This window comes from Pseudoalteromonas sp. Z1A2 (assembly GCF_011378755.1).
Classification (GTDB): domain Bacteria; phylum Pseudomonadota; class Gammaproteobacteria; order Enterobacterales; family Alteromonadaceae; genus Pseudoalteromonas; species Pseudoalteromonas distincta.
This window is the reverse complement of record NZ_WTKX01000013.1, coordinates 1-57,671: the sequence shown is the minus strand read 5'-3', so window position 1 is coordinate 57,671 and position 57,671 is coordinate 1. Positions and strand designations below refer to the sequence as shown.

At 39.5% G+C, this 57,671-nt stretch carries 50 protein-coding genes (1 of these 50 running past the window's edge); 21 read left to right on the top strand and 29 right to left on the bottom strand.

Going from position 1 to position 57,671, the window contains the following annotated elements:
* The 6 genes from folE to ycaO all read right to left on the bottom strand — a co-directional run.
* A protein-coding gene (gene folE, locus GQR47_RS10785; protein WP_002962341.1) for a GTP cyclohydrolase I FolE crosses the window boundary here: on the bottom strand, positions 1-501 show its 5' portion. 54 nt of this gene lie to the left of the window's left edge; the window shows 501 of its 555 coding nt (coding positions 1-501); the start codon lies at positions 499-501; its stop codon lies beyond the left edge, outside the window.
* A 22-nt stretch (positions 502-523) separates the two neighbouring features.
* A complete protein-coding gene (folM, locus tag GQR47_RS10780) occupies positions 524-1,243 on the bottom strand; it encodes a dihydromonapterin reductase (RefSeq protein WP_024595773.1) in 720 nt (239 codons plus the stop codon).
* 223 nt (positions 1,244-1,466) lie between these two features.
* Positions 1,467-2,297 (bottom strand): ammonia-dependent NAD(+) synthetase, encoded by an 831-nt coding sequence (gene nadE / locus GQR47_RS10775; RefSeq protein ID WP_024603619.1) that lies wholly within the window; start codon positions 2,295-2,297, stop codon positions 1,467-1,469.
* Between the two features lie 68 nt (positions 2,298-2,365).
* Entirely contained in the window at positions 2,366-2,995 is a 630-nt protein-coding gene (locus tag GQR47_RS10770) for a YceH family protein (protein WP_002962344.1), read from the bottom strand.
* A 43-nt stretch (positions 2,996-3,038) separates the two neighbouring features.
* Positions 3,039-6,401 carry an ATP-binding protein gene (locus GQR47_RS10765; protein ID WP_024595462.1) on the bottom strand — a complete coding sequence of 1,121 codons (3,363 nt, stop codon included), beginning with the start codon at positions 6,399-6,401 and terminating at the stop codon, positions 3,039-3,041.
* A gap of 115 nt (positions 6,402-6,516) precedes the next feature.
* Positions 6,517-8,277 (bottom strand): 30S ribosomal protein S12 methylthiotransferase accessory factor YcaO, encoded by a 1,761-nt coding sequence (gene ycaO / locus GQR47_RS10760; RefSeq protein WP_024595461.1) that lies wholly within the window; start codon positions 8,275-8,277, stop codon positions 6,517-6,519.
* Between the two features lie 156 nt (positions 8,278-8,433).
* Between ycaO and GQR47_RS10755 the strand changes: the two genes are divergently transcribed.
* From GQR47_RS10755 to GQR47_RS10740, 4 genes are all read left to right on the top strand, one after another.
* Positions 8,434-10,719: a penicillin acylase family protein gene (locus GQR47_RS10755; protein WP_024595460.1), complete on the top strand. Its 2,286-nt coding sequence runs from the start codon at positions 8,434-8,436 to the stop codon at positions 10,717-10,719.
* A 58-nt stretch (positions 10,720-10,777) separates the two neighbouring features.
* Positions 10,778-11,626: an MBL fold metallo-hydrolase gene (locus tag GQR47_RS10750; RefSeq protein WP_024595459.1), complete on the top strand. Its 849-nt coding sequence runs from the start codon at positions 10,778-10,780 to the stop codon at positions 11,624-11,626.
* An 88-nt stretch (positions 11,627-11,714) separates the two neighbouring features.
* Entirely contained in the window at positions 11,715-13,247 is a 1,533-nt protein-coding gene (locus GQR47_RS10745) for a bifunctional GNAT family N-acetyltransferase/carbon-nitrogen hydrolase family protein (RefSeq protein ID WP_024595458.1), read from the top strand.
* Positions 13,247-13,564 carry a multidrug efflux SMR transporter gene (locus tag GQR47_RS10740; protein ID WP_002962354.1) on the top strand — a complete coding sequence of 106 codons (318 nt, stop codon included), beginning with the start codon at positions 13,247-13,249 and terminating at the stop codon, positions 13,562-13,564. The genes GQR47_RS10745 and GQR47_RS10740 overlap by 1 nt, the downstream gene beginning before the upstream one ends.
* Before the next feature lie 66 nt (positions 13,565-13,630).
* On the opposite strand, the gene GQR47_RS10735 is transcribed toward GQR47_RS10740, so the two are convergent.
* Positions 13,631-14,509, bottom strand: a complete 879-nt coding sequence (locus GQR47_RS10735) for a DMT family transporter (RefSeq protein WP_173400220.1) — start codon at positions 14,507-14,509, stop codon at positions 13,631-13,633.
* A gap of 238 nt (positions 14,510-14,747) precedes the next feature.
* Between GQR47_RS10735 and GQR47_RS10730 the strand changes: the two genes are divergently transcribed.
* On the top strand, positions 14,748-15,131 hold the full coding sequence (locus tag GQR47_RS10730; protein WP_024594607.1) for an MAPEG family protein: 384 nt from the start codon (positions 14,748-14,750) through the stop codon (positions 15,129-15,131).
* 73 nt (positions 15,132-15,204) lie between these two features.
* Here the strand turns inward: GQR47_RS10730 and GQR47_RS10725 are convergent, their stop codons facing one another.
* The 3 genes from GQR47_RS10725 to GQR47_RS10715 all read right to left on the bottom strand — a co-directional run bounded on the left by GQR47_RS10725 (position 15,205) and on the right by GQR47_RS10715 (position 17,594).
* Positions 15,205-16,416, bottom strand: coding sequence for a M56 family metallopeptidase (locus GQR47_RS10725; protein ID WP_024594608.1), 1,212 nt, complete (start codon positions 16,414-16,416; stop codon positions 15,205-15,207).
* A gap of 9 nt (positions 16,417-16,425) precedes the next feature.
* Positions 16,426-16,800: a BlaI/MecI/CopY family transcriptional regulator gene (locus tag GQR47_RS10720; protein ID WP_007377323.1), complete on the bottom strand. Its 375-nt coding sequence runs from the start codon at positions 16,798-16,800 to the stop codon at positions 16,426-16,428.
* 101 nt (positions 16,801-16,901) lie between these two features.
* A complete protein-coding gene (locus tag GQR47_RS10715) occupies positions 16,902-17,594 on the bottom strand; it encodes a pseudouridine synthase (RefSeq protein ID WP_024594609.1) in 693 nt (230 codons plus the stop codon).
* Positions 17,595-17,703: 109 nt separating this feature from the next.
* Between GQR47_RS10715 and GQR47_RS10710 the strand changes: the two genes are divergently transcribed.
* Positions 17,704-18,009 carry a DUF6482 family protein gene (locus GQR47_RS10710; RefSeq protein ID WP_002961002.1) on the top strand — a complete coding sequence of 102 codons (306 nt, stop codon included), beginning with the start codon at positions 17,704-17,706 and terminating at the stop codon, positions 18,007-18,009.
* A gap of 41 nt (positions 18,010-18,050) precedes the next feature.
* Positions 18,051-18,458, top strand: a complete 408-nt coding sequence (locus GQR47_RS10705; protein WP_024594610.1) for a GNAT family N-acetyltransferase — start codon at positions 18,051-18,053, stop codon at positions 18,456-18,458.
* Positions 18,459-18,468: 10 nt separating this feature from the next.
* Here the strand turns inward: GQR47_RS10705 and GQR47_RS10700 are convergent, their stop codons facing one another.
* The 8 genes from GQR47_RS10700 to GQR47_RS10665 all read right to left on the bottom strand — a co-directional run bounded on the left by GQR47_RS10700 (position 18,469) and on the right by GQR47_RS10665 (position 24,589).
* Entirely contained in the window at positions 18,469-18,825 is a 357-nt protein-coding gene (locus tag GQR47_RS10700; protein WP_002960998.1) for a HopJ type III effector protein, read from the bottom strand.
* A 21-nt stretch (positions 18,826-18,846) separates the two neighbouring features.
* Complete coding sequence (locus GQR47_RS10695) at positions 18,847-19,950, bottom strand: retroviral-like aspartic protease family protein (protein ID WP_024594611.1); 1,104 nt, start codon at positions 19,948-19,950, stop codon at positions 18,847-18,849.
* 28 nt (positions 19,951-19,978) lie between these two features.
* Positions 19,979-20,686 (bottom strand): HAD-IA family hydrolase, encoded by a 708-nt coding sequence (locus GQR47_RS10690; protein WP_024594612.1) that lies wholly within the window; start codon positions 20,684-20,686, stop codon positions 19,979-19,981.
* Positions 20,687-20,696: 10 nt separating this feature from the next.
* Positions 20,697-21,641, bottom strand: a complete 945-nt coding sequence (locus GQR47_RS10685) for a tyrosine recombinase XerC (protein WP_024594613.1) — start codon at positions 21,639-21,641, stop codon at positions 20,697-20,699.
* The gene (locus tag GQR47_RS10680) at positions 21,638-22,249 is read right to left on the bottom strand and encodes a DUF484 family protein (protein ID WP_024594614.1); all 612 of its coding nucleotides are present in this window, start codon (positions 22,247-22,249) and stop codon (positions 21,638-21,640) included. Before GQR47_RS10680 ends, GQR47_RS10685 begins: the two co-directional genes overlap by 4 nt.
* On the bottom strand, positions 22,246-23,076 hold the full coding sequence (dapF, locus tag GQR47_RS10675; protein ID WP_002960987.1) for a diaminopimelate epimerase: 831 nt from the start codon (positions 23,074-23,076) through the stop codon (positions 22,246-22,248). Before dapF ends, GQR47_RS10680 begins: the two co-directional genes overlap by 4 nt.
* A gap of 64 nt (positions 23,077-23,140) precedes the next feature.
* Positions 23,141-24,394: a diaminopimelate decarboxylase gene (lysA, locus tag GQR47_RS10670; RefSeq protein ID WP_002960983.1), complete on the bottom strand. Its 1,254-nt coding sequence runs from the start codon at positions 24,392-24,394 to the stop codon at positions 23,141-23,143.
* Positions 24,395-24,589, bottom strand: coding sequence for a lipoprotein (locus tag GQR47_RS10665; RefSeq protein WP_024594615.1), 195 nt, complete (start codon positions 24,587-24,589; stop codon positions 24,395-24,397). It lies immediately after the preceding gene.
* 168 nt (positions 24,590-24,757) lie between these two features.
* Here GQR47_RS10665 and cyaY point away from each other — a divergent pair, with 168 nt between their 5' ends.
* The 8 genes from cyaY to add all read left to right on the top strand — a co-directional run bounded on the left by cyaY (position 24,758) and on the right by add (position 34,524).
* A complete protein-coding gene (gene cyaY / locus GQR47_RS10660; RefSeq protein WP_002960979.1) occupies positions 24,758-25,081 on the top strand; it encodes an iron donor protein CyaY in 324 nt (107 codons plus the stop codon).
* Positions 25,078-25,734 (top strand): alpha/beta fold hydrolase, encoded by a 657-nt coding sequence (locus GQR47_RS10655; protein WP_002960978.1) that lies wholly within the window; start codon positions 25,078-25,080, stop codon positions 25,732-25,734. Before cyaY ends, GQR47_RS10655 begins: the two co-directional genes overlap by 4 nt.
* A 22-nt stretch (positions 25,735-25,756) precedes the next feature.
* Complete coding sequence (locus tag GQR47_RS10650; protein ID WP_024594616.1) at positions 25,757-26,734, top strand: DUF2914 domain-containing protein; 978 nt, start codon at positions 25,757-25,759, stop codon at positions 26,732-26,734.
* A 35-nt stretch (positions 26,735-26,769) separates the two neighbouring features.
* A complete protein-coding gene (hemC, locus tag GQR47_RS10645; protein ID WP_024594617.1) occupies positions 26,770-27,708 on the top strand; it encodes a hydroxymethylbilane synthase in 939 nt (312 codons plus the stop codon).
* Positions 27,709-29,550, top strand: coding sequence for a uroporphyrinogen-III synthase (locus GQR47_RS10640; RefSeq protein WP_024594618.1), 1,842 nt, complete (start codon positions 27,709-27,711; stop codon positions 29,548-29,550).
* The gene (locus GQR47_RS10635) at positions 29,547-30,656 is read left to right on the top strand and encodes a heme biosynthesis HemY N-terminal domain-containing protein (protein WP_024594619.1); all 1,110 of its coding nucleotides are present in this window, start codon (positions 29,547-29,549) and stop codon (positions 30,654-30,656) included. The genes GQR47_RS10640 and GQR47_RS10635 overlap by 4 nt, the downstream gene beginning before the upstream one ends.
* 51 nt (positions 30,657-30,707) lie before the next feature.
* A complete protein-coding gene (locus tag GQR47_RS10630; protein WP_024594620.1) occupies positions 30,708-33,395 on the top strand; it encodes a CHASE domain-containing protein in 2,688 nt (895 codons plus the stop codon).
* Positions 33,396-33,522: 127 nt separating this feature from the next.
* Positions 33,523-34,524 carry an adenosine deaminase gene (add, locus tag GQR47_RS10625; RefSeq protein ID WP_002960964.1) on the top strand — a complete coding sequence of 334 codons (1,002 nt, stop codon included), beginning with the start codon at positions 33,523-33,525 and terminating at the stop codon, positions 34,522-34,524.
* A 54-nt stretch (positions 34,525-34,578) separates the two neighbouring features.
* Here the strand turns inward: add and GQR47_RS10620 are convergent, their stop codons facing one another.
* The 5 genes from GQR47_RS10620 to GQR47_RS10600 form a co-directional block, all read right to left on the bottom strand.
* The gene (locus GQR47_RS10620; protein ID WP_024594621.1) at positions 34,579-34,989 is read right to left on the bottom strand and encodes a CBS domain-containing protein; all 411 of its coding nucleotides are present in this window, start codon (positions 34,987-34,989) and stop codon (positions 34,579-34,581) included.
* A gap of 167 nt (positions 34,990-35,156) precedes the next feature.
* A complete protein-coding gene (gene fre / locus GQR47_RS10615; protein ID WP_024594622.1) occupies positions 35,157-35,870 on the bottom strand; it encodes an NAD(P)H-flavin reductase in 714 nt (237 codons plus the stop codon).
* Between the two features lie 109 nt (positions 35,871-35,979).
* Positions 35,980-37,446, bottom strand: a complete 1,467-nt coding sequence (ubiD, locus tag GQR47_RS10610) for a 4-hydroxy-3-polyprenylbenzoate decarboxylase (protein WP_002960958.1) — start codon at positions 37,444-37,446, stop codon at positions 35,980-35,982.
* 71 nt (positions 37,447-37,517) lie between these two features.
* Entirely contained in the window at positions 37,518-39,548 is a 2,031-nt protein-coding gene (locus tag GQR47_RS10605; protein WP_024595168.1) for a methyl-accepting chemotaxis protein, read from the bottom strand.
* Between the two features lie 66 nt (positions 39,549-39,614).
* Positions 39,615-39,896 carry an MliC family protein gene (locus GQR47_RS10600; RefSeq protein ID WP_024595167.1) on the bottom strand — a complete coding sequence of 94 codons (282 nt, stop codon included), beginning with the start codon at positions 39,894-39,896 and terminating at the stop codon, positions 39,615-39,617.
* 145 nt (positions 39,897-40,041) lie between these two features.
* Here GQR47_RS10600 and GQR47_RS10595 point away from each other — a divergent pair, with 145 nt between their 5' ends.
* Together GQR47_RS10595 and GQR47_RS10590 are read left to right on the top strand one after the other, a co-directional pair.
* Positions 40,042-40,947, top strand: coding sequence for a DUF808 domain-containing protein (locus GQR47_RS10595; protein WP_024595166.1), 906 nt, complete (start codon positions 40,042-40,044; stop codon positions 40,945-40,947).
* An 80-nt stretch (positions 40,948-41,027) separates the two neighbouring features.
* Positions 41,028-42,992 (top strand): S9 family peptidase, encoded by a 1,965-nt coding sequence (locus tag GQR47_RS10590; RefSeq protein ID WP_240915884.1) that lies wholly within the window; start codon positions 41,028-41,030, stop codon positions 42,990-42,992.
* Positions 42,993-43,025: 33 nt separating this feature from the next.
* On the opposite strand, the gene GQR47_RS10585 is transcribed toward GQR47_RS10590, so the two are convergent.
* From GQR47_RS10585 to GQR47_RS10575, 3 genes are all read right to left on the bottom strand, one after another.
* Positions 43,026-43,967 carry an SEL1-like repeat protein gene (locus GQR47_RS10585; protein ID WP_165723770.1) on the bottom strand — a complete coding sequence of 314 codons (942 nt, stop codon included), beginning with the start codon at positions 43,965-43,967 and terminating at the stop codon, positions 43,026-43,028.
* A gap of 86 nt (positions 43,968-44,053) precedes the next feature.
* Positions 44,054-45,454, bottom strand: coding sequence for a M20/M25/M40 family metallo-hydrolase (locus GQR47_RS10580; RefSeq protein WP_165723769.1), 1,401 nt, complete (start codon positions 45,452-45,454; stop codon positions 44,054-44,056).
* A gap of 180 nt (positions 45,455-45,634) precedes the next feature.
* On the bottom strand, positions 45,635-47,713 hold the full coding sequence (locus tag GQR47_RS10575; protein WP_024594867.1) for a TonB-dependent receptor: 2,079 nt from the start codon (positions 47,711-47,713) through the stop codon (positions 45,635-45,637).
* A 188-nt stretch (positions 47,714-47,901) separates the two neighbouring features.
* Here GQR47_RS10575 and dbpA point away from each other — a divergent pair, with 188 nt between their 5' ends.
* Positions 47,902-49,290: an ATP-dependent RNA helicase DbpA gene (gene dbpA / locus GQR47_RS10570; RefSeq protein WP_024594868.1), complete on the top strand. Its 1,389-nt coding sequence runs from the start codon at positions 47,902-47,904 to the stop codon at positions 49,288-49,290.
* Positions 49,291-49,312: 22 nt separating this feature from the next.
* Here dbpA and GQR47_RS10565 read toward each other — a convergent pair whose 3' ends face one another.
* On the bottom strand, positions 49,313-49,885 hold the full coding sequence (locus GQR47_RS10565; RefSeq protein ID WP_002960947.1) for a DNA-J related domain-containing protein: 573 nt from the start codon (positions 49,883-49,885) through the stop codon (positions 49,313-49,315).
* Between the two features lie 76 nt (positions 49,886-49,961).
* On the opposite strand from GQR47_RS10565, the gene GQR47_RS10560 reads away from it, so the two are divergent.
* Positions 49,962-52,781: an ATP-binding protein gene (locus GQR47_RS10560; RefSeq protein WP_024594869.1), complete on the top strand. Its 2,820-nt coding sequence runs from the start codon at positions 49,962-49,964 to the stop codon at positions 52,779-52,781.
* Between the two features lie 63 nt (positions 52,782-52,844).
* Here the strand turns inward: GQR47_RS10560 and rho are convergent, their stop codons facing one another.
* Complete coding sequence (gene rho, locus GQR47_RS10555) at positions 52,845-54,104, bottom strand: transcription termination factor Rho (RefSeq protein WP_002960945.1); 1,260 nt, start codon at positions 54,102-54,104, stop codon at positions 52,845-52,847.
* Positions 54,105-54,289: 185 nt separating this feature from the next.
* Positions 54,290-54,616 (bottom strand): thioredoxin TrxA, encoded by a 327-nt coding sequence (gene trxA, locus GQR47_RS10550; RefSeq protein WP_002960942.1) that lies wholly within the window; start codon positions 54,614-54,616, stop codon positions 54,290-54,292.
* 91 nt (positions 54,617-54,707) lie between these two features.
* On the opposite strand from trxA, the gene rhlB reads away from it, so the two are divergent.
* Positions 54,708-55,985, top strand: coding sequence for an ATP-dependent RNA helicase RhlB (rhlB, locus tag GQR47_RS10545; protein WP_002960940.1), 1,278 nt, complete (start codon positions 54,708-54,710; stop codon positions 55,983-55,985).
* Positions 55,986-56,028: 43 nt separating this feature from the next.
* Positions 56,029-57,522 carry a guanosine-5'-triphosphate,3'-diphosphate diphosphatase gene (gene gppA, locus GQR47_RS10540; RefSeq protein WP_024594870.1) on the top strand — a complete coding sequence of 498 codons (1,494 nt, stop codon included), beginning with the start codon at positions 56,029-56,031 and terminating at the stop codon, positions 57,520-57,522.
* Positions 57,523-57,671 lie beyond the last annotated feature (149 nt).

Sequence of the window (57,671 nt, the reverse complement as noted above, 5' to 3'; positions counted from 1 at the left end):
GTTACCTAACATTACTGATGTACGCATGCTTGAATTTTGCTTTTCTACACCACGCATCATCATACACATGTGTTTTGCCTCAACAATAACGCCTACGCCCTTAGCGCCAGTAACTTCTTCAACTGCTTTAGCGATTTGATGCGTTAACTGTTCTTGAATTTGAAAACGGCGTGAAAACATATCAACAATACGTGCAAATTTAGATAAGCCTAATACTTTACCGTTTGGTATATAAGCAATATGGCAACGGCCAATAAAAGGCAGTAAATGATGCTCACACATAGAGTAGAGCTCTATGTCTTGTACTAACACCATGTCGTCAGCGTCAGATGTAAATACTGCTTTATTAGTTATTTCATCAAGCGTTTGACGATACCCTTGCGTTAAATATTCCATTGCTTTTGCAGCACGTTTTGGCGTATCAAGTAAGCCTTCGCGGTTAGCATCTTCGCCTACAGCGGTGATGATTTTTTCATAACTTTCTTTTAATTCATTGTGCATAAATATCTCAGTTTATTTATATTTACTTTAAATGACGACCGCCATCAATAGGCAAAGAGCGCCCTGTGATGTAGTGGCTTTGTAATAGTAAATCAATGCTATTGATAATTTCTTGGCATCCGGGTTCAATGCCCATTAATGATTTTTTAAGGGTCTTAGCTCGATATTGTTCATCGTCATGTTCATTAAAAATAATGAGCGATGGAGCAACCGAGTTCACTTTTATATTTGGCGCATATTTAGCGCTAAACGATTTGGTTAGGTTGTCGAGTGCTGCTTTACTTGCTGCATAAGCTAAGTGTTTAGGGCTGCCTGTTTCAACTACATAATCAGTAAGATGTATTATATCGGCAGGTACTTTTTCATTTTGCTGATAGTTTAAAAGCAGCTCTGCGCACATTAAATTAATTAAATACGGTGTTTTGGCATGTACTCGCATCATATTATCAAACAGTGCTGCAAAGTCAGGGTTGTTAGCTTCGCAGTCCCAGCTTGATGCGTTATGAACAATAGCGCGCAGCGATGTTGTATGCTCTTTAAGCGTATTTATAAATGTACTAATACCTTCATCGGTACTAAAATCGGCATAAATACATACAGCGCCTTGTTGCTCTAATTTATCAACAGCGGCGTGACGAGTACGATACGTGATAATAATACTCTGCCCTTGGGCTATATAATGCTGAGCGAGTGCTAAACCAATACGTTGGCCTGCGCCGGTAATTAAAATGGGCGATGTCATATAAGGCAGTGTTCTCTTTGGCGGGTAGTTATACCAATATAATTAAAAATATCATCGTTCTATCGCTATTTCATAGGGCTATAATAGCTCACTAATTTAATGCAATTGGTATTATAAAATTCAAAGCGTTAATTTATTAAAATATACGCAGCTTCTTAATCTGTCGATCAAAAAAGCAATTAATCCTCAAAGGCATTAATTGCTTTATTTTAGCTACTAAACCTTAATCGTAAATTGTCGGAATTGGTTGACGCTTATGTTGTGTACGCGTGTAAATGCTTACAAGCTTTTGTTCAACATCATTAGACACAGGTTTACCTTCTAAAAAGTCATCAATTTGCTCATAGCTCAAACCAAGTGCTTCTTCGTCTGTTAAACCTGGGCGGTCACTTTCTAAATCAGCTGTAGGTGCTTTATCTACCAATAAAGCTGGCGCACCTAGTGCAGTAGCAAGTGCACGAACTTGGCGTTTTGATAAACCAAACAGAGGGGCTAAATCGCACGCGCCGTCACCAAATTTAGTATAAAAGCCAGTAATGTTTTCAGCACTATGATCGGTACCCACTACTAAGCCTTGGCAAAAACCTGCAATTTCGTACTGAGCAACCATACGTTGACGCGCTTTGACATTACCTTTAATAAAATCTATTTGAGCTTGCTCAGGCAGTGCTTCACCACAGCCAACTACGGCAGCTAGCGCTTGCTCATGCAATGCATCAGCCGCAGGTTGTACGTTTACGGTCATACGTTTACTTGGTTGAATAAAATCAACCGCCATTTGTGCTTCATCTTCGTCAGCTTGTACACCATAAGGTAGACGTACAGCAATAAACTGATACTTGTTAGTATCGTGTTCTTTATTTAGCTCGTTTACAGCAAGTTGACATAAGCGGCCGCAGGTTGATGAGTCAACACCACCGCTAATACCCAGTACTAATGAGCGGGAGTGAGCTGCTACCAAACGTGTTTTAATAAAATTAACTCGGCGAGTTATCTCAGCATTTACATCAATCGTTGGCTGAACCTTCATTTCAGCCATAATTTCGGCGCGCATTGCCAGCTCCTTATAAAATTTAATATGTGATACGCAATAAACTTATTATGTGATTTAGTTTTAGTTAATTAAAGTTTTAAATGAGCTTTTATTTGGCGAAGCTCTGCTTTTAATTTTTCTACTTCTTCAAGTAAATCGCTTAATTCTTTGTCTTTAATTACTTCGCTTGGTAGCGCAACAAAGGCATCGGCGGGATTATTTTGTTGTTCGCCAAATAAATGAATATATCGACTGTCACGTTTACCAGCTTCACGCTCTAGCTTTGTGACGTACTCGCTTTCAATCAGTTTATTGAGCGCTGCCTCTACTTCATTTACGTTATTAAAATCAGCAAGCCTAGCACTGCGGGTTCTTAATTCACCAGGAGTCTGAGCACCACGCAAAAGTAATAAACAAACAATGGCACGCTGCTGAGCAGAAAATTGCAGATTACTAAATTCAGTGTTGCAAAAGCGGTGATCGTATTTATTTACGCGACCCGAAAGACCTTCATCTATTGTAACCAAACGCATTTCTATTAGTTCATCAAGTGCGTTTTGAACGTCTTCATCTGTAAGACTTAACACAGGATCGCGATTAGATTTTTGGTTACATGCGTTCACTAGCGCGTTTAACGATAGCGGATAATGCTCTGGCGTCGTGCTTTGTTTTTCTAATAGGCAACCAAGAATACGTTGTTGATTTGTTGATAACTGCATAAATAATCTCAAATTAGTAAGCGTATTTTATTAGCTTACACCTTTATTGAATGCCAAGCCATTGTTGAAGCTTTGGTTGTAATGCAGCTAAATCGAGAGGCTTACTTAAATAGTCGTTCATGCCTGCGGCTAGGCATTTTTCTTTATCGCCCTGCATGGCATTGGCTGTTAGCGCAATAATAGTAATATTTTCATTATCTTTACCAGCATCACCTTCTCTAATGGCTTTAGTGGCCTGGTAGCCATCCATTTCGGGCATTTGGCAATCCATTAAAACTAGCTTATATGGTTTCCCTTGTTTTGCATTAAGCTTTACAATTGCCTCAAGGCCATTTTCGGCAATATCAAAAGTAACACCCGCCTGCTTTAATAGCGCAGAGGCAACCACTTGGTTTATTTTATTGTCTTCAACAAGCAATAGTTGTGGTTCTGATGAATCCAGTACTGGCGCTTTAGTTAGCTTGTTTTGAAGCTGTGCTTGTTGCTGCTGTTGTTCAATGTATTTATCGTTTGTGAGTGAGTCAAACAAATCAGACGGTGTGAGAGGTTTGAAAATCATACAGTCGACTTCCATACCTACTTTAGACTCCTCAGACGAATAACTCATTGGCGCCATAATAACTAACTTGCAACTATGCATATTTATAAAGTTTTTGAGCGCGGTGATATGCGTTTGTGGGGCTTTTTCAAAAAAGTAGTAATCAACTAAAATAGCACCAGGGTGGGTGGTTACATTACTTAAGTAATCATCAACCTCAAGATAGTTATGTATACAATTAACTTTTGCACCCCAAACAGTGAGCTGCTTATTAGCGGTGTTAGCATTTAACGAGCACTCATCAATAATTAAAATATGTTTGTTTTTAATTAAATGACTCGGTAAATCTTGTTCTTTACTTAAGCGCGGTTGTATTTGTACTGTGAAAGAAAATGTACTTCCTTCACCTTGCATACTGTTTACACTCACTTCACCGTTCATCAGTTCGCACAATTGTTTTACTATGGCAAGACCAAGCCCTGTGCCCCCAAATTGGCGTGTTGTTGATGCATCGGCTTGTGTGAATGAGTCAAATAACGACGCTTGTTTTTTAGGGTCAATACCAATACCAGTATCAATAATCGAACATTGAAGGAACGAGCCATCCGTTGTTTCATCTATTCTGGCGGTAATGACTACTTCGCCATCAATAGTAAATTTAACCGCGTTGCCAATTAAGTTATTTAAAATTTGGCGCAAGCGGTTAGGGTCACTAATTATCTCGCTAACAGTTATTTGAGTAGCATCTAGAATAAGTTTTGTATTGTTTTGTTCTACCTTTAAAGCAAAGGATTCCACCACTTCTCCTAATAACCGAGGTAAATTAAATTGCACGTTTTCAATATCGAGCTTACCGGCTTCAATTTTAGAAAAGTCTAATATGTCATTAATTATATTAAGCAAAGATTGAGCTGATGATTGAGCAAGTTCAATATGATGTTTTTGCTGTAGGTCCAATTGAGTTTGCTTAATTATGTTAAGCATACCTAAAACACCGTTCATTGGGGTGCGAATTTCGTGGCTCATACTCGCTAAAAATTCACTTTTAGCTTTAACAGCTTGTTCGGCGGTTTCTTTGGCAGAAACTAGTTTTTGTTCGGTTTCAATTCGCTGTTGGCTTGAGTGCAAGCTGCCTATTAACGCTGCAACGGCAATTAAAAAGCTTTCTTCGTTTTTAGACCAGTGGCGTTTTGATTGACATTGCTCTGCGCAGACGACTCCTATAGCGCCACTTCCCGCAGGAATTATTACGCACAGCATTGATTTAATCTCGAGAGTCATTAAATACTGTTCTTTAATTGGCTCGAGTATTGGGTGTTCTTGGGCGTCAGGCACATTAAATACAGGCTGGTGATCTATTGCATTAAAAAAGCCGGGAAGATTTTTTCTTAGCCAAATAGAGTCAATTTTATCACTAGACGAATGTTTACTATGTATGGCAAAAGGGCTTAGTTGGGATTTGTCTTCATTAAAAAACCAAATACTGGCACGTTTAATATCAAATGCTTGGCAGATTGCTTTAGTAATAATGTCTTTTGATTGGCTAAGTTGCCCATTTAATATTAATTTATTAACGGTCAGGGAGGCTAAAATTTCGTTGTGTAATGCGGTTTTATTATTTTCTAATTCAATTTTTTTACGGGTATCAATATTCTGTAATGAGCCAAAGATACGTGTGCATCGTCCATTTTTTCGTTCTGCTTCACCATGTACAAGTACCCAAACAGATTCACCTTCTTCATCCATTACTTCTAATTCAACTTCGTAGCTTTCACCATATTTTATGGCTCGTTCAATTAAAGGTTTAATTGTTTCTCTGCTAGTGCCTTGTTTAAAGTAATTTAAATCTGTAGGCCATTCTGGTTGGTTATTTAATGGGTATTTAAATAGTTTTTTGGTCATATCAGACCAATATACTTGTTTCGTTTCTAAGTTAAATGACCATGCGCCTATTTGGGCTAGATCACTCATTGCTTCAAGCATTTTTTCGTTTTGTTGCTGACGATTAAGCATTTTCAAAAAGAATAAAAAGGCCCAAATTAATAATCCGCAAATAATAATAATTGATAGCCTAAGTGGCCATACAGCTGAATTTGGTGGGCTCCAACCTATTTTAGGTGCTACGTAAAGTTGCCAATTGCCACCTTGAAAGCTTAACGTAAACTCAAGGGGGTCTTGCTCTATTATGTTTTGATTACCGTAAAAAAACTCCCCTTTGCTGCCAAGTCCATGCCTGCCTTGTAAAGCGACGTTGTATTCTTTTTCTAGCTCATAAATACCTGAATTTTCATAGACTTTGTCAATGTTGAGAACAACTGAAAGTAATCCCCAAAAGCGATTTTCTGGCGGTATGTAAACAGGAACGCGGGCTATAAGTGCTATGTCACCTTGGATTAATTTTAATGGGCCTGCCATTACAATGGTATTTGTATCACGAGCTCTAATAGCATCAGCGCGTTGGTTTTTTTCTTCTAAAAAGTTTAAACCGAGTGCTTTTTCATTACCTTTTAAGGGGTAAGTCATACGAATTACCATATCGGGTGCGCCACCAATATTGCGAAGCTCATTTGAGGTTTTAAATAGTGGTTGGGCAATTTGTTCAAACTGTGTTTGCTGTAAATCAGGCTGTGCTGCGACGGCAACACCTAAGCCTCGAACTAGTTGGATATTAGAAACTAAAATAGATTCTAATTGAGCTCGATATGTACTTACTTCAGAAAGAATTTGTAGGCGATGAGCATCTTTAACACGATTGTAGTTAATACGATCAAGTACGATACCAACTAGTACAGTTAGCGTAAGCGATAACCAAAAGGTCAACTTAAAGTTATGAACGTTCGTTTTTTTATTGTTAGTAGATGGTGGCATTTGCTACATCGTGGCGTTAATTTAGGCAAATTAACTATAGCTAATTTATTACACAAATGAAAACGGCGCATTAACAAATGCGCCGTTTATTTTTTATAATTAGTAGTTTAGCGAGTTACGAGTCGCTAACTTCACGCGCCCAGTGATTTTGCTTTGCTACATGTAGCTTGCGGTAACCATCAAGTAGCGCCGCATGCTTTTTAAAGCCTTCAAGCGATAAACCAGGGAAAGTTAAACCGTTAAACTGCTTTTTACCTTCGGCAATTTCTATAGCCAGCGCTACATTATTAGCACCAAACATTAAGCCTAGTGCATCTTGGTAATCTGCGTATTCGCGCTCGTCATCGTATTTAATTTCAAGAACTGCTTTTAAACAGCGGAAGTGGCGCATTGCCTCTTCGTTTACTTGGCCTGTATGAAGTATCCAGTCAACCCAATCAATGGCTTCTTCGCTGCCTGCAGCTAAACATAGGTGTGCTTTAAGCTCACCTATACGCAGTGTGTGCCATGGTGTGTCGGCATCGGTTGCAAGGCCAATAAATTCTGCGGCGCGGATAATATCGCTGTGGCCTGCTTCTTCTAGGCTGTCGTAAATTTCCATCCATTGCTCTGCATCGTACTGATCAAGCGATAGGAATGTTTCGCGAAATTTTGCGCCTTCGTTGTTGTTACGCCAAATAAGCTCATCAACAGGGTAAATGTCAGACATGCCAGGTACTAAAATACGACACGCGTATACGTTTAGGTGCGTGTAATCCATGATGTAGATATCATGATCCATGCTATGAATTAGATCAGTACAGAAGTTATATTCTTCTTCAGTTGTTCCGCTAAAGTCCCAGTGTACAAATTCAAAATCAGGTTTTGCACGGAAAAAATCATGCGAAATCAAACCGCTTGAATCAATAAAGTGCAGTTCAATGTTCTCTGGTGTTGCTACTTCGTCGTTATCAAAGGTAGCAGGTTGGAATACATCTAGCTGATCAAGACGACGACCTTGTAGTAACTCAGTCACGGTACGTTCAAGCGCAACTTCAAATGATGGGTGAGCACCAAAAGAAGCAAATACAGAACCATCTGTTGGGTTAATAAGCGTTACGCTCATTACAGGGTATTTACCCCCAAGTGATGCATCGGCAATACGTAAATGAAAGCCATGGCTGCGAAGCTCTTCACACGCTTCGTGAATTTTAGGGTATTGCTTAACAACGTCTTCAGGCACGATTGGTAAACAAATACCTTCGGCGATGATACGGTTTTTAATAGCACGTTCAAATACTTCTGATAAACCTTGTACGCGAGCTTCAAACTTGGTGTTACCTGCGCTCATACCGTTAGATACAAAAATATTACCGATAACGTTTACCGGAATGTATACGTCTTGGTTATCGCGTTGGCGTGTGTATGGCAGGGTACAAATACCACGATCGATATTGCCTGAGTTAAAATCAAAAAGGTGTGATGCGTTTAGTTCGCGCTCTGGGTCAAAGTAATCCCATAAGCTTTCATCCATAATGCCCTCTGGCACTTCATCGCCTTCAACTTTAAACCATTTTTCGCTTGGGTAATGAGTAAACTCGCCATTAGCAAATTCTTCACCTAGATAAAAGTCTGCAAAAAAGTAGTTACAGCTTAAACGTTCAAAGTATTCACCGAGTGCTGAAGCAATAGATGCTTTGTCGGTTGCGCCTTTACCATTGGTAAACATAACACCGCAGTCGCTGTCTTTTATATGAACCGAATAACAGTTAGCTACAGGGTTAAGCCAAAGCGCTTCTTCAACATTAATGTTTAGGGCTTTAAGCTTGTTTTGCATGGTAGAGATTGACGATTCTAGGTCGCGGTCTTTACCTTTGATAAATGTTTTTTCAGTCATATTGATCTCAACTAGTTCTGCACGATGTGTGGAGCTGACATTATCGTGGATTTTGATGTTTATTTCACCCTTTGCGAGCAAGAACATTATTATTTAATAAAACTGTGGTTATTATATGTGCTTAACGCTTGGTCAAAACGTGCAAAGGAAACGGTGATGTTTAAAGTAATCAAACGCTTGTTGTTATTAATTGTAATATTAGGGCTGGCAAGTACCGCTGTTGTTTATGGGGTACTTAGTTTAAGTTTACCCGCCCTTGATGGAAACGGACGCAGTAACGCGGTAGTAGAGCCTGTAAAAATTTCGCGCGATGCACTAGGGCAAGTAGTAATAAACGCCAATAGCCGAAACGACGCTGCCTATGGTTTAGGTTATGCGCATGGGCAAGACCGATTTTTTCAAATGGATTTACTCAGGCGTAATGCCGCAGGTGAGTTAAGTGAATTATTTGGCCAAGCAGCGTTGGGGCTCGATAAAAAAATGCGTTTTCATCAATTACGTAAACGCAGCCAAATTATTTTACAAACCCTGCCAGAGACCGATAAGCAATTACTTAAAAGTTACGCTCAAGGTGTAAACGAAGGCTTAGCGCAAGTAGGGTATTCAAGCTTTGAATATTTACTAACCGGTGCAGCACAAAAGCCATGGCTAAGTGAAGACAGCCTACTTGTGATATTTAGCATGTACCTTGATTTACAAAGCGCCACATTTGAGCGCGACCAAGCACTTATTCAAATTGAGCAAGCGTACACAAAGCAAATGGTTGATTTTTTAACGCAACCGAGTAATTACCAAGCGGCGCTTGATGGCAGCAAATTAGCGTCTTATAGCGACGGCATACCTACCTTTCCAACTCAAACAAAGCATATAGTTAAAAGTATTGAATCAAACCAAGAGCGCGGCAGTAATAACTGGGCTGTTACAGGAGCGCTTACTAAAACAGGGGCTGGAATGGTGTCGGATGATATGCATTTATCGATTGCAGTACCTGTAATTTGGTACAGGGCACAATTAAATTACATGCACAGTGGTGAGCAGACTCAGGTGACCGGTGTATCGCTGCCCGGCGCACCTGCCATTGTTGTTGGCACTAACAACAATGTTGCATGGGGATTTACTAACGGTTATTTAGATACAGCCGATTGGATTGCATTAAACGATGATAGTAAAACATGGCAAGTTGATGAACCTATTGCATTACCCGATGGGGAGGTTGAAAACTATTCATTAATACTCAGTGAATACGGACCTGTAAAATACATTAACGAAAAACCTTATGCGTTGAGCTGGGCTGCCCATCAGCCTTATGCCGTTAATATGCAGTTATTAAAATTAGAGCAAGCCAAAACAGTAGATGATGCACTTACTGTAGCAAGCGATGTGGGCATTCCGGTACAAAACCTTATGGTGGTAGACAGCCTTGGTAGCGCAGCGTGGAAAAACATGGGCGGTATACCGGCTCGTAAAACGCCAAGTGAGCTTGGCGTAAATGCCGATGACTACTCAGCGCTTTGGCAGCAAAATGAATTACAACGCCCTTTTATTAAAAACCCGCAAAGCGGTCGATTATGGACTGGTAATTCTCGCGTGGTATCGGCTGAGGATGACGCGCGTTTTGGTAATGGTGGTTATGCACTCGGCGCACGTTCGAGTCAAATTCGCGATAGATTATTTGAAAAACAAACATTTGCTGAGAGCGACTTTTACGCATTACAACTTGATAATCAAGCTCGCTTTTTAATGCCTTGGCATGCTCTGCTATTAAAGCAATTAAAAGCCGATCAAACTAAAAATCAGCAATATATAACAGCGCTTGAAAACTGGCAGCAATGTGCGTGTTCAACCTCCACAGGGTATACCTTAGTTAAGCGCTACCGCGATGAAGTGATTAATATTTTATTTAGCAATATGGAAGATGAATTAAATAAACAACAAGGCACACTTAAATACGTAAAACGAGATTTAGAGCCCGCTGTTTGGCAGCTTATAAACAACAGGCCCGACACATGGATAAACCCACAATTTAAAAGCTGGGATGAGCAGTTACAAGGAGCATTTAGCCAAACTATTACTAAGCTTACAGAACAATTTGGTAATAACGTACAAAACTGGCAGTGGGGCAAGGTAAATGAGTTAGTGATAGAGCATCCGTTTGCAAAGCAAATGCCGTTACTTGCTAAGTTATTAAATATGCCCACAGCAGCGGGTTTTGGTGATAGTTATATGCCCGCCGTACAAGGGCGTAGTTTTGGCGCATCGCAGCGTTTTATTGCTCAACCTGGGCATTTAGAACATGCAATTATGGCTATTCCCGGTGGGCAATCGGGGCACCCTCTTTCTGAATTTTACAGAGCGGGGTTTAGTGATTACGTAGAAGGTAAGCATACACCTTTGTTGCCTCAAGAATTAATACATCAAATAGTAATAAAGCCGACACGATGAACTAAAGTATAGCTAAACACGTTCTATATAATTACCAATAAAACAACAGAGAACTAAAATGAAAAAAATACTACCCGCATTAATAACAGGTTTATTACTAAGCACTACAGCGCAAGCAGATGATGGCCCAGTAACAGCACAAAAGCTAAGTGAGCATGTATACGTACTATTTGGGCAAGGCGGTAATATTGCAGCAAGTGTAGGTGATGATGGCATTTATATTATTGATGATCAGTTTGCCAAACTCTCAGATGATATTAAAAAAACCATTAGCGATTTAAAACCAGGCAGTGCAGAGTTTGTTATTAATACTCACCATCATGGCGATCATACCGGTGGCAACGAGAACTTTGCTAAAGCGGGTGCGCACGTTATAGCCCACGACAATGTACACAAACGTTTAGAAGAGCAGCACGGGGAAGGGTCAGACTTTTTACCGCGCATTAGTTTTGGTCGCGACTTAAAACTACATTTTAATAACGAACACGCCCATGTAGTGCATTACGAACATGCACACACCGATGGCGATTCGGTTATCTTTTTTAGTAACGACAACATAGTGCACATGGGCGACATTTACTTTAATTTTGGCAGCTTACCGTTTGTTGATGTAGATAGCGGCGGCAGCGTTGATGGTATTTTAGCGGCAGTAAACGATGTAATTAATCAAATTGACGACAACACTAAAGTAATACCAGGACACGGCAAGGTAAGTGACCGTTCAGGACTGATAGCGTATGGTAAGCTAGTTCAAAACGCGAAAGACGTAATGCTAAAAGCAATGCAAAATAATGCAAGCTTAGAGCAAGTACTTAAAGCCGATCCATTGGCTGAGCTGAATCTTGAATACGCAGGCTGGTTACCAAAAGAGAAAGTAACCACACTTTTTTATCGTAGCTTAAATTAGTACGCGTAACGTAAAAAACATGATACAAAGCTGAGTGTACTTTAACGTACATTCGGCTTTTATTTTCTTATGCCCAAAGGAGTTGTGTATGTCGGCAGAAAAAACCCATCTTGAAATTTGTAACTTAACCAGAGAGCAATATCCGCAAATTAAAACCTTGATGGATCAAGCGTATCCCGACTTAGGCGGTGCGTGGCCAAGTCATACCATTTTTAGATTAATAGACCAATTTCCTGAAGGGCAAATAGGTATTGTAGATGACGGCGTGCTGGTGGGCTTAGCATTAAGCGTGCAGGTTGATTACACGCGTTTTTCAAACCCGCATACATACGAAGATATTGCAGACGGTCACGACCGTGTATTTAGCGATACCGACGGCGATGCGCTATACGGCTTAGATGTTGCTATTAGCGAAAGTCACAGAGGCATGCGTTTAGGTCGTCGCCTTTATGATGCCCGTAAAGAATTGTGCCGCCAATATAACTTACGCGCTATTTTAGCTGGTGGGCGTATTCCGCGTTATTACAATCACAGCAGTGAAATGACGCCAATGGAATACATTGCAAAAGTAGATCAAAAAGAATTATACGATCCTATTTTAAGTTTTCAGTTATCTAACGATTTTCAGGTAAAACGATTACTTAAAAAGTATTTACCGGAGGATCAAGAGTCTGTTGGTTACGCCACTCTACTTGAGTGGAATAACATTATGTATGAGCCAACCGACACGGTACTTGAGTCAACTAAATCAATCGTGCGAGTAGGTGCTGTGCAATGGCAAATGCGTTGTGTTGAATCGGTTGAAGAAATGCTAAAGCAGGTTGAATACTTTGTAGATACCGTATCTGACTACAAAAGTGACTTTATACTATTCCCTGAGTTTTTTAATGCGCCACTAATGGGGCTAGGAAATCAAAGTAATCAAACAGAAGCGATTCGCTATTTAGCGGAATACACCGAGACATTTAAAAACGCCATGTCGCGTATGGCAATAGAATACAACGCCAATATTATTACCGGCTCTATGCCACTTGCCGAAGATGATAAAATTTATAACGTAAGTTACCTGTGCCATCGTAGCGGTAAAATAGACGAGCAACGTAAAATACACATAACCCCGCATGAGCAAAACGATTGGGTTATTCAAGGCGGCGATAAAATTGCCGTGTTTGATACCGATGCCGGTCGTGTAGGTATTCAAATTTGTTACGATGTAGAGTTTCCAGAGCTTTCACGCATATTGGCCAAACAAGGGTTAGATATTCTGTTTGTGCCATTTTGGACTGATACTAAAAACAGTTATTTACGTGTGCGCCACTGTGCACAAGCGCGTGCAATAGAAAACGAATGTTATGTGGTAATTGCAGGTTCGGTGGGTAATTTACCAGAGGTAGAAAGTCTTGATGTGCAGTACTCACAATCGGCGGTATTAACGCCATCGGACTTTTCGTTCCCGCACGATGCAACACTTAACGAAGCCACACCAAACACCGAAATGCTGCTATTTAGTGACCTTGATATGGATAAGCTTAAAATACTTCACAGCGAAGGCACAGTGCGTAATTTAAAAGATCGCCGCGAAGATTTATACGAAGTGATTGTTAAAAAGAGAGACGTTTAATGGCGTGGGTGTACTTAATTATTGCTGGGTTACTTGAAATTGGCTGGCCGATTGGCTTAAAAATTTCGCAAAACGCTGATACACGCTGGCAAGGCATAGCAATAGCGGTGGTATTTTTAGTCGCTAGTGGTTTTATGTTGTGGCTTGCACAAAGGCAAATATCAATGGGTACCTCATACGCCGTATGGACAGGTATTGGGGCCGCCGGTACGTTTTTAGTGGGAATATTGTTTTATAACGATGCAGCTACATTTGGTCGTATTGCGGGAGTATTAATGATTATTAGTGGTGTGATAACACTTAAAATAAGCTCTTAGAACCAGTTCTTAAAGCTATAAAAATTATAACAGCGCAGGTATAAAAGCCTGCGCTTTTTTATGCCCTTAATTCGGCAACATAACCAAAACAGCGGCAATGGCTATGAGTATTAAGCCAGCAGTATCTTGTTTCTTAAGTGGCTGCTTTAACCAAAGAACGGCAATTAGCATGGTAAAAAACACTTCAACCTGTCCAAGTGTTTTAACGTAAGCAACGTGCTGTAAGCTCATTGCACTAAACCAGCCAATAGAACCGACACAACTAAAAACACTAATTGCGGCTGTAGTACCTTTGTATTGCCACAGTTTACTAAGTGTTTGCGGCTCTTTTAATAATAAATAGCCCAGTAGTATTAGTGTTTGTAAGCTAATTACAAACAGCAAAACCCAAGCTGCTGAGTGAGGAAATAATAATCCTGAATTTAAGCTCGCTTCTCGTACCCACAGCGATGTAAGTGCAAAGCAAGTACCACAAGCCAGTCCTAGTAATGCTGTTTTAGCATTAAAGTGTTTAACGCTTGTTATGCCACTGAGTAGCAATACGGCAATAGCGCCAAAAAACACACCAAGCCAACCGAGCAAAGAAAGTGCCGAGCCAAAAAATAATACACCTAAAATGGCTGCTACTAACGCCTCGCTTTTGGCAAGACCAGCACCTACGGCGTAATTATTCATTTTAAATAACTTAACCATTAAACCAGTGGCAAGTATTTGCATCACACTTGCGCCTACAATAAATCCCCAAAAGGCATTATTAAACGTAGGCATGGCTGTATCTTGATATTGATACAAACCATATAAATACACCGCAGCAATAGGGCCTGCGATAATAAAGCGAGAGAGTGTTACGCCAGCCACACTCACATCGTTACTTAATTTACTTTGCAGGGCATTACGCCATGCTTGCATGAAAGCGGCTAAAAAAGTGAAAAATATCCAGGTCATGGTCGTCGTCGTTAAAATGTAAGGCAGTAAAGTTAACAAGCTTTGTGAAGTAAAGCGATGTATTAACCATGATGTTGAATATTCATCATCTGCGACATTATGTCGCACGGGTTTAAGGATAAATTTAGCTATAGTAGGTCTGATGTTATTGTTAGCCGCCAGAGTTTGTCATAAACGTATCTGGCGGCTTTTTTATTGCGCTTATGCTAAATTATCCGAAACATTAAAAGGATAAATTATGACAACATTAGTTGTATGTGCATTACTTGCGGTATTAATGCCTTACTTTGCAAAAGTGCCGGTTGCTATAGCAATGGCAAAATTAGGTCGATACGACAATAAACACCCAAGGGCGCAACAAATAAAATTAACCGGCTTTGGTGCACGGGCGCTCGCTGCTCATCAAAATTGTTTTGAATCGCTTGCTGTTTTTGCTGTCGCTATTGCAGTTGTACTCGGCACTAACTCTGTAGGTGCAGTGACCGAAATGTTAGCGGTTACGCATATTGTGTCGCGTATTTTGTATTGCGTATTTTACTATATGAACCTAGATATAATTCGCTCATTAGTGTGGTTTATTGGTTTGGGTACGGCCATTGCCATGATTGTGGTGAGTTTGTAGGTTTATATTTTAAAACCACAAAGCAAGCAGCCTAAAAGGGCGCTTGCTTTGTAGTCTTGAACAACTCGTGGCGTTAATGCGATACTTTAATTCGCTCAATTAAATCGGTAGGCGCCACTTCACTATTAATCGCAAAATCTAGTTGCACAAGTACATCTTCAAAACCTGAATCTGATGCTTTATATTTCCATTTTGCTAGCGCCTCTTTCGCTGATTTATCAAAAACATCTTTAGGTTTAGATTGAATAACACTAATATTTTTTGTTTTACCGTTAGCTGCAATATCGTATTTTAATACAACAGAGCCGCTGATCCCTTGTTGAGCTGCTTGTATTGGGTAAGCAGGTTCAATGCGTATTGTTGGTGAAATATGTTCCTCTTGCGTTTTATTTACTTCTGGTTGCTTTGCAATTGCTAAGCCGCTTAGCATGCTTGCGGCTACAAGTAATAAGCCACCTTTAGCAAGCTTTGAACGCTCCCCGCTGTGTTTTATATTAGTTAGTCGTTGTAACATGGTTTTTTTATCTCCGTAGTGTGAATAAGCCATAAGCCCTGTGGGCGCATTTGCCGCACAGCTTATTAAGGCTTTGCTATATAAAATATGTTGTTGTGTGGTTTTATTGCTAAGTACGCGTTCATCACAAGTCAGCTCTTGTAGTCGGCGCATGCTTGCGTAGCAAAACCAAGCTAGTGGGTTAAACCAAAGTAAAATAGTAGGTAGTAATATAAGTGCGTTTGTTAGGTTGTCTTTGCGTTTTATGTGTACGTTTTCGTGCTCTAAAATAAGCGCTAATGTGGCTTTATCAAACTGGGTATTGTAGTTACTCGGTAACACCAGCTTGCTGTTTAAAATACCGACCACCATTGGCGTGGCTACATGTTGGCTGGTATAAGTTTTAACATCAGCGGTAAGAGTGCCTTCAAATTGTGTTAACTCAGTTAACTGCAGGCTTTTAACAAAGCGGGTATGCGTAATAAAGCTAGCTATTAATAACCCAGCGGTAATAAGTACATACATGAGCGCCCAGCTAATACCCATTTCGTGTGTAAAAGGCTGGTTAGGGGTGATTAAGTAATGGCTAATATTGCTATTTTGCAGTGGTTTAATCGCATTTGGTAAATTAGCAATCACCAATGCCGCAGGTAATAGCCATGCTAATTTATATACAAACCGCGAGCCAAGGGCTTTTAAAGTAAATCGCTCAAGTAAAATAAATCCACAAAACAAAATACTTAATAGTAGTTGCTGCTCAATTAACCAATTGAAACCAGTTTGAATAACCATGTTAATCCCTTACTTTTGGTTTTTTTCCCAGTCATCTATAACTTTTTTAAGCTCGTTTATATCTTGCTGAGAAAGCTGCTCCGATTTAGCAAAACCACTTACAAGTGGCGCAATACGTCCACTAAAAAATCGCTCAATAAAGTTTTGGCTTTCTTTTAAGGTGTAGTCGGCGCGCTCCATACAGGGAGTATAAATATATTGGCGACCTTCTTTTTCAAATGTAAGTGCGCCTTTTTTTACTAGTCGACCTAGCAGGGTTTTAATGGTTTTTTCGTGCCATTGCTTATCGTCGCTTAAGCGCTCAATTATTTGGCTCGCGGTGGCGGGGTAGTTAATCCAAAGTGCGTCGAGCACGTCAAACTCTGCTTTTGATAATTCAATCATTTTATTGCCTACAAGTGTAATCTTTAATTTAAGACTACACCTGTAATCTATTTTTGCAAGTTTATTTTTAACTTTTTGAGATGTAGTTAAGTGACTTGGTATTAGATTTTTGAAATATCGGTTTTATTAATTTGTATATATTGGTTTTCAGGTAGGTTTAGCTTTGAAAGGGTGAGGTCACTAAATTGCACTCTAAATAAGTCAATTACTTTGTATCCGCAGTAATGCGCCATTTTACGTATTTGTCTGTTTAGCCCTTGTTTTAAAACAATACTAAACTGATTGCTGGCTATTTTATTTACCTCACAAGGCAGGGTTATGTGTTTATCAACGGGTACGCCTGCTGCCATTTTTTTACAAAAACCATCGTCTAAAGGCTTATTTACGGTGACTAAATAATGTTTAGGCTGGTGGAAGTCAGGATGTATTAGTTGATTACAAAAATCCCCATCGTTGGTCAAAATAAGCAAACCGCGAGAGTCTTTATCTAATCGACCAATAGGGTAAACGCGGGTGAGTGTGGGCAAATGGTGAATAAGGCTGGCAGGGTCATCAATATTTAATTTGCAGTCAATACCTACTGGTTTGTGGTACGCAAAATAAACTAAATCGGCAGCACCTTTAATTTCTTTTTCGTTCACTATTATTGTGTCTTGCTCATCAACGTGATCTATATGATTCGCTGGGCGATTATTTACAGTCACTACACCTTCATCAATTAAACGCGATGCCTGTTTACGAGAACAAATACCTGCATGGGCAATATATTTAGCGAGTCGGATTTTTGTGCTCATAACGTGTGACGCCAGCGGCTAATAAAAATTTGATCGTGATTATAGCAAAGCTGCGTATCGATAATGTTAAATAACCAGAACTCAGGTTAAATATAAAAAGGTAGCCAAGATGGGTATTAAATTTTCACAGTTAAAAAAGCACGAACCGCTACAAAAAGTTATTGTTCACTCGTTAGATATGGCGCTTTATCAAGTATCAGTGATGATTAATAACGTTGAATATTATGTAACAGAAGACAGCGGTGAGTTTTTAAGAGCACTCAGCCCACTGCATGTACAAAAACGTTTTGAAAAAATAGCGTACGCACAGATGATGTTAAGGCAAACAAGCGCTTACGACGAAATGTGCGGCCAGCCGGATAAAACCAGCAGCAATATGCTTGAAGTACCTTATGGTAAAAATAATCTGTATTGATGGTATGAGTTTGCTAATATTCGCTTTTTAAGAAGCGCAATATGTACCAATTACAAGCAGATCACTCCGACGCATTAAGCTCTATACTACGTAGTAAAATAGTTGAATTTAACGCCGAGCATTTTGATGCGCAAAGGCTGCCATTAGGCTATAAATTTACTGATGAGCAGGGCGAGCTTGTTGCCGGTACTAGTGGGTGTGTGTTTGGAAACTGGCTGATGATTAGTTGGCTTTGGTGTAGCGATAGTGCGCGAGGTAAAGGGCTTGCAGATAAACTGCTAACGGCACTTGAACAAGCAGCTATTGAGCTAGGTGCTACAACTGCTCAGCTTGATACACTTGATTTTCAAGCAAAACCCTTTTATGAAAAGCGCGGTTATAGTGTTAAGTATCAACTTAATAATTACCCACGCTCAGGTACGCGTTACTTTATGGAAAAACCACTTTAATTTTTGCTGGCTATTTTGCTTTTAGTGGCTCGCCTTCAAAGGTAATACCTAAAAAAGGTGTTGCCTCTGGTGCTAACATAAACGTGCGAATGTTCATATGATCATCCCCTTTAGGGTTTTGCAGCACGTCTTCTCGGTAAAACTTACCAAAACAATCCAACGTATTTTGTTTACTTAAATCGTTTAATTTAGCAAATGCAAAAATTTTACACGAGCCGTTGTTCTCACTCGCAGCGCTAAGTAATCCATGGTTATTAAAGCCACATGCAGTAAAGTCGTAATTTGCTTCTATCACGGCCATTGTATCGGTAAATTGAATGCTTTTTGGGTTTTCAGCAAGTGCTTTTAAATAGTTATTTAGTGTCATGTGTTACCTTTGGGTTTTTAATTATTTAGCGCTCAACTCTAGCTCATCTGTTTGCTGATTTATATTGAATTTAAATCGCGATAAAAAGTTCATTCCTAGCAAACCTTGCCCACGGGTGTTTTCAATGCTTAGCACTTCAAAACCATAAATAATTTGCGAGCCCACTTTAAACGATTCAATTTGATAACGCTTTACAACAATTTGACCATTCGCTGTATTTACCGTTACATCGCCTAAATACAAAGGTCTTGGCGAAATTTGCTTAATAATATTTGTAGGTAGCGAGGTTACGCTTGCGCCTGTATCAATCATTAGTTCGGTCGATAGATTGTTATTTATTTCGGTGTTTATTAAGTAATGCGCGCCGTAAGGCGTTAAAGCAACAAAGTCGTCTTGCGATTGTGCTTTATTGATCATCGCTTGCAGTGTTTGCACTTGGCTTTTTAGATTGTGCTGGTTTGGCATTCGATCAAGGGTTGCTTGTGCGCTAATTAAATCGCCTTGCTGAAAGTAGGCATACGCAAGCGGATATAAAAACTGCGCGTTATCGCTTTTATAATCAAGCCAAATTTGTGTTTGCTCAATAATAGCTTGCCAATTTTGTTGCTCAGTTAATGTGTGTAATTCGTTTTGAGTGAGCGTATTTAAACGTGTATTTACATTACTTTGCTGATCAGCAGGCAGTAATGAATTAAGCTCAAATAAAGCAATAATGGCATTTTGTGTTTGCTCGCTATTTATTAAATACTCAACCTGTAAATTAAGTAACTCTACGTTATAAGGGCTGTTATTTAATAGCGCATTGAGAAATGACTCGCTGAGTAATAAATTGCTATTTAGCCATGTTTTAAGCTGCACTAGCCACGATGAATAAAGGTTTTTTGCGATTTCTGGATTGCTGTTTTTGAGTTGTTGATAGCTACTAAGTGCGGCTTCAAATTGGTGTTTTTTAAACTGCTGCTTTGCCGTATTTAATAGCGTATTTTGTTGTTTAGGCGATATGCTTTTTTCAGCACCTTGCGTTTTTTGTACTTTGGTTGGCGCGGGCTGCGGCCACAATAAATAAGCGTTAAGGCTAAGTGAGCCAATTAATAGCAAGGTAATTAGCTTGGTATAGTGGCTCATTGTGACCTCTTATTTAATGCAATTGGTATTATTTAATAAAGTGCGTTAAGGCATGAATATTGGCTATTTCAATATCAGCCAGCCCTTTATAAGCATAATTGGCGCCTTGATCGTTTAACCATACCGATTGGCAACCGGCATTATTTGCGCCTTGTACGTCGGTATCTAGGCTATCGCCAATATGTAAAATTTCACTTTTAGCAACGTTTAAGTGCTCGGCGGCTTTATCAAATAAGGTGCTGTGAGGTTTTGCTTTACCGTGCATACCGGCTTGTAACACGAGTTCAAATTTATTGTGTAAGTTAAAGCGTTCAATTTCAACATTACCATTAGTTATAGCAACCAGCGTAAAGTGCTGGGCTAAGTTATCTAGCAGCTTTAGTACGTCGTCGGTTACCACTATTTTACTGCGCGCATCGGCAAAGGCGTTGTAGGCAGCATCGGCATGGTACTCTACCTCTTGCTCGTTCAAATCTAGTTTAGCAAGGGCTAAGCGCAATGTATGTTGGCGCCATTTAGTGACGTTATCAGCAAGTTCAGGTAACTGTAATACGGCTTCATTGCGGCATTGTTGCCAGTATTTTTGGCCTTGGGCTAAGTAGCTAGGGAGCGCGTTTAAATAATCTTGCTGCGCTTTAACCGCTGCTTTTATAATGGGGTGATTGTTGTAAAGAGTGTCGTCTAAATCAAAGCTCATGACAGAAAATGGCTTAATAGCACGATTAAATCGGATCATATTTATTTACCTAATCAGTTCGTTTTTTTGCACGAGGGTGAGTGTTGTCGTACACCTTGGCTAAATGTTGAAAATCTAAATGCGTATACACTTGTGTAGCCGACAAACTGCTGTGCCCTAGTAATTCTTGCACAGCGCGTAAATCACCAGATGATTCTAAAATATGTGACGCAAACGAGTGGCGCAGCTTATGCGGATGAACCTGCGAGCTAATACCTTGTTTTATTCCCCACTCTTGCATGCGTAGGCGCACTTGGCGAATCGAAATACGGTTTTTTTGGCTACTTAAAAATACTGCTATTTCATCGGGCTTTGCAAACTGAGGGCGTATTGTGAGCCATTTTTTTAATGCGTCTAACGCTTTTTTGCCCACCGGAATTAATCGCTCTTTATTACCTTTACCACGCACTAAAATTTCACCATTGGCAGCGCTAATATCTTGCATGTTAGCGCCAACTAACTCGCTTATACGCAGCCCTGATGAATACATTAACTCCATCATTGCTTTATCTCTAATTGCGAGAGGTTCGTCGTCGGGTATTTCGAGCAAGCGTGCCATTTGATCTACATCGAGATTCTTAGGTAGGGGCTTTGCAAACTTAGGGCCTTTTATACCTATTGCCGGATTATGGTAATGCGATTGCTCGGCAATATTTTTTGCTTTTAAAAACTTATATAAGCTGCGAATACAACTGAGCTTTAAGCTAATTGTACGGCCACTTAATTGCTTTGATCGCAGTGCCATGCTGTAGCGGCGAATATGTTCGCCTTGTACGCCAAACCAGTCATCACATAGTTTGCTAAAATAAAGGGCTGCAAAGCCAAGTTGGCTTACGTATTGATTAACTGTGTGCGCTGAATATTGTTTTTCAAACTTTAAATAATCGCTAAATAGCGTTATGGGTGTACGCCAGTGGTCGCTTAGCGCGGTAATATTAGGCGCATCGTCACTCATGCTAGTTTTTGTAACCGCAGGTGTAATGCGTTTATAAAGTCGAGCACAAACAGGTTATCTTGCGCGGGCTCAAAATGGTTTACGTTATTGCTACCAAACGCCAAAATAGCGATAGGGTGCTTGGTGTCGCCAATTAAATAAATAGCGACGGATTGTGTATCTTCACTAAATAATTGTTCGCGCTCTTGTTTATTAATTCGCCCTAAATAATGCCCAGAATGGGTAAGGCGATGCGCAATAAGCTCGTCGTACTCGGGATTATATTTTACTAATTTGCAGTCGTTAACATCTTCACTTGAGCAGATTATATTGCGTAGATTATTTGCAAGAGTGTCAAAGTCGTCATGATTCCAAAGCTGGCGATGACATTGGCTAAACAAACGATATACGAGCTCGTTTTGCGTTGCATGCTTGCTCATAGCATCTATTTGGCTTTTTAAAAGCGTGTTGTGCTCGCGTAATTGACGTTGCTGAATATGTACTAGTGACGTTGCACCTTGAGCTTGCTGTTGCAGCTCAAGTTGTGTGAGTAGCTCGGGGTGATGAACTAAAAAGTCAGGATGTTGCTGTAAGTAATTAATAATCTGCTCTGTACTTAGCTCGCTCATAGTGCTACTTGTCCGTCGAAAACATGCTCTGCGGGACCAGTCATGCGTACCGGGTGACCTTCACCACTCCAGCGCACTTGCAAAGTACCGCCCGGCAAATCTACTTGAACGGTTGTTGATAGTTTATTTTGCATATGACCAATCACCATCGCTGCACATGCACCTGTGCCACAGGCTAGGGTTTCGTTAACGCCGCGCTCCCACACTCTTAGCTTAATGTGTTCTTGCGATACAACCTGCATAAAGCCAATGTTCGCTTTTTGGGGAAAGCGTTCATGGTTTTCAAGCAATGGACCCAATATATCAACTTGCGCGGTGGTTACGTCGTCAACCTCTAGCACGCAATGCGGGTTACCCATAGATACCGCGCCACTAAATACAGTGTGTTCTTGCGTTCTAATAATATAAGTAAGCTCGCGTTTGCTGGCTTTTAACGGAATTTTACTTGGCTCAAAATTAGGATGGCCCATGTTAACAGTTACTTGACCGTCTTTTTCTATGTAGAGCGTTAAGTTGCCCGACTTAGTCGATACACTAATTTTGTGCTTGTTAGTAAGGCCTTTCATGCGTACAAAGCGGGCAAAACAGCGAGCGCCGTTACCGCATTGTTCTACTTCGGTACCATCGGCATTAAAAATTCGATAATGAAAGTCGAGATCAGGTGAATATGGTGCTTCAACCATCAGCAATTGGTCAAAGCCAATGCCAAAGTGGCGATCTGCCAGTTTTTTGATTTGGTCTCGCGACAAAAAAACATTTTGTGTAATGTTATCAATCACAACAAAGTCGTTACCTAAGCCGTGCATTTTGGAAAAATTAACTAACATAGCGCTCTAATTCGGTTTTGCTCTGTGCTAATCATGCCACAGAGCAGCTAGTAGACAAAAACGTTTATGGTAAAACTTTCTCACCTTGATAAAGGCTTTCAATAGTTTCGCGTTCACGAATAAGGTGATGCTGCTGACCATCTACCATAATTTCTGCAACACGCGGGCGCGAGTTGTAGTTTGAGCTCATTGTAAAGCCATATGCACCCGCACTTCGTTGTGCAAGTAAATCGCCTTGTTTAAGCGCTAGTTCGCGGTCTTTTCCTAAAAAGTCGCCGGTTTCGCACACCGGACCCACAATATCAAAGTTGTGAGTAGGTGTTTCGTCGTCGCGAACGGATACCGGAATAATTTTTTGCCACGCTTGATAAAGCGCAGGGCGAAGCATATCGTTCATACCTGCATCTACAATTGCAAAAAACTTGTCTTGGTTTTGTTTAATAAATTCAACTTGAGTAACCAAAATACCTGCGTTAGCTGCAATAGCGCGCCCTGGTTCAAAAATAAGTTCAAGATGTTTGTAGTTAGCTAAGCGTTCGGTAACTTGCGCTGCATATTCACTTGGGTGTGGTGGTTGCTCGTTGTCGTATGGCACACCTAAACCGCCGCCAATATCTAAATGAGTTAGCTCAATACCGTTAGTTTTTAGCTCATCAATAAGCGCCATTAATTTATCAAGGGCTTCTAAAAAAGGTCTAACTTGCGTTAATTGAGAGCCAATATGGCAATCGACACCAATTACTTTTAAACCAGGTAAAGCCGCTGCTTGTTGATAAACACTCACTGCTGTTTGAATATCAATACCAAATTTATTTTCTTTTAAACCGGTAGAAATATACGGATGTGTCTTTGCATCTATGTCTGGGTTTACGCGAATAGAAATAGGCGCTTCTAGGTTAAGCTCGCAAGCCACTTCAGAAATACGCTCAAGCTCAGACGCCGACTCTACATTAAAACATTTAATGCCCAGTTTTAATGCGTAAGCTATTTCGTCAGACGTTTTAGCCACGCCTGAAAAAACCACTTTAGAAGCATCGCCTCCCGCTTTAATTACACGCGCTAGTTCACCTTTAGATACAATATCGAAACCCGATCCTAAGCGCGCTAATATATTAAGTACGGCAATATTTGAGTTTGCTTTTACAGCGTAACATACCAAGCTTTTATGATTTTTAGTGGCGTTAGCAAATGCTAAGTAATGGCGCTCAAATGTAGCACGCGAGTATACATAACACGGCGTGCCGTATTGCTGCGCTATGCTTGCTACGCTGACGTCTTCGGCAAATAATTGGTTGTTTTTGTAGTTAAAATAATCCATTTATTGCTCCTGACTTTGCGATGCTTTAGCTTGCTCAGCGGTAGTGGCTGGTTTAGCTGTGTTTTGAGGTTGGTTTTGCTCTGTTTGTTGCTCTGGTAAATATAACGGACCGCTTTGTCCGCAGCCAGCTAAGGCGCTTAACAGTACAGTGCTTATTAATAGTCTTTTTAATTGTAAGGTATGTGTCGCTTTCATTAGATTAATACGGTTGCTGGCTTTATAATCGCAGAGTAACAGAATATCTAAAAAATGCAGCTATTCGCGGATGATTTTATTCCTGTTACACTAGCTGCACATTTTTAAAGCTAATTTAAAGCTAAAACGTACCCAATATTAGGCGGCTCGCCTGCAAAGGAAATAACAATGACTGAACACGAATATCACCAATTAGCCGAAGCTCTTATGTTCACTATTGAAGAGCAGGTTGATGATTGCGAAGCTGATTTAGATTATGAATCGGCACAAGGTATTTTAGAAATTATTTTTCCTGATAAAAGTAAAATAGTGATCAATAAGCAAGCACCTCTTCATCAAGTATGGGTTGCGACTAAGTTTAACGGACATCATTTTGAAATGCGTGATGGGTTATGGATTGATAACCGCTCTGGCGCTGAATTTTGGGCGTTTATAAATGAAGCCTCAACTCGCCAAGCAGGCCAAGAAGTTAAGTGGCAATCATCACTATGAGTTTAGAATTTGTAGAATATGCAGCCCAAAGTGAACATAAAGCAACGGTTATTTGGTTACATGGTTTAGGTGACTCTGGGGATGGTTTTGCGCCAGTAGCCCCGCAGCTAAATTTACCAAGCGAGCTTGGTATACGGTTTATTTTTCCGCATGCGCCAGTGCAACCGGTCACCATAAATGGTGGCATGGAAATGCGCTCTTGGTACGATATTAAGTCTATAGAATTAGATAAGCGTGCCGATGAACAAGGCGTAAGAGATTCTGCTGCAAAGGTAGAAGAGTTAATTAATAAAGAAATTGCTAATGGCATTCCTGCTAATAAAATAATTTTAGCTGGTTTTTCTCAAGGTGGTGTTGTGTCTTTGCATTTAGCGCCGCGCTTTGAGCAAAAACTTGGGGGTGTTATGGCGCTTTCTACTTATATGTGTGTGCCACACAAATTTGCTGATGAAGCAAAACATACTGATTTAAACGTATTTATGGCTCATGGTAGCCAAGATAACGTTGTACCGCACAGTGCGGGTAGAAATGCGTTTGAAGTATTAACAGCACATAACATGGATGTAAGCTGGCAAGAATATCCAATGGCTCATCAAGTTTGCGCAGAAGAATTGCAAGCTATTCGCCAATGGTTAATTGCTCGTTTAAGCTAATTTTGGAACCGCTGAGGTCAATATGAGTCAAAAAATAGTTATAAAAGCAAATGTTAAACGCGAATTACAACAGAGCGTACCAACGGTAAGCTACGAGTGGAATTGGCGTCGTATTGTGAGTATTGCTATGTTGGTATTAATGACCTCTGCAGCAGTTGTTTATGGCTTAACCACCTCTGTTAATGCAGAGCAAGGTGAACACCCAAATGAGCAGGAACAATTCTTAAATTTCAGCAGTAACGCTGAAAACCAAACAAGCGATGAGGTAATGGATGTTGAGCCTCAATCATCAGGAAACAATACCCCTGCTGAGTCTGTAGAGGTAACTCAAGCGAGTATTGAACCTTTGTTAGCTGAGCAAAATGAGACTCAACTAAGCATTTCAAGTAATACACCTGCCGAAGTAGACCTTGTAAATAATCCCCCGGCTTTGTTGGCTAACAACGATATTGTTACTGATCAAAGCGAAAGTATTAATACAGAGTTAAACTCAAACCTTGATAATGATGTGCAAGAAGAAACCGCAGAAGCCCAAAACGTAACTGAGCCTGCAAGTCAAAGTGACTTACTTTTAGAGTTAGAAAGTGATGATGGCGCATTGAGTGGCACTGAAGGTTTTTCCTCTACAGCACATGTGGCAAGTGTGGCATTGGGGGCGCAAATAGACACGGGTAAAATTAGTCGCGCGGTACTTACTCGTAAAGTAAGTAAGCGTGAGCCTACTAATGTGTTTGCTGCTGATATTAGGTTAAGCCAGTTTGAGGAAGGGTTATCGTTTTTTAGCGAGATTAAAAACCTTCAAGGCCAGCAAGTTAAGCATGTTTGGTCGTTTGAAGGTGAAACGATGGCTGAAATTACACTTAATGTTACTTCGCCTCGTTACAGAACGTACTCAACAAAAAATATAATGAACACACAAACAGGTCATTGGCGTGTTGATGTAGTTGATGAGCAAGGTAATTTAATTGCCCAAAAAGAATTTAGAATTTTAGCTGACTAAAACTGGCTAAACGCAGTAATTAATTGGATACCCCTATGACAGAAAAAACAAAATTAGTACGCATCGCAACGCGCAAAAGCGCTCTAGCACTTTGGCAGGCCGAATTTGTAAAAGCAGAGCTTGAGCGTTTTCATGCAGATGTGCGCGTAGAATTAGTCCCAATGTCGACGCAAGGGGATATAATTTTAGATACGCCATTGGCTAAAATTGGCGGTAAAGGCTTATTTGTTAAAGAACTAGAGCAAGCAATGTTAGATGGCCGAGCTGACATTGCCGTACATTCTATGAAGGACGTGCCAGTAGAGTTTCCTCAAGGGCTAGCACTGCATACTATTTGTGAGCGTGAGGATCCACGCGATGCGTTTGTATCAAACAATTTTGCTAATTTAAGTGAGCTACCACAGGGCGCCATTGTGGGTACTTCTAGCCTGCGCCGCCAGTGCCAAATTAAGGCACTTCGCCCTGATTTAGATATTCGTGATTTACGCGGCAATGTAAATACGCGTTTAGGTAAATTAGATGACGGCCAATATGATGCTATTATTTTAGCGGCTGCAGGGCTTATTCGTTTAGAAATGGAGTCGCGTATTGCTGACTACATTGAGCCAGAAGTGTCATTACCAGCAAATGGTCAAGGCGCTGTAGGTATTGAATGTCGTATTGATGATGAAGTAACCAAAGCATTACTTGCACCACTTGAGCATACACAAACACGTATTCGCGTAAACGCAGAGCGTTCGATGAATCGCTATTTAGAAGGTGGTTGCCAAGTTCCTATTGGTGCTTATGCATTGGTTGATGGCGAACAAGTGCATTTACGTGGTTTAGTTGGTGCTGTTGATGGCAGCGAAATTTTACGTGACGAAGTAACAGGCCATGTAAATGACGCAGAAAAACTAGGTATTGAGCTTGCTAAAAAATTACTAGCTCAAGGTGCAGACAAAATATTAGCTGAAGTTTATAGAGACGCATAAATGACACATATTCTGATAACTCGGCCCGAAGGAAAAGGCGCAGCCCTTGCACAGCAACTTGAGCAAGCGGGTTATCAGGCGTCTTTATTTCCGGTATTAAAAATAACGCATTTAACACCCTCCAGCACTGAGCTTAGTCCACTATTAAATGCAGATAAAATAATATTTATATCGCAAGATGCAGTCAGTGCACTTTCGCAATTAAAACCAGATATAAATACCAAAGCGCAGTTTTATGCGGTTGGACAACAAACAGCCGATGTTATATATGAGCAATTTGGTGTGCGCGCAGCAGTACCAAAGCAGTATGATTCAGAAGGGTTACTTGCGCTTAAATCACTCGCCGAGGTGGATGGCTGTAATATAGTATTAGTTAAGGGCCAAGGTGGCCGCCCTGAGTTAGCTAAAACGCTCAAAGAGCGCGGTGCTTTTTTGAATAATTGTGTTGTGTACAAACGTGAACCGACAGAGAGTGTCACCTCTAACTGGACAGACCACTGGAAAAGCCAGAATGTACACGGTATAGTCATAACAAGTAATGCAGCAGTTGATGCTATATTTAAAAGCCTTACTGCACACCAACTACAATGGTTACAACAGTGCCGATTTTATGTTGCCAGCGAGCGTATAGCCGCTTATTTAAAGCTGCAACAGGTAAGTTCGGCTAATATACACATTGCAGCAGGGGCTAGCGATAATGCTATGTTTACCTGCATAAATCAGCAAGGTAGCAACATGAGCGAACAGTCAAAGCCAGTAACGGCAGAAAAAGCCACACCAACAATAGCTAACACGACCTCTGCTAAATCAACTAAGCAAGAGCCTACAGCTACAAAAAATACGGCAGACAAAAGTAAACAAAAAATAAGTAAGGTTGCAGTACTTGCGCTTCTTATTTCGTTAATTGTGGCCTCTGGTGTTGGATACGAGTTTTATCAAAAATTAAATGCTGGTAAGGCGCAAAACCTAGCCGTTAATGAGTTAAGCGAGCAAAATAAGTTACTCACCCAGGAGCTGCAAGCACTTAAATCGGCGCAATCTAATTTGCAACAAGCGCTGTTTAATAGTGAAGAAAAAGTTGCCGCAGCCCTAAATGAAAGTGCAGTTCAAAATCAGCAAGAACTAAAAGCGGCTTTGCAAAAGGCGCAGCAACAAGGCTCATCGTTAAACCCGCAAGAAGTAACCAGCTTACAGCGTATGGCTGAGTTTAAACTATGGGCTGAAAAAGACTACCAAGGCACTAGTGCTGTTTTAAAGCGCTTAGATGGATTACTTAGTGAGCACCCAGGAACAGTTGAAGTTCGCCAAGCGATTATGCAAGATATACAAACACTTGATAGCCTTAAACCTATTGCAACAGAGGCTATTTATTTACAGCTAAACAGTGTACTAAGCAGTATTGACGACTTAGTTTTTAATGCAGTTAATTTACCAGAAGAAGCAGCTGCAATAGATGAAAATGCTTTAAGTGGTGACGTGAGTGATTGGCAGCAAAACTTGAGTAATAGCTGGAATAAAATTGTGGATAGCTTTATTACTATTCGTCAGCACGAGGGTGTTTCCATTGAGCCATTACTTACGGATCAAGAGCGCCATTTAATAAATCAACGAATCAAGCTTAATATAACTCAGGCACAAGATGCACTTATGAGTAAGCAGGCGAGTATTTTCTTTAGCGCCTTAAGTGAAGCAAAACGTTTAGTTGGTGAGTACTTTAAGCAAGACGATGATACAACTAAAACGGTACTTAAAGCGTTGTCTAAACTTGAAAAAGAGCAGCTTAACTTTAATCCAAAAGTAACCTTAAACAGTACACAAAAGGTTAAGGAGTGGGCGCAATGATAGGGCTAATTATTTTAATTGTAGCTATTGTTGTTGTACTAGCGGTTACTCCATTTGTTCTAGATGAAAAAGGTTATGTACTTATTTCATTTAACAATACGACGATAGAAGGCACGATAGTATCGTTTTGTATAATGGCAGTCATTACCGCTGTTGTTTTATATTTAACATATAAGTTAATTCGTTATTTATTATCGATTTATCATAATACTAAGCATGGCTTTTTTGCACGTAGCCAAGAGCGCAAACAAGCAGCTATTGAGCAGGCTCTTTGGAGTGCTATTAATGATGATTACGAGCACGTAGAACAGGCTTTATCGGGTAATAGCGTACCAGATAAGTTTGAAGATATTCGCTTAGCATTACTTGCAAAAGCAGCGCTTGCTAATAATCAAACAGATAAAGCACTTGAGCGTTTATTTGAAATAAGCCCAGAGCATCAATTAAAAGTAGCAAAGCTATGGTTGGCAAGTGGCGATAGTAGCGCGATTGAATCACAAATGCGTATTAGCGCAGAAGCTAAAAAAGCCACCGCACTTGAGTTAAAACTTTATGCAGAAGTATTAGTACAGCAACAACACTTTAGTGCGCTGGAAGACTTTTTGCCGCGTTTACTGCGCAAAAAAGCACTTACTGATGCACAGTGGACGCAGTTATTTAGTGCTTATTTTAGTGCGTTAGATGCAGACAAGCTGAGTGAAAAATATAAACAGCTGCCTAAAAAGCTGCAAGCTCATGCCCACACCGCATATTTAATGCAAATGGCGCAAGCAGGTCAATTGGCTGTTATTGAAAGTGACTTAATTAAAATGGTTAAGCACAATGAGCAACACTTAGAGCTTGCCAATATATTAAGTAAAGCAACAGCAGCCGATGCAGCTAAGTTGCAAATAAGTATTCAAGAACGGCTTAAGAAGGATGATTCAAATAATTCACTATTACTTGCGCTAGCTTGCCTTGCTAATGCTAAGGGTGATTATGACTTAGCAGCTAGAATTTTTGATAAAGCACTGAATAGTGAAAATAAAAAACAGTTCTCTGAACAAGCTGTGTTGAGTTATAAAAATAGTGCACAGGCAGAAAAGGCGCTCGTTTTATATCAATAAATGACTACACTATAACTACTTAGCATTTTTTGTAGTTCAGGAGCACAAGCTTTGAGAAAGTTTTTAATATTAACCCTTAGCTTGGCTTGTGCTTACTTCTTTACAGGATACTTTAGCAACTCACTTCTTTCTGTAGATGGCTATGCGGTCGCCTCCTGGCCGCCCTCAGGAATTGCTTTAGCGAGCTTTTTAATTTGGGGACGTAAGTCATTTATTGGCCTTATTATTGGGGCTTTTTGTACTAACTTAATTCACCTTGAACGCACCGTAGATATTTTTCATTTTATTGTTCTTTTACAAGCTATAGGCATTACTTTAGCCTCTGTTTTACAGGCTTGGATTGGCCGACAAATTATAGTGAATGTTATAAAAGCGCCGTTGGATTTATCTTCTTTAAAACACAGTGTTCAAAGCTTAATAGTAGCGGGGCCAATATGTTGTGTTATTGCTGCAGGTGTAGGAACAAGTTTATTAGCATTGAATAATGTGATTCCGACCAATGCTATTTTTGATAACTTTATAGCATGGTGGATTGGCGACAGTATTGGCGTACTTATATTTACACCTTTAGTACTCGCCGCTTTTAATTACACACAAGTACGCCACCGTATGCTGGTAATTTTACCCTCGCTATTAATTTACATACTGATCAGCGTTAGTTTTTATGGCGCTGCTAGTGTTAAAAAAGAAAAAGATATTCAAAAGCAAGAAGCCAAAATACTTTCTGTGCAAAATGCTATAAGCCAAAAGCTCGATGGTATTACTGCTCATTTAGGCTTATTAGCTACATATTTTGCTAGTAGTAGTGACGTGGATTTTAAAGAGTTTAAACAATTTACTTCAAAGCAGTTGGGCTACAGCCAAGAAATTCTGGCTTTTGAATGGATACCTTATATACCAGCAAATAAACTCGCAGATTTTGAAACACATGAAAATCCAGCCACAGGCAAACCTCTATATATAAAAGAAAAGTCACTAGATGGAGCTTGGCAACCAGCAGGTACGCGTAGTAATTACTTTCCAGTAAAGTACGTATATCCCTTAAAAGGTAATGAAGATGTTTTAGGGTTTGATTTAGCTTCTAGTAAAGTAAGAGGTGCAGCGCTTAGCAAAGCGAAAGAGCTTAATGAACTTGCACTAAGTGAGCCAATTAACTTGGTCCAAAATACAGCCGAACACGGTGTGCTTTTTTTATATCCTGTTTTTAGAGAGTCCTCTACCGAAGATGATTTTCAAGGCTTTGTGGCAGCGATAGTCAGTCTGAAACGCTTATCGCAAACACTATTATTTGATCACAACAACTCAATTTCAGCTAGTTTTTTTGATACAACGGTATCAGGGAAAAAGCAGGCAATTTATATTGCAGATACCGCTAATTCGCAAGCGCTATTTAAAGAATATCAATTGTTGATTGGCAAACGCATGTGGCAGGTTGAGTTATATGAGCCAATAATTAGAACGTCTTGGTTAGTATATTGGCTTGCACAAATAGTAGGTATGTTGTTTGTGTGGTTACTGATTACATTTTTGATTTCAGTTACTGGTACAAACATACAAATTCGCGAACAAGTGGCCAAGCAAACACATACACTACGCAAAGAAAAACAAAAAGCAGATGAAGCGAGTCATATAAAGGGGCAGTTTTTAGCAAACATGAGCCACGAAGTCCGCACCCCTATTAACGGTATAAAAGGGCTGCATTATTTAGCGCTCCAGCAAAACGATTGGCAACAAGCTAGAAGTTACATAGAGCAAGCAGATGGGGCACTTGGTGTTTTACTGAGGGTATTAAACGATGTGCTCGACTTTTCAAAAATGGAAGCAGGCAAGCTAGACTTAATGCAAGAGCCTATTAATGTAGCGAGTTTAGCGGATGAAATGCTTAATTTACTTCAGTTTGATGCTGACATTAAATCAATAAAGTTAAGTCTCGATTTTGATAAAACATCAAATTTGGTCATTAATACCGATCCAATTCGCTTAAAACAAGTGCTGCTGAATCTGCTCAATAATGCGGTTAAATTTACAGGGGAAGGTGAAATCACTCTGAAAATTTGGCAATCGAAAAAAATGACTTATTTTAGTATTAACGATACGGGTATTGGTATTAGTAGCGAAGCACAGAAACAATTGTTTAAACCGTTTGCACAAGCTGATAGCTCAACCTCACGCCAATATGGTGGTACAGGCTTAGGATTAAGTATTTGCAAAAAACTGGTTGAGTTAATGGGTGGTGCAATTGATTTAGTTAGTTATGAAGGTAAAGGCTCTACATTTACATTTAGTTTGCCGCTAATATCGCCTTTACCAAAGGCAGAGCAAATTCAGCAGCAATACAACGAAATAGACGTAAGTACATTATCATTTACAGGCTATAAATTACTTTTAGTAGAAGATAATCCACTTAATCAGCATGTTGCTAATGCTATTTTAAAAACGAAAGGCTGTATTGCCGACATTGCTAACGATGGTTTTGAGGCCATAGAAAAGCTAGCCGAAAATAGCTATGACATTGTTCTTATGGATATTCAAATGCCAAAAATGGATGGACTCAAAGCAACAAAAGTAATTCGTCGTGATTTAGAGTTAATTGATTTACCCATAATAGGGCTATCGGCGAACGCCCATGACGAGGACGTTAAAAAGGCACTAGCCTGTGGAATGAATGGTTATATTACCAAACCTATTGATGCAAATACGCTTTTTAAAACTCTTTGGCATCACTTATCAGGAAAATAAGCTGTATCATTTTTTTGCACAAAAAGCAGACATATGACCGCTAAAACTTACCGCAAATCATATAGACTTGAAAAATAACTGTATCTGCGTATCATGCGCGCAAATTTAACTAAACTGGGTTGCTATTATGATCAATAGAAAATTACCTTTGCTAGATATTCACCGCCATTTAGACGGTAATGTACGTGCGCAAACCATATTAGAACTTGGTCGACAGTTTAATATAGAGCTACCTGCAGATAACGTTGAAGCATTAATCCCTCATGTTCAAGTTATTGATCCTGAACCAAACCTCATGGCTTTTTTACAAAAGTTAGATTGGGGAGTTACTGTGCTTGGCGACTACGATGCGTGTAGACGTATCGCAATTGAAAACATTGAAGATGCACAAGCACAAGGTCTTGATTATGTGGAGCTTCGATTTAGCCCTTACTACATGGCACAAAGCCAAGGTTTACATCCAGAAGGCGTTGTAGAGGCAGTTGTTGATGGTATTAAATCAGCAACAAAGGGCGCAAATATAAAAGCTAACTTGATTGGTATTTTATCGCGTACTTATGGCGTAAAAACGTGTCAAAAAGAGCTTGATGCATTACTCGCATTTAAAAATGATTTAGTCGCTGTTGATTTAGCCGGTGACGAAATTGGCTTCCCGGGTGAGTTGTTTGTAGAGCACTTTAAACAAGTACGAAATGCGTATTTAGCTTCGACTATTCATGCTGGAGAAGCACTTGGCGCTCCAAGTATTTGGCAAGCAATTAATGAGTTGGGTGCGAGCAGAATAGGGCATGGCGTTAAAGCAATTGAAGATCCAAAACTAATGGATTATTTACGCGATAACCGTATTGGTATTGAGTCATGCTTAACAAGTAATATTCAAACCAGTACAGTAAACGATTTAACTAAGCACCCACTTAAACAGTTTTTAGATCATGGTATTTTAGCGTGTATTAATACTGATGATCCTGCGGTTGAAGGTATTGAAATTGAGTATGAATATACCGTTGCTGCACCTAAAGCAGGCTTATCTCAAGCTGATATGGAAAAAGCCCAAAAAAATGCGTTAGAAATAGCATTTTTAAGCGATGGCGATAAAAAAGAACTTTTAGCACTCGTTAGCGCACGTTAATTTAAGAGCATTAAAAATGCCGCTTTATATAAGCGGCATTTTTGTATCTGCAATTTAATGTGTTTGGCAGCTTATGTAATTATCGTAAAGCGCTTTAAGTACGTCTGCTCGGCTGATCATACCGATTACTTTAACACCCTCTACAACAGGGTAGTTTTTTGGTTTACCAGGCTGCATCTGCTGTGCAAGCTCAATAATGTTGGTATCGCCGCTAACGGTCACTACCTCTGTTTGCATAAGCTGCGAGACTTTAACCATCCCATCACAAAAATAACTGCTTTGCGTAAGTGGTTTTAACAGCTCTTGCTCTGATATAAATCCAACTAAGCATTTATCTTTATCAAATACTGGTGCGCCAAGTAGTTTAAATTTTTGTAGTTCTGCTATGGCTGTCGTCATTTCTGTATCTGGTGTGATATTTGGCAACTTGCGTTGCATAAAATCTTTTACTTTTGTATTTAGCATTTGGGTCTCTCCCGCTGATGTTCTATACAAAGTATGGTTTATAGATAGGGATTTAGGAAATTGTTTATATTGATGGAGTTGATAGGTTTTAACTATTAAATATTTGTTGTTATAAAAATAAAGGCACCGATTAGGTGCCTTTATTTATAACTGAAAGTAAATTTCAATTATTTGATAAATGCGAATGCATCTGCGTACATGTTTTCACGAATTGCACCATGAGTAATAAAGTCATCACGGACAACACCTATCATGTCAAAACGACCTGCCATATAAATATCGTATGGTTCTAGTGACACAATATCTTGCATTACTGCTTTGTGTACATAGCCAGTGTGTCCTTGCCAATTAGCAGATGGATTTTCTACTACAGGAATAAACTTAAAGTTCTCATGGCTATCTGCCCATGTTTGCATTTCTGTATGTGCATATAAAGCAGACTCTTCTTTTACGCCCCAGTAAAACAATACAGGGCGGTCGCATTTTATTTCAGCTAAATGATCAGCCATTGATTTTGCGTATGAAAAACCAGTACCACCGGCGAGTAAAATAATAGGGCGCTCACATTGCAGGCGCAACTGTGAAATACCCAAGCCAGCTTCAATGTCTACTAACTGCCCTGTGGTATGGGCGTTTCGTAAATGCTCTAACGATTGCATTGCATACGAATCGGCACCTGAGGCGCCAATATGCAGTTCTATTGCATCGCACTGTGAAGGGCGACTAGCTATAGAAAAAGCACGTTTGTCTTTTTCGCCTAATACGAGTTGCATGTATTGGCCAGCTTCAAAGGTCACAGGTTGTTGTGGCTTTAAAATTACTTTATGAACAAATTCTGTAAGTGGGCTGATAGCTACAACTTCAGCTTTTAATGTTTGCATTTTTTACCTTTTAGCAGCGCTTGTAACAGCAGATACGCAATCGAATAGCTAGATTCTAGCATATCTGCAGGGTTATTTTATAGCCTGATATGTACTTACATATAAACACTTAAACAATATTAAGGCTTTCCCAAATATCATCTACGCGGTCTTTGGTGTCTTTATCCATAACAATAGGCTCGCCCCATTCGCGGGTGGTTTCGCCAGGCCATTTATTGGTAGCATCCATTCCCATTTTTGAACCAAGACCTGAGACTGGCGATGCAAAATCGAGATAATCAATAGGTGTGTTCTCTATTAATGTTGTATCACGCGCTGGATCCATTCGGGTTGTTATAGCCCAAATAACATCTTCCCAATCGCGGGCGTTAACATCGTCATCGCAGACGATTACAAATTTGGTGTACATAAACTGACGTAAGAACGACCAAACACCCATCATCACGCGCTTAGCATGGCCTGGATATTGTTTTTTCATTGTTACAATCGCCATACGATATGAGCACCCTTCAGGCGGAAGGTAAAAGTCGACAATTTCAGGGAATTGCTTTTGTAGTATTGGTACAAACACTTCATTAAGTGCCACACCTAAAATAGCAGGCTCATCAGGCGGACGGCCGGTAAATGTGCTGTGATAAATAGGATCTTTACGATGCGTTAAGTGAGTTACCGTCATTACTGGAAAGTCATCGACTTCATTATAGTAACCGGTATGGTCACCATAAGGGCCTTCTGGCGCCATTTCACCAGGCATTATGTAACCTTCAAGTACTATTTCTGCACTGGCAGGGACTTGTAGGTCATTTGAAATAGATTTTACAACTTCGGTTCTGCTGCCACGTAATAAGCCAGCGAATGCATATTCGCTTAGAGTGTCAGGTACAGGCGTTACAGCACCTAATATAGTGGCAGGATCGGCACCTAATGCTACCGATACAGGGTAGGGTTGCCCTGGGTTTTCTTTACACCATTCTTGAAAATCAAGCGCGCCACCACGATGTGACAACCAGCGCATAATTATTTTATTTTTGCCTAATAATTGCTGGCGATAAATGCCTAAATTTTGGCGCTTTTTATAAGGCCCTTTGGTAACTGTAAGGCCCCAAGTAATTAATGGTGCTGCATCACCTGGCCAGCAATGTTGAATAGGTAATTTAGTTAAATCTACATCATCACCTTCTAAAACTACTTGTTGGCAAGGCGCTTTTTTTACTTCTTTTGCAGGCATATTAAGCACTTGCTTAAAAATAGGTATAGCGCCTAGAGCTTCTTTAATACCCTTTGGTGGATCAGGTTCTTTTAAAAAAGCGAGTAGCTTGCCCACTTCGCGAAGCTCGCTAACATCTGTTTGGCCCATGCCCATTGCTACGCGTTTTGGTGTACCAAATAAGTTGGTAAGCACCGGCATATCGTAGCCTTTTGGGTTTTCAAATAATAACGCAGGGCCTTTTGCACGCAATGTGCGATCAGATATTTCGGTCATTTCAAGATACGGGTCGATTTCTTGGGTGATACGTTTAAGTTCGCCTTTTTTTTCAAGCAAATCGATAAAATCACGTAGATCTTTATATTTCATTGTGGGCCGCTATTAAGCAAAAGAGTTAAAGTATTATACCCATTTCATGCAAGCCAAGTCATTACTTGCACTTAAAACTTAAAGCGCTCTACGGCACTCGTTAAAGAGTGTGCAAGTTGGTTTACGTCTTCACTTTCGCTTGCTAGGGTTGTCGCGTTTTGGGCATTCAAGGTTGCTTGCTCTGTCACCTTTGCCATTATTTGTTGAATGTCGCCACTGTTAGTCAATTGCTCATGTGATGCATGAGCAATTTGCTCACTCATCTGATTAACAGACAACAATGTGCTTTTAATACGCTCTACGGCTTTATTTAGTTCAGTGCTGTTTTTAACACATTGCTTGGCTTGGTGTTGGCCATCAGTAATGTGTTCTTGAGTTGTTTTAGTGTGTTGTTGCAATGTTTGGATCATGGTGTTTATTTCGCTAGTCGAGGTTTGTGTACGTGCAGCTAATGATCGAACCTCATCAGCAACTACAGCAAACCCGCGTCCGTTTTCACCCGCTCGCGCTGCTTCAATTGCAGCATTAAGTGCAAGTAAGTTAGTCTGCTCGGCAATGCTACTAATTGTTTCAACAATGGCTTCAATAAGCTGAGTGTACTGTGCGAGTTCTTCTGTGCTGCCTACTGCTTTATCAAGACGCTGCAATAAAGTTTCTATACTTAGACTATTTTGATTAGCAATCTCGTTTACATCATTTGCAAATTGCGATGCGTTTGTTATTTCACTTGATGTTTTATCTGCTTGCTCATAAACCGCTTGTGAGTTGGTTAGCATATTGTGTGCAAGCGATGTTGCCTGCGCGCTTCGCTCTAACTGCTGTTGTGCAACAACCGTCATTTGCTGACCTTTTTCACTGGTTTTAATAGCGCTGCGGTCTAGCTCGTGGGCGTCACTACTAATTGCACCAATTAGATTAGTAAGGTCTTCACTGAGTGTATTTATGTTATTTAGCAAAGTACCAAATTCATCTTTACTACGTGGGTGGCTTCGCTTTGATAAATCACCTGAGGCGATTCGGGCTAAATCGCGGTTTACTTTTTTAAGCGGTTTTAGCATTGCGCGAGTTGTAAAAATAGAGATAGCGATAATCAATATAATTAAAACAATCGTAATAATTACTACAGAACTAATCCCTGTATTTATGGCGGCCTTTGCATTAGTTTGTAAGGCATTAAAGCGCTCATCAGCCAATTTATTAAGTTCAATAAGCTGACCTTCTGTTGTTATAAATTGCTGTTGAAAGTGTTCAAAATTTTGAGCCGCAGCAATAGTACTTTTGAGCACTTTATTTTGTTGGGCGTAAATTCCTGTATCGTTGTTAAGTAACTCTCTTAATTGATTAAACTTAGCCGTTAAATTTTTAGCATTAAACGCATTATTAAAAGGTAGCGCTTGTTGCTCTAAATAGGTGAAATTAGGTTGGATGTTATCTAGTAGAAATAGGGTATCTTGCTGATGGCTATTTAAATCATTGATACTTGTAGTTTGAGTAATGCTTTTTATATTATTGCTTAAGTTAAACAATAAATCGTCTATACGGGTCGCTGTTCCAAACATAGCATTAAGTAACGCCTGCTGTTTTACAGGCACTTCTAAAAGTTCTATATCAAGTAAGTTAGAACCTAAATTGTAAAGTTGCTCGTTAAACGTTGCTGATAATTCTATGGTGGAATTTTGCGCTACAAACTTACGCTCTTTAGCGCTAAACATTGCGACACTTACTTCAGTCAGTTGCTCGAAACCTGCGTTGGTACTGGCGAGTAAATTTTGCATTGTTATTTGTTGATTTAGTTGAGTGCTTAACAAATTGAGCATATCGCTAAATTGTTGTTGCTCAACTTGCGCCTGTTTTTTATTTTGTTGAAGTAAATCAAGGTTTGCTTGGCTGTAAGCTAAGGCGTTAAATTTGGTAATAGACAGTAATGATAGCCTTAAATCTTTGCTGAACTGTTGTACCGGAACCGCTAATTTTTCGGTTCGGGTATTGTTAACGCTAATTTTGTTTAATGACCAATAAAAAAATACACTACTTGTTAGCACCAATATGCCAATGGCTGTAAAGGCTAAAATTATTTTATGTTTGATCGCAATTGAACGCATAACTTCATCACAATAATGGGTCTTTAATTATTGTAGCATTATTGTAATTTATTGGTTGTTTTTATGTTAAACCTTGGTGCACTGTCTTTTTTTACCTGCGATGATTAACATGGCTTCATTACCCTTACCCCAAAACAGTACCTCTTCACTTATATATTTATTCCCTGATGCACTTTTTTCGTGATTAAGTACATGCACTTTATTGTTAAAGATAAGTTCGGCTTCAGAATTGTTAATGATGTTGAGTTTTACGCTCTCATCATCGCATTGGTAAGCAGTACTGGTTTTTAAATCACTACAAGCGGTTAAGCTTAGTAAAATAGCGATTAATGCTAAATATACTTTCATTTTTCCTCCCATCTTCTTTAAGCGTTAGTTAAAACACAGGGCAAAATTTTAATCTAATGTAAGAATAACAAAGCAAAATTAACCGTTGGTGAAAGCAGCGCTTTAAGTTATGTTTATAGCAATATTTTTTGAGCTCGGAAGCTTTATGGCAGGTACTAACCTTTTAACGTTATTAGATGATATAACCACTTTACTTGATGACATTGCGACAATGAGTAAGGTTGCAACAAAAAAAACAGCGGGTGTATTAGGCGATGACTTAGCGCTCAATGCACAGCAGGTTACAGGTGTAGCAGCAGAGCGTGAATTACCGGTTGTTTGGGCTGTGGCAAAGGGCTCATTTTTAAATAAAGCGATACTCGTACCCGCTGCTTTATTAATAAGCGTATGGCTGCCTTGGTTAATAACACCGCTTTTAATGATGGGTGGTTTGTTTTTATGTTTTGAGGGAGCTGAAAAAGTATTTGCTAAGTTTTTGCCTCATAACAGTGAAGCGGTAGACGAAGATGAAAAGTTAGATTTAGTTGAGTACGAAAAACAAAAAATAAAAGGGGCAATAAGAACCGACTTTATTCTTTCTGCCGAAATTATTGTGATTACTTTAGGTACTGTGGCTGGTGCTACATTGCTTAATCAAGCTTTAGTGCTTTGTGTTATCGCAATTATAATGACTATTGGTGTTTATGGCTTAGTGGCAGGTATTGTAAAACTGGATGATGCAGGGCTTTATTTACTCAACCAATCAAAGGTAACAGCTAATAAATTTAAAGAATTACTTGGGAAAGGCTTACTCGCAGCAGCGCCTAGGTTGATGCAGTTTTTAGCATTTGCGGGCACCATCGCGATGTTTTTAGTAGGTGGCGGGATTTTAGTACATGGTGTTGAGTTACTGCATCATACTCAAGTCGATGTAACAAACTATGCCCAATCTGTTGCTGGCGGTACAGGAGAAGTATTAGCTCCTCTATTGTTTGATGGTTTGCTAGGCGTGATTGCTGGCTTAGTTGTCGTGCTTATACATGTAGGTTATACAAAGTTATTTAAAAAATAGCAGACACATTTAGTTATCATTTTCGTTACATTTTATAAGACTTTATATATTATGACTTCTTGTTGTTAATACAGGGAATTATGATGAATTTTCTTTTAAGATGTAACTTGTTAGTACTTCTGTTATTTGTAAGCTTTTTTAGCTTCTCAAAGCAGCCCCAAATCCCCGTGGAGTACTTCAGTAAAAATAAAGAGTTTAATCACGCTACTATTTCTCCAGGCGGCGAGTATTTAGCGGTTATAAATAAAGTTGCAGGTAAAAATGCGCTTGTTATTTTTGATACTGAAAACTTTAAAATGCTTCATGCAGTTGCCTTTGAAGGAAATGCTCAAGTTGGTGATTATCATTGGGTTAATAATGAACGAGTTGTTGTCACTAAAGAGTATTTAAAAGGGTGGCAAGACCACCCTGAATATCATGGTGAGATATTTGGCGTAAATGCTAATGGGGCTAGAGGTAAGTATCTAATTGGTTACCATGGTGAAATGCAAACAGGTACACGCCTTAAAAGGCAGACTCCTTTATACGGAACTTCATTTGTATTAGATCCCTTAGTTACTAACAAAAGAAAAATGTTAGTAGTTACCTATCCTTGGACCTCGAGTAATGAGCCGCATACTATTGTCTATGAAGTAGATGTATATACGGGCAAAAGGAAGCAAGTTACTTTGTCTCCATCACGTATGGCTGAATTTTTAACTGACCACGATGGTAATGTTCGTGTTTCAGTATCTACAGATAATTATATAGATGCAAAAATACATACTAAGGCAAAAGATGGCGGTGACTGGGAGAAATTAAATTTAGGAGAGGTTAGTTATGGCGATATTAGACTAAAAGCTTTTGATAAGTCTGGTGACAACATTTATATGACTGCTTCTGTTGGTGGAGAGGCTGAAGGGTTATATAAACTAAATTTAAATACTAAGGAAATTGAATTAGTTCATCAAGAACAATATGTATCTCCAAAAAGAGTTTGGGTTGATGAAGTTTCAAAAGAATTATTTGCAATAGAAAGTGAGTTAGGTTATCCAAACTATGCTTTTATAGATAAAGACTCTCATAAAAGTGTTCGTTTAAAGTCTTTGATAGAAGCATTGCAGGGCGACCAAGTGCAGTTAGTCAGTAGCACCTCTAATGGCGATATTAATGTTATTTACGCATCAAGTGATACCAACCCTGGTAAATATTACTTATACGATGGGGTACAAAATAAGCTAAGAATATTATTTTCAGCGCGTGGCTGGCTGAACGAAAATGAGCTTTCAAAGACAAAACCTATTCAATATAAAACTCGGGATGGTTTAACTATTTATGGGTATTTAACTGTTCCTAATGGTCTTGAAGATAAAAACTTACCTCTAGTTGTAATGCCTCATGGCGGTCCACATGGCCCTCGTGATTATTGGGGTTATGATTCTGAGGTACAGTTATTAGCAAGTAGGGGAATGGCTGTACTAAGAGTTAATTTTAGAGGTTCAGGTGGGTTTGGTCGAAACTTCGAAGAAGCAGGTTACCAAAAGTGGGGTTCTGATATTCAGTTTGATATTATTGATGGTGTTAAGTTTTTAATTTCTAATGGAACGGTAAACAAAAACAACATATGTATAATGGGATCAAGCTTTGGTGCTTATTCAGCTTTGCAGAGCGCCATTTTAGAGCCAGACATGTTTAAGTGTGCAATTGGAACAGTTGGTATTTATGACCTACCGCTAATGTTTGAAGAAGGTGATATTTCAGGGCGTAGTACAGGACAAAACTATCTTGAAAACGTTTTAGGCACTGATGAAACGCTTTTGAAGGCATTTTCACCTAGCTATAATATAGATAAGCTTAAAGCAGCTGTGTTCATAGTTCACGCAGGTGAAGATGCACGAGCCCCTATTGAACAAGCCGAATCATTAATTGCTGCATTGAAAAAAGCTAACCATCCTTATAAGTACGTGTTATTGGAGGATGAGGGCCATGGTTTTTACAAAGAAGAACACAGAACTGCTTACTACAAACAAGTAATTAATTTTTTAGATAAACATTTAGAGTTATAAAATATTAAAGCAGCAAGTAACATACTTGCTGCTTTATTCACAGCTAGCTATTTTACAAAGAGATTCCAATTCAAATTGTGCTTTAGTATTTTTTTGCTCAATGGCCTTTTTATACCAATAAATAGCTTGCTGTTGATCCTGATCTATTCCCTGACCATCACGATACATTTGCGCTAAATTTAATTGCCCCCATTGAGAGCCCGCTTCAGCAGCTTGTTTAAAGCTATTAAATGCTTCAACAAACAAACCATCTTTAAAATAAATAATGCCTTGTTGATTGTTTTTATCGAGCTTTAAGCCTTTATATAGTGGCTTAGGTTTGGGAGGATGCATCACAAACCCACCATAAAGGATGTTGGCATAGGGGCGCAGCACGTCGTAAATAGCTTCGTCGTTGTAAAGGCGTGCTACTTCATCACGAGGGAGGGTGATTGTTTTAGTGGAAAAGTAATTGTCTTGAATTAGCTGGCTAGTACGCATTGCCAAAGTAATACTATTATTACGTTTATAGCTGTAGTTGCTTATCTGAAAGGTAATAAATTGTTCGTCAAAATTTAAAATTTGAGCAATTCTTAAATTGGTTAAGGTCCAGGGCTCGTGTGTAAATTTGTCGGCGTGTACTAAGTAAGTATCATATATTTTAGGCGTATTTAAATAGCCTTCCTTTCGAGTCTCGCTATTAAGGTGCTGTTGATAAACAAATAAAACAATCCAAAGTAATAAAAATACACCAATAAAGTATTTAGGTAGGCTTAGTTTTTCTATTAACGGTAGTTGCGATATTTTAACCGGTTCGCTTTTTCCGCATTGATAGCACTCACGTTTATAGCTTAATTTTAAGGCAAGCATAGGTAAAATACTAAACCGTAAATAGCGGCTTTTATTTACTAAATGGTAGGCGTCGCTTTGACAATGAGGGCAGCGTGTTGTTTGTGCAAAATGTGGAAATGATTCACTCGTGTTGAAAAGTAACATAAAGCACGCTCCTTGTTTAATTACCTAAAGGTAAAACAAGAAGCGTGTTAGTTAAAGCCACAAACTGTAAGTAAGTATGTCTGTTATTACTTATTTTGAGCTTTAGGCTTAATTGTTGTTTTTGCATCAGCAGCCATTAGAGCAAATACAGCGTATGCAGCGGTATTTTGACGCAGCTTAGCAGGTGTTACTTTATCAAGCGTATCGTCAGCTGTATGGTGGTAATCAAAGTAATCTGTTCCATCTTGAGCAAGTTCAAAAATAGGTGCTGAGGTTGCTGCTTTAAGTGGAATTAGGTCAGGGCCACCATTCGCTTGGTTTTTACCAATATGCTCAATATTTAACGGCGAAAGTTCTTTTGCAATAGCACGCACTACAGGAAGTGACTCTGCGCTTACGTTCGATTCAAAAGCATATACAACATCAGCGCCAAAATCAGACTCAGCTGCTGCAACAATATTGCTTAGCTCGTTTTTATGCTTTGCAAAATAGGCTTTTGCACCCCAAAGGCCTAGCTCTTCGGCTGCAAAAAGTACCACACGAATACTTCGCTTAGGACGCTTTACATCGCTAATATGTTTAGCGGCTGCCATTGTTAGTGCAACGCCTGCGCCGTCATCTAGTGCGCCAGTCCCTAAGTCCCAAGAATCTAAATGCCCGCCAATTAATACATATTGCTCAGGGTTTTCGGTACCATTAAATTGGCCAATAACGTTATAACCTGTGCCTTCACCAAGGCTTTCGGTTTGCACATTAATATTTACCGATACGTCTTTATCTAAAGCAATGAGTCGTGCAATCTGATCGGCATCTGGGTTAGCAATGGTTACATTAGGTATTTTTGTAACACCTTCTTTGTAGTAACTACCGCCAGTGTGTGCAAAACGATGATGACCAGTACTTACCGAGCGCATCATGTAGGCAACAGCGCCTTTTTTAGACGCTTCTATAGCGCCTGTGCCACGTGCTTTTACAGCAGGTCCGTAACCATTCCCATCTATATCGCGGTTCATGCGGTAATTAATATACGCAATTTTACCTTTTAGGCTATTTGCAGGTGCTGCAATTAACTCATCAAGTGTTTCGAATAAGACTACTGGCGCTGTGATCCCATCTTTAGGCGTGCTTATACTGTTACCTAATGCAGTTAAATGTAGAGGTTGCTCGCTTGGTGTTAGTATTTTTCCGCTTTCGCTATAACGGCGCCATTCAGGAAAAGTCGCTTCTTCAAGCCATACTTTATCAAAACCAAGCTCATTAAATTTAGCTTTAGCCCATGCCACTGCTTTTTTATCATTTTCAGTACCAGGTAAGCGAGGTCCTACTTCAGTTGTTAATGACTCTAGTAATTTATAGCTTAGATCACTATTTAGTGCAGAGGTGCGCACTTCATTGACTTGTTGTAATTGCTTTTGGGTAAATTCGGCGTTGTTAGCGTTTGCAGCCATACTGCTAGTAAGCAGCAGTGCGGTAATTAATTTTTTCATTTGGGTAAGCCTTTTTAATAATTAGCGCTATTAGAACATGTAACAAACATGATAAAAAATAGATGAGATGAATAGGCTTTGTAATAGGTTTAATGCTGTTAGGTATAAAAGTTTAGATATAAAAAAGCCCGCGTAAATGTACGCGGGCTATCTTTTAACACTGTTATTTAAGGCATTTATTTAAAAGCTAAATTGCGCTGCTAAACGAAGATTTGTGCCCTCGCCAACAGTTACATTACTCGTGCCGCCACCACCTAAATAGCTTTTATCAAATAAGTTTTCGATGTTAAGACGTAAATTAATATCGGTATTGCTTAAGTTAAACTTATAAGTGGCGCCAACATCAACACGTGTATATGCATCTTTAGTAATTGTATTATCGCTATCTGCAAAGCGCTCGCCTTCGTAAAAAGCGCCAGCGTTAATGGCAATGGCGTCGTTTAATTCATAACGAGTCCAAAGTGATGCCGACCATTTTGGTGCATCGGTAGGGCGTTTACCTTCCAATACTTCATCGCGTTCAAAGTTAGCATCTAGATACATAGTTGATGCCATAACAAATAAGCGGTCGGTAGCAGCACCTTGTGCGCTTACTTCAACACCTTTATGGCGTTGTTCACCCACTTGGTTTGTTTCACTTGTGAATGAGCCAATAGGCGTCTCAAGCTGTTCGCTAACAAGTGTGCCTTCTTTACTAATATCAAAAATTGCACCTGTAAGCAGTAAACGGTCATCAAATAATTGCCATTTAATACCAATCTCTCTTTGCTCTGAGGTAATGGCATCTAGCTTCATGCCATTATTTACATCGGTTTCATCAATCAGAGTTTCACTACCTTGAGGCTCAAAACCTTCTGAATAACTTGCATATATAGTTGCCGAAGTATTTGGATGATAAAGCACACCTACCTTTGGTACAAATGACTCGTTATCTGCACCTTCTCGAGTTTGCTTATCGTAACGGCCACCTAGCGATAATTGCCATTGTGGTGAGAACGAAATTAAGTCCTGAACGTAAATACCGTAATAGTCGTATTCAGTTTCGCTTACTGTATCATCTGTTTTATAACTTACAGATGGGCGTGATGGTTCTGCTTGTCCTGCAGAAAAATCAAAGTAGTCAGCAGAAGTACGGCGTTGCCCGTAGTAGTAATCTAGCGAGTTTGCGCCAATTAAAAACTGATGCTGTAAGCTACCTGTTTTAAATTCACCAATAAAATCAATAAATGCAGTTTTAAATTGCCAATCGTCAAAACGGTCGTAAGGACGAGATTCATAGCTGTCACCTTCAGCAAAGCTACTAGGCATGCGAGGTGCTGACTCAAAGCGTTGACGTTCAAACGTTTGTTCGTTATAGCCAAGTTTTACTTGCCAGTTATCGGTTAAAAATACTTCTAGGTCTACACCTAGGTTTTCTACGGTTATGTCGGTAAATGCCCAAGACATATCACGGATTGTTTTATCGCTACCAATTACATTGGCATTATCGTCTATCCATGCGCCAGTATCTAAACCTGCTTCGTCATCTGTGCGGTCGTAATGCACACGTACTAATGCGTTATCGCTAATATCGTAATCTACAACTAATGCACCTAAAAAGCGGTCACGCTCACGGTTTTCACCGTTTTGGTACTCACGCCAGTAGTCAACGTCTTGCTTTACTAAAATCCCGCGAGCACGTAAATCTTCCGATTCAGTCAAGGCACCTGCAGCGTCAACCATAAAGCGCGTTGAGCCATGCTGATCTACATCGGCACTGGCATTAAATAGTGTTTGTGCTGTAGGCTTTTTAGTTACCATGTTAACCAAGCCACCGGGGCCTGACTGACCATATAAAATACTTGATGGGCCTTTAATTACTTCAACTTGCTGCAAAATTTCGATTGGTTGCTGATAGTGCGACCAATGCTGATGACCGTCGCGTAAATAACCTGTCGATGAGCTCAGCTCAAAGCCACGTAAGTTAAATACTTCACGATTTCGTTGTTGTGAGCCTGCAGTTAAGCTTGCGTCATTTGTGAGTACTTCGCCAAGTGTAGTGGCAAGCTGTTCGCTAATAATAGTGTCGGTTATTACAGTAACAGATTGTGCAGTTTCAAGTAATGAAGCTGATGTTCTCATTGCGCCATTAGCGTTATCTACTTTGTAATCGTTAAAGTAGCTTCCCTTTACTTCTATGCGTTCAAGGTCGGTAGTGTTTGCATATGTGCTTGTTGTAATGCTTGCTAATAGTGCTATGTAAATAGAATTCAGTTTCATTAATTGCTTCCAGCGCAGGTATGTAAAAACAATCGCGATCTTAATGCAAACTACTATCATTTTCAACACCTTTCATTAACATGTTTTATAATGTGTTTGTTAATGGTTGCCAATTACGAATTCTGCTATTATAAGCTGCATATTAGTGGGGCTTTCTCCCATGTTATTTTATTGCTATGGAACTTACTGTGACTTCAACTGCTTTTTCATCTTTGGCTTTACCGGCTGGACTCGTTGATAACTTATCAACACTTGGCTATGCCCACATGACACCTGTACAAGCGCAAAGTTTGCCGCCTGTACTTGCTGGTAAAGACATCATTGCTCAGGCAAAAACCGGTTCAGGTAAAACTGCTGCGTTTAGCTTGGGTGTGTTAGCTAAATTAAACGTAAAACGCTTTCGTATTCAATCTTTAGTCTTGTGTCCGACTCGCGAACTTGCCGAGCAGGTTGCGGTAGAAATGCGTAAATTAGCGCGCGGCATTCATAACATTAAAATATTGACGTTATGTGGTGGTGTTTCAATTGGCCCGCAAATAGGTTCACTTGAACATGGCGCGCATATTATTGTTGGCACGCCAGGGCGTGTTGATGACCATATTCGTAAAGGTACTCTACGTTTAGATGATGTGGAAACATTGGTGCTCGATGAAGCTGATCAAATGCTTGATATGGGTTTTCAAGACACACTTGATGCAATTATTGAGCGTATTCCACAAAGTCGTCAAACATTGTTATTTAGTGCTACTTTCCCAAGAGCTATTGAAGCAATTGCTAAGCGTGTACTTAAAAATCCAGAAATGGTTAAAGTAGAAGAAGAGCAAGCCAAAAGCACAATTAAGCAGTACTTCTACAAAATGGATAACAATAAGCAGCGCTATCCAACGCTTAAGTTATTACTTCTTAAATTTACACCACAAAGCTGTGTTGTATTTTGTAATACCAAAGTAGAAACTCAACAAGTGTGTGATGATTTAGCTGACGAAGGCTTCAGCGCTGTTGCATTGCACGGTGATTTAGAGCAACGCGATCGTGAACGTACGCTAATTCACTTTTCAAATAAAAGTGCTTCAATACTTGTTGCAACCGATGTTGCTGCACGAGGTTTAGATATTGATGACATGGATATGGTTATTAACTACCATTTAGCACATGACACGCAAACACATGTTCACCGTGTTGGCCGAACTGGACGTGCTGGTAAAAAGGGCATTGCTTGTTCTATTTACGGTGAAGCTGAAGCGTTTAAAATTGCACAAATTGGCGATCATTACGAGCGTGATATTACTCCAGAGCAAATGCCGCCGTTTAATTTATTAGATAAACCGCCGTACCGCCCTGAAATGGTTACTTTGATGATTGATTCAGGTAAAAAGCAAAAAGTACGTGCAGGCGATATTCTTGGTGCTCTGACAGGTAAGGATGGAGTTGCAGGTCGTCAGGTAGGTAAAATTAACGTACTTGATAACGTAGCATTTGTTGCTGTTGAACGTAACTCATCAAAACCAGCACTTCGTAAACTAACCGAAGGCAACATTAAAGGGCGTAAAATACGCGCTCGTCGCCTTACTCGTTAATTTAAACCACTAATTTAACAAATTAGCGAGCAGCTACCTTTAGTTGCTCGTATTGTAATTTTATTTTTTTAAACTTAACTTCACAACCATTTGGTTTATCTGGGTGCATCTGTAATGCAAGTTGTCTCCAGCGCTTTTGAACGTTTTTAAGAGTGAAATTTTCAGGTAACTTCCATTCTAAAGCCAACGCTTTAAATTCATTGTCATTTAATACTTGTTGTGGTGATGTCGTTTTAAACTGACGCCAAAAACTATTCAAAAGCTCATCAATTTTCTCTTCACCGGTATCGTAATTACGCCAATCTAAATAATAATCTCGCAAATTTTCGTTCGTTGTTACTAAACTATTATCTTCTTTTTCTAAAAGCTCGATATGCAGAGTTGAAATGAGTAAACTTTGAGGGCGTAATTGTGCCTGCAGTTGGTACAATGCATTCATAATTAAAAAGTTACGTTTAAATAAATCACGTTCAGGGCTTTTATCGAGTGTTGTTATTGCGCTGCGGTTTGTCAGTTCTGCTGCTAAAGTATGAACTTGCCAAACCTGCCTTGTTAATATCAGCTCAAAAATCTCATCAATCAGTGGGTTAAGCATTGTTTAGGCCCTAGTAGTTAGTGTATCTTCAATAAAGATTACACTGATATAAGTAACGGTTTGAAGGATTAAAATTATGCTGGGCAAGTTTAAATGCCTCTTATTTACTATATGCTGTGTACTAATAGCTCCTAGCTTTGCCCAAAATAGTGATTCGTTATTTGAGCAATTCAAAAACGAAGTGCAGTGGGAGCCTAAATTACAATTAGCAAATACGTTACTTGCTAATAAAAACGTTTCTAAAAAAGAGCGTGTCGCTGTTTATTCGGCATTAGGTAATAGTGCGTTATCGGCTGATAATTTTAAAGAATCTTTACACTATTTTAAATTATTAGAAAAAAACACTTCAGATACTTTCTTTCCTGACGAGCACTTTCGTGCAATAAAAATGCAAGGTGTAGCACTTTTTTATCAAGGCCTATTTCAAAAGGCCATAAGTGAATATACCCGCACCCTAGTATTAGCTGAAAAAAATGAACAACTACTTGAACAAGCAAATTTACTAAATAATATTGGTTTGGCTTATTTTAATATGAATAAGCTAGGCGATACCCTAGAGTTTTACTTAAAGGCAAAAGCTATTTACGAAGCGCACGGTAGTGAGCAAGATCAAACCGACATATTACTTAATATAGCAGGCGTTTATATACGCTTATCACGCTACGATAGTGCATTTAGTCTTTATCAAGATGTACTTAAAGTTTATCAGCGGTTAGATGATAAAAGCGGTATTGCGCAGGTATACAACAATATGGGTGTTGCTCATATGGAGAGTAATCAATTTGACTTAGCACTTCATTATTACCAGCTAGCGCTGCGTTATTATATTTCAGCCAATGATTACAATAAGTTATCTACGCAATATACTAACTTGGCAAATACTAATTTAGTGTTAAAAAAAGTAGATGAAGCATACGAGCAAGCTAAATTAGGTGAGTATTATGCGCTTAAAATAGGTAACCATAATTTAGAGCTTAATGCGCTACATGCGCTTGGTAAAATTCAGTTTGTTAAAGGCAACTTAGAAGAGGCGAAAATAAGTTTAGATAGAGCTATTTCACTTGCCCATGAATATGGCAGTGAGCGAATAATTAGGGAGGGTTTAGGGACTAAAGCACTACTTGAAGCCAGTAAAGGCGATTATTCAAGCGCAATGGCCTTGCAACAAGAATATATTAGTGAGCTGCGAAAACTCAGAAGTACAGCAATTATAAATGCATTAGCGGTACTTCAGCATCAATTTAAAGCAACCCAATTAAACCAAGAGATAGAAAAACTTAAACAAGATCGACGTGTGCAAGAGCTAAAAATGTCGCAGCGTTCTCAGCTTACTTTATTCTCTTTTTTACTATTACTTTTGGTTGTTGTAACTGGTATTGCGCTTTACCGCCGTGGCGCAGAAAAACGCGCTAAGCAGCAGTTAACAGAGCAAGTTACGCAGCGCACTGCCGAGTTACAAGCAATAGCACAGGAGCTAAGAGAAGCTAACGATGTTAAAAGCCAGTTTTTGGCCAATATTAGCCACGAAATCCGCACTCCACTAACGGCTATTTTAGGGCAAACAGATGCTTTAATTAATGAATTATATGAGCCTGAGTCACTTAAAGATGAATTAAGAGTAATTCAGCGTCACAGTGACCATTTAAAAAGCTTAATAAATGATGTACTCGATTTAAGTAAAATTGAAGCCAATAGATTAGAGTTAAATATTTCGTGCTTTGATATTGTAGAGCTTGTAAATGACGTACATGCAATGTTTATCACTCAAGCAAAAGCAAAAAATTTACGCCTCATTTTAGACAATCAAGTGGGTAATGAGTTTTACACTAAGCTGGATTTAATACGCGTAAAACAGATTCTTATAAATTTATGTGCTAATGCTATTAAGTTTACTCACGCTGGCCAAATCATTATTGCTTTAAATAAGAGTGAACAAGGGCTAGTGATTATTGTAAAAGATACCGGTATTGGTATGAGCTCTAAACAGTTAAAGCTTATTTTTGAATGCTTTAGCCAAGCTGATAACAGTATTAGCCGTCGCTTTGGGGGGACAGGGTTAGGCCTTAGCTTATCGCAACAATTAGCCGCGATGATGGGCGGTTATATCAGTGTACAAAGCGAATACAAAAAGGGCAGTCAGTTTTCGTTCTTTTTACCGTGCGCAGAGGTAAATAAATCGCAAAGCCTGATTGAAACTCAAAGTGCTCCAAAGGTAAATAAGCAATTGGCAGGGCGTGTTGTACTTGCAGAAGATCACCCTGATAATCGAAGGTTAATAAGCCGCTATTTACGTTCAATGGGGCTCGAGGTTATTGCCGTTGAAAACGGTGAGCAAGCGGTAGAGCAGTGCTTAAAAGAGTATCCTGATTTAGTGCTACTCGATATTCAAATGCCTGTGATGGATGGGCGTTCTGCTTTTCAGCTATTAAAACAGTGTGGTTTTGAGCGGCCTATTTTTGCTTTAACTGCAAATGCTATGAGTCATGAAGTGGATGGCTATTTAGAGTTAGGGTTTAGTGGTTACTTAGGTAAACCGATAGATAAAGAGTCATTTTATAAAGCGCTTTCCAGCCACCTACATAATGCAGAAGATCAGCCAATTACAAAGCAAAATGAAGTTGATATGAGCGATCTTGTCATTAGTTTTAAGCAAAGCTTTGCTTTGGAGAGTGAAACGATTACTCAGCATTTTATAAGTGAAGATTTAGCCGCGCTACAAAAAGATAGTCATCGCATTTTAGGAGCGGCGCAAATGTTTGGTTTAGATGAAATTGCGCAATCGGCTCAAAGTTTAGATAGAGCCCTTTTACGCAGGACCCAAAAAAGTAGTGCGAATGACTTTAAAGCGCTCGTTGATACGCTGCAGAGTGTACTAAAAAAGTATAACGAAAGTTAAACTGTGTTTAATCCAGACATAAAAAAAGCGCCTTAGGCGCTTTTTTTATTCAGCTAAGATGCTTTATTGGCGTCTCATCGAATCAAAAAATTCATCATTGGTTTTGCTCATCGATAGTTTATCGATTAAGAATTCCATTGCATCAATTTCTGACATGTCATGAACAATTTTACGTAAAATCCAAAGCTTTTGAAGCTCATCTGGTTTTGTTAGTAATTCTTCACGACGAGTGCCTGAACGATTAAAGTCGATAGCAGGGAATACACGTCTTTCCGCAATTTTACGGTTAAGGTGAAGTTCCATGTTACCAGTACCTTTAAACTCTTCGTAGATAACTTCATCCATTTTAGAGCCGGTATCGATAAGCGCTGTAGCTATAATTGTTAAGCTACCACCTTCCTCAACGTTACGTGCAGCACCAAAGAAGCGCTTAGGTTTATGTAATGCGTTAGCGTCAACACCACCAGTAAGTACTTTACCTGATGAAGGAATAACGGTGTTATAAGCACGTGCTAAACGAGTGATTGAATCCAATAAGATAACAACATCTTTTTTATGTTCAACTAGGCGTTTTGCTTTTTCGATAACCATTTCGGCAACTTGTACGTGACGAGAAGCTGGCTCATCGAACGTTGATGCAATAACTTCACCTTTAACTAGGCGTTGCATCTCTGTTACTTCTTCCGGACGTTCATCAATAAGTAAAACCATTAATGTTACATCAGGGTGATTATGCGTAATTGATTGTGCAATGTTTTGAAGTAGCATTGTTTTACCCGCTTTTGGCGGAGCTACTAACAAGCCACGTTGGCCGCGGCCAATAGGAGATGCTAAATCAAGTACACGGGCTGTAATATCTTCTTTACTGCCGTTACCACGTTCCATGCGAAAACGTTCGTTTGCATGTAGTGGAGTAAGGTTTTCAAAAAGAATTTTAGTTCGAGAGTTTTCAGGTTTATCAAAGTTAACTTCATTTACTTTGAGTAAAGCAAAGTAACGTTCACCGTCTTTAGGTGGACGAATAAGGCCTGAAATTGAATCGCCAGTACGCATGCTGAAACGGCGAATTTGGCTAGGTGAAACATAAATGTCATCTGGCCCAGCTAAGTAAGAGGCTTCTGATGATCTTAAGAAGCCGAAACCATCTTGTAAAATCTCTAATACACCGCCGCCGAAGATATTCTCTCCGCCTTTGGCATGGGATTTAAGAATGGCAAAAATGATATCTTGCTTTCTTAAGCGGGCTACGTTTTCGAGCCCCATGGACTCAGCTAAGTCTACAAGCTCTTTAATCGACTTGTCTTTTAATTCGCGTAAATGCATATTGGTGGGTTCTTTATTACAGTTGTCATACTCAAAATCGCTTTGATCGTTGAGTGAGGTTTGTTGAATATAACTAAGGATTAGTTGGCTTTATAAACTAGCAGTTCACTGGCAAAGCGTCCAGTCTTTATACAAAATAAATTTAAAAAAGGGCAAAAAGCCCTTTTTATTGTTCTAGCTTACCGTTAGATGTTGTTTTCTAAAAACTCGATAAGTTGAGTTTTTGAAAGAGCACCTACTTTCGTTGCAGCTACTTGGCCATCTTTAAAAAGAAGTAAAGTAGGGATACCACGAATACCAAACTTTGGCGGTGTGCCAGCATTTTGGTCAATATTTAATTTAGCAACAGTCACACGGCTGTCGTATTCATCAGCAACTTCGTGAAGAATAGGGGCGATCATTTTACAAGGTCCACACCATTCAGCCCAGAAATCTACTAGTACTGGTTTGTCTGATTGTAATACGTCAGCTTCAAAGCTATCGTCAGTAATTTGGATTATTTTCTCGCTCATTGCGCTCTCCGATTTAGTTAGGCGAAATATTTAGTGCGTATTTAAACACTCTTGTTTCTTATTGCAAGTTTAAACGTTATGCTTAAACGCTATGACTAAGACACATTTAACCGATAAAAAGTTTTCAGACTTTGCTATCGCACCGGAAGTGGTTGCCGGTTTAACCGAGAATGGGTTTGAATATTGCACACCTATTCAAGCAAAATGCCTACCTTTTATTTGTGATGGACGCGATATCGCGGGCCAAGCTCAAACGGGTACAGGCAAAACGTTGGCGTTTTTAACCGCCACGTGCCATCGGTTATTACAATCTAGCAAAGCACCTAGTAAACATCCAAGAGCCCTGATCATGGCCCCTACTCGGGAGCTTGCGATTCAGATACACAAAGATGCTAAAATTTTAGCGCCGCACTGTAATCTTAACTTAGGTTTAGTATATGGTGGCGAAGATTACGAAAAACAACGTGCACAACTAGAAAAAGGCGTTGATATTTTAATTGGTACTACAGGTCGCCTAATTGATCTGTATAAGCAAGGCTGTTACACCCTTAATGAAATTGAGGTAGTCGTGCTGGACGAAGCCGATCGTATGTTCGATTTAGGTTTTATCAAAGATATTCGCTATATGTTCGATCGTATGCCAGATACATCAAAGCGTTTAAACTTATTATTCTCTGCCACATTGTCGTACCGCGTACAAGAATTAGCTTTTGAGCACATGACAAACCCAGAGCATGTTCAAATTGAACCTGACGTTAAAACGGGTAAACGTATTCAAGAAGAGCTATTTCATCCTTCGCAAGAAGATAAAATTAAGCTGTTGTTAACCTTAATTGAAGAAGAATGGCCAGAGAAGGCAATCGTGTTTGCAAATACCAAGCACAGTTGTGAAACAGTATATGCTTGGCTTAAATCAGACGGTCATCGTGTAGGTATGCTTACTGGTGATGTAAACCAGAAAAAACGCCAAACTATATTAGCGCAATTCAGCAAAGGTGATTTAGACTTTTTAGTTGCGACCGATGTTGCAGCGCGTGGTCTTCATATTCCAGAAGTAAGTCATGTGTTTAACTTTGATTTACCTGACGATTGTGAAGATTATGTTCACCGTATTGGCCGTACTGGCCGCGCTGGTGCATCAGGCCACGCAATTAGTTTTGCATGTGAGCAATATGCATACAACCTGCATGAAATTGAAGAATATATAGAGCACAGCATTCCTTTATCACATTATGATAAAACAGCATTGCTAGATGATTTAACTCAGCCTATTATTCAAAGAAAGCGCAACTATTCAACAGGTCCACGTAACCGTAGTAATAACAGCGGACGTCGCCCAAATAATAGTTACCAAAAAGGACGGTCGTAAGCGACCGTTTGTATGAGTAGTAGTAACTAGAGGTTTTTGAACGGTGGGGCAACTTAAACCGCAAAAAAATGTGTACGCAGTTATTGATTTGGGCTCAAATAGCTTTCATATGCTTATTGCCAAATCAATTGCTGGCGGTCTACAAACAATTGGACGTGTTAAACGCAAAGTCCGATTAGCCGCAGGGCTTGATAAAGGAAACGTATTAAGCACTGAAGCAATGCAGCGAGGCTGGGAATGCCTTGCCCTTTTTGCTGAGCGTCTACAAGATATCCCAGACAAAAACATCACCATAGTAGCAACAGCTACCTTACGCTTAGCAACTAACGCCGACGTATTTAAAAATCATGCCGAAAAAATTCTAGGTCATAACATTAATGTTATTAGCGGAGAATTAGAAGCGCGTACAATTTATAAAGGTGTTGCTCATACTTCATCTTGTACTGGCAAACAGCTTGTTATTGATATTGGTGGTGCAAGTACCGAAGTTGTAATTGGTAAAGCATTTGATGCCTTACATTACAAAAGCCTCAATATGGGGTGTGTTACCTATCTTGAACGCTATTTTAAAGATTGCCAATTAAGTAAGAGTAACTTTAACGCAGCCATAAAAGCAGCTCGAACAGTCATTGATGAAATTTCTCCAGAATATAAAACAGCGGGATGGCAAATTGCATCTGGTGCTTCTGGCACAGTGCAAGCAATTCAAGAAATTATGGTCGCTCAAAATCTTGACGATTTACTTACGCTTGAAAAGCTCAACACTATAAAAGAGCAAGCAATTGCATTTAGCACTATTGCAGCGCTAGACCTTCCTGGATTAAGTGAAGACCGTCGACTGGTATTTGTATCAGGGCTCGCAATCTTAATCGCACTATTTGAATCTCTTGAAATAGAAAAAATGGGATTGGCGGGTGGAGCACTGCGTGAAGGCGTTTTATATAGCATGGTTCCGGAGTTTCATAATAACGACATTCGTAAGCGCACAGTTGATGGGTTTATGAGTCGTTATCACGTTGATCAAAAACAAGCGTGTCGGGTTTCAAGCTTAGCTATGCAGTTAGCGGTAAGTATTGATAAAGATTGGCCAATTGAAAGTTTAAATGGGTTACCACTATTAAAAGCGGTAGCGCAGCTTCATGAGATTGGATTACTAATAGAGTATAAGCAGTACCATAAACACACCGCTTATATTTTGGAAAATACCGATATGCCTGGTTTTTCACAATCTGAGCATAAATTAATAGTAGCGGTAGCAGATGCGCATCGTTCTGATTTTCCAAAAGGCTGTTTTAATTCACTCGGCGTAAATAGTCTATTAGCGCAATATATAGTGAGATTACTACGGATAGCAGTCATCTTATCAATGCGCAGACAAGATGATGTACTGCCTAAGTTTGAGTTAACTGCTAAAAATGAAGTGTTAGACCTTAAGTTTGAAAGTAACTGGTTAAAAGATCATCCATTAATGGCCAGCGAGCTACAACAAGAGTCTAAACAGCAAGGTAAACTTGGGTGGAAGCTCATAGTAAACTAATTAAAAAGGCCAATCAGGGCCTTTTTAGTGTTTAAAGTAACCATTTCGATGCAAATATGTGCGAACAGCACATTATTTCAAGTTTTCTTCAAAAAAGGGTTGATCTGTTTTCGGATCTCCCTATAATGCGACCCCACTGAGACGGGAAA

What these genes read in the sequence shown, in the direction of transcription:
- ycaO (WP_024595461.1), bottom strand. Translation starts at nt 8,277, where the DNA reads ATGACTGAAAAAACATTTATCAAAGGTAAAGACCGCGACCTAGAATCG.
- rhlB (WP_002960940.1), top strand. Translation starts at nt 54,708, where the DNA reads ATGACTAAGACACATTTAACCGATAAAAAGTTTTCAGACTTTGCTATC.
- GQR47_RS10695 (WP_024594611.1), bottom strand. Translation starts at nt 19,950, where the DNA reads ATGAGCCACTATACCAAGCTAATTACCTTGCTATTAATTGGCTCACTT.
- GQR47_RS10605 (WP_024595168.1), bottom strand. Translation starts at nt 39,548, where the DNA reads ATGCGTTCAATTGCGATCAAACATAAAATAATTTTAGCCTTTACAGCC.
- GQR47_RS10715 (WP_024594609.1), bottom strand. Translation starts at nt 17,594, where the DNA reads ATGAGCACAAAAATCCGACTCGCTAAATATATTGCCCATGCAGGTATT.
- add (WP_002960964.1), top strand. Translation starts at nt 33,523, where the DNA reads ATGATCAATAGAAAATTACCTTTGCTAGATATTCACCGCCATTTAGAC.
- GQR47_RS10730 (WP_024594607.1), top strand. Translation starts at nt 14,748, where the DNA reads ATGACAACATTAGTTGTATGTGCATTACTTGCGGTATTAATGCCTTAC.
- GQR47_RS10740 (WP_002962354.1), top strand. Translation starts at nt 13,247, where the DNA reads ATGGCGTGGGTGTACTTAATTATTGCTGGGTTACTTGAAATTGGCTGG.
- GQR47_RS10710 (WP_002961002.1), top strand. Translation starts at nt 17,704, where the DNA reads ATGGGTATTAAATTTTCACAGTTAAAAAAGCACGAACCGCTACAAAAA.
- cyaY (WP_002960979.1), top strand. Translation starts at nt 24,758, where the DNA reads ATGACTGAACACGAATATCACCAATTAGCCGAAGCTCTTATGTTCACT.
- dapF (WP_002960987.1), bottom strand. Translation starts at nt 23,076, where the DNA reads ATGTTAGTTAATTTTTCCAAAATGCACGGCTTAGGTAACGACTTTGTT.
- GQR47_RS10680 (WP_024594614.1), bottom strand. Translation starts at nt 22,249, where the DNA reads ATGAGCGAGCTAAGTACAGAGCAGATTATTAATTACTTACAGCAACAT.
- GQR47_RS10600 (WP_024595167.1), bottom strand. Translation starts at nt 39,896, where the DNA reads ATGAAAGTATATTTAGCATTAATCGCTATTTTACTAAGCTTAACCGCT.
- GQR47_RS10580 (WP_165723769.1), bottom strand. Translation starts at nt 45,454, where the DNA reads ATGAAAAAATTAATTACCGCACTGCTGCTTACTAGCAGTATGGCTGCA.
- GQR47_RS10685 (WP_024594613.1), bottom strand. Translation starts at nt 21,641, where the DNA reads ATGAGTGACGATGCGCCTAATATTACCGCGCTAAGCGACCACTGGCGT.
- GQR47_RS10735 (WP_173400220.1), bottom strand. Translation starts at nt 14,509, where the DNA reads ATGACCTGGATATTTTTCACTTTTTTAGCCGCTTTCATGCAAGCATGG.
- GQR47_RS10705 (WP_024594610.1), top strand. Translation starts at nt 18,051, where the DNA reads ATGTACCAATTACAAGCAGATCACTCCGACGCATTAAGCTCTATACTA.
- GQR47_RS10640 (WP_024594618.1), top strand. Translation starts at nt 27,709, where the DNA reads ATGACACATATTCTGATAACTCGGCCCGAAGGAAAAGGCGCAGCCCTT.
- GQR47_RS10765 (WP_024595462.1), bottom strand. Translation starts at nt 6,401, where the DNA reads ATGCCACCATCTACTAACAATAAAAAAACGAACGTTCATAACTTTAAG.
- GQR47_RS10585 (WP_165723770.1), bottom strand. Translation starts at nt 43,967, where the DNA reads ATGTTACTTTTCAACACGAGTGAATCATTTCCACATTTTGCACAAACA.
- GQR47_RS10590 (WP_240915884.1), top strand. Translation starts at nt 41,028, where the DNA reads ATGATGAATTTTCTTTTAAGATGTAACTTGTTAGTACTTCTGTTATTT.
- rho (WP_002960945.1), bottom strand. Translation starts at nt 54,104, where the DNA reads ATGCATTTACGCGAATTAAAAGACAAGTCGATTAAAGAGCTTGTAGAC.
- GQR47_RS10720 (WP_007377323.1), bottom strand. Translation starts at nt 16,800, where the DNA reads ATGATTGAATTATCAAAAGCAGAGTTTGACGTGCTCGACGCACTTTGG.
- GQR47_RS10560 (WP_024594869.1), top strand. Translation starts at nt 49,962, where the DNA reads ATGCTGGGCAAGTTTAAATGCCTCTTATTTACTATATGCTGTGTACTA.
- GQR47_RS10690 (WP_024594612.1), bottom strand. Translation starts at nt 20,686, where the DNA reads ATGATCCGATTTAATCGTGCTATTAAGCCATTTTCTGTCATGAGCTTT.
- GQR47_RS10755 (WP_024595460.1), top strand. Translation starts at nt 8,434, where the DNA reads ATGTTTAAAGTAATCAAACGCTTGTTGTTATTAATTGTAATATTAGGG.
- GQR47_RS10770 (WP_002962344.1), bottom strand. Translation starts at nt 2,995, where the DNA reads ATGCAGTTATCAACAAATCAACAACGTATTCTTGGTTGCCTATTAGAA.
- ubiD (WP_002960958.1), bottom strand. Translation starts at nt 37,446, where the DNA reads ATGAAATATAAAGATCTACGTGATTTTATCGATTTGCTTGAAAAAAAA.
- GQR47_RS10650 (WP_024594616.1), top strand. Translation starts at nt 25,757, where the DNA reads ATGAGTCAAAAAATAGTTATAAAAGCAAATGTTAAACGCGAATTACAA.
- folM (WP_024595773.1), bottom strand. Translation starts at nt 1,243, where the DNA reads ATGACATCGCCCATTTTAATTACCGGCGCAGGCCAACGTATTGGTTTA.
- GQR47_RS10750 (WP_024595459.1), top strand. Translation starts at nt 10,778, where the DNA reads ATGAAAAAAATACTACCCGCATTAATAACAGGTTTATTACTAAGCACT.
- nadE (WP_024603619.1), bottom strand. Translation starts at nt 2,297, where the DNA reads ATGCGCGCCGAAATTATGGCTGAAATGAAGGTTCAGCCAACGATTGAT.
- GQR47_RS10620 (WP_024594621.1), bottom strand. Translation starts at nt 34,989, where the DNA reads ATGCTAAATACAAAAGTAAAAGATTTTATGCAACGCAAGTTGCCAAAT.
- GQR47_RS10700 (WP_002960998.1), bottom strand. Translation starts at nt 18,825, where the DNA reads ATGACACTAAATAACTATTTAAAAGCACTTGCTGAAAACCCAAAAAGC.
- GQR47_RS10745 (WP_024595458.1), top strand. Translation starts at nt 11,715, where the DNA reads ATGTCGGCAGAAAAAACCCATCTTGAAATTTGTAACTTAACCAGAGAG.
- GQR47_RS10655 (WP_002960978.1), top strand. Translation starts at nt 25,078, where the DNA reads ATGAGTTTAGAATTTGTAGAATATGCAGCCCAAAGTGAACATAAAGCA.
- trxA (WP_002960942.1), bottom strand. Translation starts at nt 54,616, where the DNA reads ATGAGCGAGAAAATAATCCAAATTACTGACGATAGCTTTGAAGCTGAC.
- hemC (WP_024594617.1), top strand. Translation starts at nt 26,770, where the DNA reads ATGACAGAAAAAACAAAATTAGTACGCATCGCAACGCGCAAAAGCGCT.
- lysA (WP_002960983.1), bottom strand. Translation starts at nt 24,394, where the DNA reads ATGGATTATTTTAACTACAAAAACAACCAATTATTTGCCGAAGACGTC.
- fre (WP_024594622.1), bottom strand. Translation starts at nt 35,870, where the DNA reads ATGCAAACATTAAAAGCTGAAGTTGTAGCTATCAGCCCACTTACAGAA.
- GQR47_RS10635 (WP_024594619.1), top strand. Translation starts at nt 29,547, where the DNA reads ATGATAGGGCTAATTATTTTAATTGTAGCTATTGTTGTTGTACTAGCG.
- GQR47_RS10725 (WP_024594608.1), bottom strand. Translation starts at nt 16,416, where the DNA reads ATGGTTATTCAAACTGGTTTCAATTGGTTAATTGAGCAGCAACTACTA.
- GQR47_RS10565 (WP_002960947.1), bottom strand. Translation starts at nt 49,885, where the DNA reads ATGCTTAACCCACTGATTGATGAGATTTTTGAGCTGATATTAACAAGG.
- GQR47_RS10575 (WP_024594867.1), bottom strand. Translation starts at nt 47,713, where the DNA reads ATGAAACTGAATTCTATTTACATAGCACTATTAGCAAGCATTACAACA.
- GQR47_RS10665 (WP_024594615.1), bottom strand. Translation starts at nt 24,589, where the DNA reads ATGAAAGCGACACATACCTTACAATTAAAAAGACTATTAATAAGCACT.
- GQR47_RS10595 (WP_024595166.1), top strand. Translation starts at nt 40,042, where the DNA reads ATGGCAGGTACTAACCTTTTAACGTTATTAGATGATATAACCACTTTA.